A 57,218-nucleotide genomic window follows, 5' to 3' on the forward strand; every position below is an offset into this window, starting at 1 on the left:
CTGCAGCACGGCACTCCGGGCGCCTATCTCGCCTCCTTCACCACGCTCGCCCAGTTGTCCGACCTGTGGGCGGCGGAGATCAAGGCGCTGGTGTTCGGCGCGATCGCCGCGATCGTCGCCTCGTACAAGGGACTCACCGCGAAGGGCGGCCCGAAGGGCGTGGGAGACGCGGTGAACCAGTCGGTAGTGATCACCTTCATGTTGCTGTTCGTGACGAACTTCGTGATGACCGCGGTGTACTTCCAGGTCGTCCCGCAGAGGGGTTAGCCGATGAGCCTTCTCCAACGCCCCTTGCGCTCCCTCGAAGAGCTGGGCACCCAACTGTCCTTCTACGGGCGCTCGCTGGCCTGGACCGGGCGCACCCTGCGCCGCTACAAGAAGGAGATCCTGCGCCTGCTCGCCGAGGTGAGCTTCGGCCGCGGCGCGCTAGCCGTGGTGGGCGGCACGGTCGGCGTGATCGCCTTCCTGTCGTTCTTCACCGGCACCGAGGTGGGCCTGCAGGGCTACGCCGCCCTCAACCAGCTCGGCACCTCGAACTTCGTGGCGTTCCTGTCGGCGTACTTCAACACGCGGGAGATCGCGCCCCTGGTGGCGGGCCTCGCGCTGTCGGCGACCGTCGGCGCGGGCTTCACCGCGCAGCTCGGCGCGATGCGGATCAGCGAGGAGACCGACGCGCTGGAGGTGATGGGCGTGCCCTCGCTGCCCTTCCTGGTGACCACGCGGATGATCGCCGGGTTCGTCGCGGTGATCCCGCTGTACGTGATCGGCCTGCTGTCCTCGTACCTGGCCGCCCGCACCATCACCACCGGCTACTACGGCCAGTCCGCGGGCACCTACGACCACTACTTCCACCAGTACCTGCCGCCGGCCGACGTGCTGTGGTCCTTCGGGAAGGTGCTCGTCTTCGCCGTCCTGATCATCCTGGTGCACTGCTTCTACGGCTATCACGCGAGCGGCGGCCCGGCGGGCGTGGGCGTGGCGGTGGGGCGGGCGGTGCGCACGTCGATCGTGGCGATCAACGTCCTGGACTTCTTCCTGTCGTTGGCGATCTGGGGCGCCAACACGACCGTGCGAATCGCGGGGTGAACCGTATGAGGGTGTGGAGACTGCGGCTGTACGGCGTGGTGTTCCTCGCTGTGCTGGCGCTGCTGCTGTCGCTGTCCGTCGCCGTCTACCGGCAGGCGTTCACGCCGGTGGTGCGGATCACGCTGGAGGCCGACAGCCTCGGCAACCAGCTCGACCCGCGCGCCGACGTCAAGCTGCGGGGGCTGCTGGTCGGCGAGGTGCGCGCGGTGCACGCCGACGGGACGAAGGCGTCGCTGGACCTCGCGCTCAAGCCCGAGTACGTCGCGCACATCCCGTCCGACGTGCATGCGCGCCTGCTGCCCAAGACGCTGTTCGGCGAGAAGTACGTCGACCTGGTCGCGCCCGCCACCCCTTCCGCGCGGCCGATCCGCGCCGGGGACGTCATCACCCAGGACCGCACCCGGGTCGGCATCGAACTGCAGCAGCTGATGAACGACCTGCTGCCGCTGCTGCGGACCGTGCAGCCCGGCAAGCTCAACGCCACCCTGTCCGCGTTCGCCACCGCCCTGGACGGGCGCGGCGACCGGATCGGCGACAACCTGACCCGCGTGGAGGCCTACCTGCGCCGCCTGAACCCGCACCTGCCGTCCCTGACCGAGGACATCGCCCGCTTCGCCCAGGTCGCCGAGATCTACGGCGACGCGGCCCCCGACCTGATGAACGTCCTGCGCAACACGGTCACCACCAGCCGCACGATCGTCGAGGAGAAGGACCGGCTGGCGGCGGCGCTGAAGACCACCGCGACCGTCGCGGGAACCGGGGAGGACTTCCTCGCCGCGAACGGCGACCGGCTGATCACCCTGGGCCGGGTCTCCCGCCCCACGCTGGGCCTCTTCGCCCGGTACGCGCCCGAGTACCCGTGCCTGCTGGCCGGCCTGGTCCGCGAGGAGAAGGCCTCGGAGGAGGCGTTCCGCGGCGGGAAGATGCACATCACGCTCGAAGCGGTACGGCAGCAGGGGGCGTACGAACCCGGTGAGTACCCCCGGTACGCGGAGCGGTCGGGGCCCAACTGCCGTGACCTGCCCCGTCCCCCGGTCCCGGCACCCGGGTTCTCCCTGGACGACGGCTCGCGCAAGGGCGGTTCTCCCTCGCCCGCCGGGGCCACCGCAACCCGGGCCGAGCAGCAGGCGGTCGGGGCACTGGTGGCGCCGGTCATGGGGGTGCCCGCCGACGAGGTGCCGCCGGTGGCGACGCTGCTGTTCGGTCCGATGGCGCGCGGGACGGCGGTGAGCGTCATATGAGGAAGACCGCCGCTCCGCTGATCAAGTTCAGCCTGTTCGCGCTGGTCACCGTCCTGGCGACGGCTCTGCTCGCGGCCACCATCGTGAACATCTCCTTCACCTCCGAGCACACCTACCGGGCGGTGTTCAGCGACGTCACCGGGCTCGAGAAGGGCGACGACATCCGGGTGGCCGGGGTGCGGGTCGGCCAGGTCGAGGACATCCGGATCAAGGACCGGACGCTGGCGGAGGTCGCCTTCACCGTCCGGGCCGACCGGCCGCTGTTCACCGGCACGCACGCCGTGATCCGCTACCGCAACCTGGTCGGGCAGCGGTACGTCGCGCTGACCGAGGGCGCGGGCGACGGCAGCCGGCTGGCGCCCGGCACGACGATCCCGCTGCGGCACACCCAGCCGGCGCTGGACCTCAACGCGCTGCTGAACGGCTTCAAACCGCTGTTCGCCGCGCTCAGCCCGAGCGATGTCAACCAGCTCGCCACCGAGATCATCCGGACGCTGCAGGGCGAGGGCGGCACCGTCAACAGCCTGCTGGTGCACACCGCCTCGCTCACCACGACGCTCGCCGACCGGGACCAGCTCATCGGCTCGGTGATCGACAACCTCAACACCGTCCTGACCACGCTGGACCAGCGCGGCGCCCGCTTCTCCGAACTGCTGACCCAGCTGCGCCGGGTGATCTCCGGCCTGTCCGCGGACCGGGGGCCCATCGGGCAGTCGCTGGTGAACATCGGCGGCCTGACCGGGGCCACGGCGGGGCTGATGAAGGACGCGCGCCCGCCGCTGAAGGACGACATCGCCCGGCTGACCGGTCTCACCGGGACGCTGAACCGGAACGAGAAGACCGTGGAGGGCGTGCTGAAACGGCTGCCGAACAAGCTCAACGCGCTGACCGGGACGGCGTCCTACGGCTCGTGGTTCAACTTCTACCTCTGCGACTTCGACGGCCGGATCGTGCTGCCGAAGACGCGGCAGGTGTTCACTCCGGACCTGCACGTGGCGAGGGCGAGGTGCGGAGCGTGAGCCGTGACAAGCGTCCCGAGCCCCTGATCAAGGTGCGCGTCGAACCGCCGAGGCTGCCGAAGATACGGCTGCCCCGCCGCACGCCCCGCCCGCCCCGGCCCGAGCCGCTGGTGAAGGTCCGTATCGAACCGCCCCGGATCAGGCTCCCGCGGCTGCGCCGCCCCCGCCTGACCCCGTTCCGCGAGCGCAACCCGGTCGTCATCGGCGCCGTCGGGCTGAGCGTCCTGGCGCTGCTCGCCGTGGCCGCGTTCAACGCCGACAGCCTGCCGCTGATCGGCGACGGCCGGACCTACAGCGCGGCCTTCTCCGAGGCGGGCGGGCTGAAGCCCGGCGACGAGGTGCGCATCGCCGGCGTCAAGGTCGGCAAGGTCGAGGACGTGGACCTGGACGGCGACCACGTCAAGGTCACCTTCAAGGTCAAGGGTGACCCCGCGTTCGGCACCACGACCGGCGCGTCGATCCGGGTGAAGACGATCCTCGGCGCCAAGTACCTCGCGCTGCACCCCAGGGGCCCGGGGCAGCTCAGGCCCGGCAGTGAGATCCCCCTGGGGCGCACGGTCTCGGCGTACGACGTCGTGCAGGCGTTCAGCGATCTGACCACCACCTCGGAGCAGGTGGACACCGGCCGGCTGGCGCAGGCGCTGGACACCATCTCGACCACGTTCCAGGACTCGCCCACCGAGGTGCAGGCGTCCATCCGGGGCCTGTCCCGGATCTCGCGGACGGTGGCCTCGCGCGACAAGGCGCTCGGCGAGCTGCTCCGGCACGCCAACGGAGTCACCGGCGTGCTGGCGGCGCGCTCCAAGGACTTCAGCGCCCTGGTCAAGGACGGCGACAAGCTCTTCACGGAGATCAGCAGGCGGCGCGCCGCGATCCACACCCTGCTGACGACCTCGGCCGCGCTCGGCATCGAGCTGTCCGGCCTCGTCGACGACAACGCGAAGGAGATCGGGCCCGCGCTGAAGGGCCTGAACGGCGTGGTGCAGATGCTCGAACGAAATCAGGCAAGCCTCGACCGGAGCGTCAAACTGCTGGCGCCCTATGTGCGGCTGTTCACCAACACCCTCGGCAACGGCCGCTGGTTCGACTCCTATGTGCAGAACCTGGTCGCCGCCCCGGTGGCGCCGCGGACGGGAGGGAGGCGGTGAGGCACTTCAACAAGCGGCTGGCCCTGCTCGTCGCCCTGGCCGTGGTCGCCGCCGCTGCCTTCGTGCTGTGGCCGCGGCCCGAGAACGTGCGCGTCACCGCCTACTTCCCGCGTACCGTCGGCATCTACCCGGGGTCGGACGTCCGCGTCCTCGGCGTCCGGATCGGCAAGGTCGTCTCGATCACGCCGGAGGGCAAGCGGGTGCGGGTGCGGCTGGAGTACGACGCCGGCCGCAAGGTACCGGCGGGCGCCCGGGCCGCGATCATCAACTCCTCGGTGGTCAGCGACCGTTACGTGCAGCTGCTGCCGGTCTACCACCGGGGCCCGGTGCTGCACAGCGGCGACGTCATCCCCGAGTCCCGCACGGCCGTCCCCGTCGAACTGGACCGGATCTTCGACAGCCTGCACACCACCGCCGAGGCGCTCGGACCGCAGGGCGCCAACAAGGACGGCTCGCTGTCCCGGCTGCTCGGCGTGAGTGCCGACAACCTCGACGGACAGGGCCAGAACCTCCACCAGAGCGTCGAGGACCTGTCCCAGGCGGTCACCACGCTGTCCGACGGCCGCACCGACCTGTTCGGCACGGTGGGCCACCTGCAGGTGTTCACGGCGGCGCTGGCGGCCGACGACAAGAGTGTGCGGTCCTTCACCACCAGCCTCGCCAAGGTCGCCGACCAGCTCGCGGGCGAGCGCAAGGACCTCGCGGCGGCGCTGAAGAACCTCGGCACCGCACTCGGCGACGTGGCCGACTTCGTCAAGAACAACAAGAAGGCGCTCACCTCGGACGTGGCGGGCCTGAGCAAGGTGACGCGGGTGCTCGTCGCCCAACGCGCCGCACTGGAGGAGCTGTTGGACGTCGCCCCGACGGGCCTGTCGAACCTGAACAACGCCTACAACCCGACCGCGGGCACCCTCGACACCCGCAACAACGCGAACCAGCCGCAGGATCCGGCCTCCCTGCTGTGCTCCGTGCTGCGCACGACCGGCGAGAAGAGCGACTGCAAGGAGCTGCGGGACCTGTTCGACTCCCTGCCCGACCTGCCGCAGGGGCCCGCGGCGACGGGCACGACCGACCGGACGCTCGGCGGGATCCTGGGGGCGAGCGCATGAGCGGGCTGCGCAGGACGGGAGCCGTGGCCTGGGCGGTGGCCGGCTCGCTGCTGCTGTCGGGCTGCGAGCTCAACGGCTGGTACGACGTCCAGCTCCCCGGCGGGGCCGCCGCCGACGGTCACGCCTACCACGTCACGGTGGAGTTCCGCGACGTCCTCGACCTCGTCCCGCAGTCGGCGGTGAAGGTCGGCAACGTCACCGTCGGGGCGGTGGAGAAGGTCGAGCTGGACGGCTGGCACGCGCGCGTGCGGCTGCGGGTCGCCGACTCGGTGAAGCTGCCCGGCAACGCGGTCGCCGACCTGCGGCAGACCAGCCTGCTCGGCGAGAAGTACGTGGCGCTCTCCGCCCCGCCCGGCACCGCGCCGGTGGGCCGGCTGCGCGACGGCGACCGCATCCCGCTGTCCCGCAGCGGCCGCAACCCGGAGGTCGAGGAGGTGCTCTCGGCACTGTCCGCGCTGCTCAACGGCGGCGGCGTGGCCCAGCTCAAGACGATCACCGTGGAGCTGAACAAGGCCCTCGACGGCCGGGAGACCCGCGTCAGGTCCCTGCTCAGGGAGCTCAACACCTTCGTCGGCGGTCTCGACAAGCAGCGGGGGAACATCGTCCGCGCCATCGCCGCCGTCGACCGGCTCGCCCTGAGGCTCGGGGCGGAGAAGAAGACCATCGCCACGGCCGTCGACACGCTGCCGCCCGCCCTGAAGGTCCTCGCCGACCAACGGCGCGACCTGACGAAGATGCTCACCGCGCTGTCCCAGCTGGGCAAGACCGGCACCACGGTGGTCAAGGCCTCGCACGACGACACGGTGGCCGACCTGAAGCTGCTCCAGCCCATCCTCCAGCAGCTGAACAAGGCGGGAGACGACCTGCCGGGCGCGCTGGAGCTGCTCACCACCTACCCGTTCCCGCGCAACGCGGCCGACGCCGTCAAGGGCGACTACGTCAACCTCCACATCACCGCCGACCTCGACCTGGCCGACCTGTACGGGAACCTGACCGACAAGCCCGGCGGATCCGGCGGGGGAGCCAAACCGCCCGGCACGCCCGATCTGCCGGACGTACCGGACCTGCCGGACCTCCCCGACGTGCCCGATGTCCCCGACGTGCCGCCGCCCACCGCCCTGCCGAGCGCACCCGGCGTCCCCTCGCCCTCGGCGCCCGGCGCCGGCGGGGGCCCGCTGTGCCCGCCGGTGTGCACCAGCGCCTACACCACCCGAGGGCGGCCGCCCGAGGGCATCGACCTGGAGCTCGCCGAGCTGATGCTGAAGGGGGTTCAGCCGTGATCACACGGACGGTCAGGGTCCAGCTGCTCGCCTTCGCCACGCTCACCGCCGTCGGCGTGTCGTACGTCGGCGCCGAGTACACCGGCCTGGCGGACGACCTGCTGGACCGCGGGTACACCGTGCGCGCCGACTTCGCCGACTCCGGCGGCATCTTCCCCGGCGCCGAGGTCACCTACCGCGGGGTGCCCGTGGGCCGGGTCGGGGCGCTGCGGCTGACCGGCGCCGACGGGGTGTCCGTCGCCCTGGACATCGACGACGGGGCGCCGCGCATCCCGGCGGACACCCTGGCCGTGGTGGCCGACCGCTCCGCGGTGGGTGAGCAGTACGTCGACCTGCAGCCGCGTACGGCCGACGGCCCCGCGCTGCGCGACGGCAGCACCATCCCGCGCGGCAGCACCCGGGTGCCGCTGCCCGCCACGGACCTGGTCCTCAGCCTGGACCGGCTGGTCAACTCCGTCGGCAAGGACGACCTGAAGGTCACCGTCGACGAGCTGGGCAAGGCGTTCGCCGGCACGGGCCCCGACCTGGGCCGGCTGGTCGACTCCGGCAACGCGCTCGTCGACTCGGCGTCCGCGTCGCTGCCCGAGACGATCTCCCTGATCGAGAACTCCCGGACGGTCCTGAAGACCCAGGCCGACCAGGGCTCGTCCATCAAGTCCTTCGCCCGCGACCTGGCCACGCTCACCGCTCAGGTGAAGACGAGCGACGGCGACCTGCGCAAGCTGATCGGCAACGCGACACCGGCCGCGCAGCAGGTCAACTCGCTGCTGAAGGACCTCTCCCCGCGGCTGTCGGTGCTGCTGGCCAACCTGATCAGCGGCGGCCAGGTCATGGTGGCCCGCCTGCCCGGCGTGGAGCAGGCCCTGGTCACCTTCCCGGCCCTGGTCGCGGGCAGTTACACCGTCGTCCCGGGCGACGGCACCACCCACTTCGGGCTGGTCGTCAACGCCGACGACCCGCCCGCGTGCACCCGCGGATACGGCACCGCGCGGCGCGACCCCGCGGACACCAGTACCCGCGCGGCGAACACCGGTGCGCACTGCGCCGCCCCGCGCGGCAGCGGCACGTCCGTGCGGGGCGCGCAGAACGCCCCCGGCGCCCGTGCCGGCGGTGCGGACCCGGCGGCGTACGTCACGCCGTACGACCCGGAGACCGGCACCGCGACCGGCCCGGACGGAACGCCCGTCGAGATCGGCTCGTCGGGCGGCCAGCAGACCGTCTTCGGAAAGGAGTCGTGGCAATGGCTGCTCGTCGGACCTATGGCATGACCCGGGCCCTCGCGGCCGGACTCGTCCTGGCGATCGCGCTCACCACCGCGGCCGCGATCTGGCTGGGCGTCGGCCTGGCCGGGCAGCGCGCCGCGGAGCAGCGGCGCCAGGACATCCTGGCCGCGGCCCGCCAGTCGGCGCTCAACTTCACCTCGCTCGACTACCGGCACTACGACCGGGACAGCGCCACCGTCCTGAAGAGCGCCACGGGCGAGTTCAAGAAGCAGTTCTCGGCGCAGACCGAGCAGCTGACCAAGCTCGTCGCCGAGAACCGGTCGGTGTCCGAGGGCCAGGTCCTGGACGCGGGCATCGTCCGCTCCGACGCCCGCTCGGCCCGGGTCCTGGTGGTCGCCGACAGCAAGGTCAGCAACACCGCCGCGCCCGAGGGCCAGGCCCGCACCTACCGGCTCCAGCTCGATCTGGTGCACCGGGACGGCCGCTGGCTGACCTCCGATGTCGAGTTCGTCGGCTGACCGGCCCGCACCATCCGTGAGGAGAACCATCATGGCGAAGACGACGACCCGGCCCGGCGGTCCGGGAGCCGGTGCCGCCCGGCGCACGATGACCGCGGCGGCCCGTGCGGCGGCAAAGCGCGTCGAGCGCGGCCGTCCCGAGGCGGAGGCCGGCGGCACGGCCGCGCGGGTGGCCGAGCGGCCGCCCGTCGGGCGCACCCTGCTCGTCAAGGCCCCGAAGGACGGCTGGCAGGACCCGCCCGAGCCGGAGACCGTCGAGGACGGCGTGGCCGCGGTGGAGGACGACGCCGGGAGGGACGGCGCTGCCGGGCGGCCGGCGCGGCGCAGGAGGCTGCTCACCGTCCTGGTGTGCCTCCTGCTGGTGGCGGGCCTGGCCGCGGTCGCCGTACAGGGGTGGCGCTACCGGGAGGGAACGCGGGCCGAGCAGGCGCGCACGGAGGCCCTCACGGCCGCGCAGCGGGCGGCGCCCGTGGTGCTGTCGTACGACTACCGGCATCTGGACCGGGACTTCGCCGCCGCGCGCGCCCGGCTGACCGGGTCGTTCCGCGAGGAGTACGGCAAGACGACGGCGAGCGTGGTCGGGCCGACGGCCAGGAAGTACCACGGGGTGGTGAAGGCCACCGTCGCGCACCCCGCGGACGGCGGCGCCCCGGCTGCCTCCGTGGTCTCGGCCTCGCCGGACCGGGTCGTGGTCCTGCTCTTCGTCAACCAGGTGACGCAGAGCACCCAGGTCTCGGGCTCCCGGCTGGACCTGAACCGGGTGCGGATGACGATGACCCGTACCTCCGGCGGTTGGAAGGTGAGCGGCGTCGACGCCCTGTGAAACCGCTCCCCGGCCCCTGTTGCGCCCCCGCGTCCGAAGCGCGGGGGCGCTTTTTTGCGGCCGCTCTTGACAGTCACCCCCCGCCACAGGCAATCTTCCATTACGCAGAAACGAACTTCCGTAATACGGAAACTCGACTAACGGAAGGGAGCGCGGCCCCCGATGGGATTCGCAGACCAGCGCTTCAACGTCAACCTGTCGATCCTCTTCACGGAACTCCCGCTCCTGGAGCGTCCCGCGGCCGCCGCCGCGGCCGGCTTCACCGCGGTCGAGCTGTGGTGGCCCTGGATCGAGACCCCGACCCCCGAGCAGTCCGAGCTCGACGCCCTGAAGAAGGCGATCGAGGACGCGGGCGTCCAGCTCACGGGCCTGAACTTCTACGCCGGCCAGCTGCCCGGCCCCGACCGCGGCGCCCTGTCGATCCCGGGCACGGAGTCGGAGAGGTTCCGCGCCAACATCGACGTGGCCATCGCCTTCGCCCAGTCCCTGGGCTGCACCACGTTCAACGCCCTGTACGGCAACCGCGTCGACGGCGTGGACCCGACCGAGCAGGACGCGCTCGCCCTGGAGAACCTCGTTCTCGCGGCCCAGGCCGTCGGCCGGGTCGGCGGAACGATCCTCATCGAGGCCCTCAACCGGCCCGAGTCGCCGAAGTGCCCGATCGTCAGCGCGCCCAAGGCGATCGAGATCGTCGACAAGGTGAACGAGGCGACCGGCCTCGGCAACGCGAAGTTCCTCATGGACCTGTACCACCTGTCCATGAACGGCGAGGACCTGCCGTCGGTCATCGAACAGTACGCGGCCAGGACCGGCCATGTGCAGATCGCCGACAACCCGGGCCGCGGCGCCCCCGGCACCGGCTCGCTGCCGCTGGAGGACCTCCTCGACCAGCTGACGAAGGCCGGTTACGACGGCTGGGTCGGCCTGGAGTACAAGCCGGGCGACAAGCCCAGCGCCGAGGCCTTCGAGTGGCTGCCGCGCGAGGCGCGCGCCGCCCGCTGACACCGGGGCGCCTGTCAGCCGGGCGCCGACTCACCGACGTAGCACAGCAGTAGCAGAGAGGCACCCCCCGTCATGAGCAACAACCTTCCCAAGATCGCCTGGATCGGCCTCGGCATCATGGGCTCCCCCATGTCCGAGAACCTGATCAAGGCGGGTTACCAGGTCACCGGCTTCACCCTCGAGAAGGAGAAGCTCGACCGCCTGGCCGCCGCCGGCGGCACCGCGGCCTCCTCCATCGCCGAGGCCGTGCGCGACGCCGACGTGGTCATCACGATGGTGCCCGCGTCCCCGCAGGTCGAGGCCATCGCCTACGGCCCGGACGGCATCCTGGAGAACGCCAGGTCCGGCGCCCTGCTGATCGACATGTCCTCGATCACCCCGCAGACCTCCGTCGACCTGGCCAAGGCCGCCAAGGACAAGGGCGTCCGCGTCCTGGACGCCCCGGTCTCCGGTGGCGAGGCCGGCGCCATCGAGGCCGTACTGTCGATCATGGTCGGTGGAGAGCAGGCCGACTTCGACGAGGCCCAGCCGATCTTCGACGCCCTCGGCAAGACCATCGTGCTGTGCGGCCCGCACGGCTCGGGTCAGACCGTGAAGGCCGCCAACCAGCTGATCGTCGCCGTGAACATCCAGGCGTGCGCCGAGGCCGTGGTCTTCCTCGAGAAGTCCGGCGTGAACCTGCAGGCCGCGCTCGACGTCCTCAACGGCGGTCTGGCCGGCTCGACCGTGCTGACGCGCAAGAAGGACAACTTCCTCAACCGCGACTTCAAGCCCGGCTTCCGGATCGACCTGCACCACAAGGACATGGGCATCGTGACCGACGCCGCCCGCAACGTCGGCGCGGCCCTGCCGGTCGGCGCCGTGGTCGCCCAGCTGGTCGCCTCGCTGCGCGCCCAGGGTGACGGCGGCCTGGACCACTCGGCCCTGCTGCGAGCCGTGGAGCGCCTCTCCGGCGCCCAGGTCTGACCCTCCCGGATCTTCCGGGCCGTGGCGGCGTACGACACCTGTCCCGTCGCGCCCACGCGCCGCCACGGCCCGGAACCACGCACGCCCATCAGTTCAACAAAACGTTGAAATTTACTTCAACAAACTGTTGACGCCCCTGGTCAGGCGTCCTTACGCTCACTGCACCGTCACCAGGCTTCAGCAGTCCCGTTCGGAAGGTCCCCATGTCGAAGCGCGTGCTCACGACCGAGTCCGGCGCCCCCGTCGCCGACAACCAGAACTCCGCCTCCGCCGGCGTCGGCGGTCCGCTCCTGATCCAGGACCAGCAGCTCCTGGAGAAGCTCGCGCGCTTCAACCGCGAGCGCATCCCGGAGCGCGTGGTGCACGCCCGGGGCTCCGGTGCCTACGGCCGCTTCGAGGTCACCGACGACGTCACCGGCTTCACGCACGCCGACTTCCTCAGCGAGATCGGCAAGCGCACCGAGGTGTTCCTGCGCTTCTCCACCGTGGCCGACTCGCTCGGCGGCGCGGACGCCGTCCGTGACCCGCGCGGCTTCGCGGTGAAGTTCTACACCGAAGAGGGCAACTACGACCTCGTCGGCAACAACACCCCGGTGTTCTTCATCAAGGACCCGATCAAGTTCCCCGACTTCATCCACTCGCAGAAGCGCGACCCGTTCACCGGGAAGCAGGAGCCGGACAACGTCTGGGACTTCTGGGCCCACTCCCCCGAGGCCACGCACCAGATCACCTGGCTGATGGGTGACCGCGGCATCCCGGCGTCGTACCGCCACATGGACGGTTTCGGCTCGCACACCTACCAGTGGACGAACGCCAAGGGCGAGGCCTTCTTCGTCAAGTACCACTTCAAGACGGACCAGGGCATCCGCTGCCTGACCGGCGAGCAGGCCGCCGAGCTCGCGGGCAAGGACCCCAACTCGCACCAGACGGACCTGCTCCAGGCCATCGAGCGCGGCGTGCACCCGTCCTGGACCCTCTACGTCCAGCTCATGCCGGCGGCCGAGGCGGCGAACTACCGCTTCAACCCGTTCGACCTGACCAAGGTGTGGCCGCACCGGGACTACCCGCTGCAGCGCGTGGGCCGTCTGGTGCTGGACCGCAACCCGGACAACGTCTTCGCCGAGGTCGAGCAGGCCGCGTTCTCCCCGAACAACTTCGTGCCGGGCATCGGCCCGTCGCCGGACAAGATGCTCCAGGGCCGTCTGTTCGCCTACGCGGACGCGCACCGCTACCGCCTCGGTGTGAACCACACCCTGCTGCCGGTCAACTCGCCGAAGGCCGTTCCGGGCGGCGCCCGGAACTACGGCCGCGACGGCTTCATGGCGCTCAACGCCCAGGGCCGCGACGCGAAGAACTACGAGCCGAACTCCTACGACGGCCCGGTCGAGACCGGCCGCCCGCTGTCGGCGCCCCTCGCGGTCTCGGGTCACACCGGCACCCACGAGGCTCCGCTGCACACCAAGGACGACGACTTCTTCCAGGCCGGTGAGCTGTACCGGCTGATGTCTCAGGAGGAGAAGTCCCGCCTGATCGCGAACATCGCCGGCGGCCTGTCGCAGGTCTCCCGCAACGACGTGATCGAGAAGAACCTGGCCCACTTCCACGCCGCCGACCTGGAGTACGGCAAGCGCGTGGAGGAGGCGGTCCGCGCCCTGCGCGAGGACTGATCCTCCAGGCCATGAGGCTGCGTCCGGACCCGGCGGGGAGGCCGGGATCCGGACGCGCAGGACCCGCCGCCACGCGATCCGGATGAGGGGTGATCGCGGGCACGGCGGGCAGGGCGAGGACCGCGGCGGCGTGCGAGCCAGTGCGGTGGTGAAGGAAACGTGACGTCCCTGCCGACGTGAGGCAGGTACGCGCGGCTCCGTCGCATCCGCCGCGGTCCCAGCCACTCCCCTCCGGGGGCGCATGGTCCGACGGGAGCCCTTGGCCACCGGTGGGAGCACTTGACCCCCGGCTGCCAGACGGCTCCGACGGCCCCCGTCCCCCGCGGGCCACAGAGCCCCTTTGGGGGCCCATCAGACTCCGTCCGGCGGCGCGAATGTCCTGTCGCGCCCAGTCTCGCGCCGTCGGGCGGTCACAACCGAAGAAGCCTCACCGGCCGAGCGGCGCCGGATGCGGACGGTCCCGCATCCGGCGCCGCTCGGCGTTTTCCGGGGTGCGGCGGCACCGGGGCGGCAGCAGCCTGGAGACATGACGGACGCAACGCAGCACCCGCATGTCGTGGTGCACCCGCCGGCGCTGGACGGCTCGCGGCGGGTCACCGAGGGCGATCGGACCCTGGGCGTCGCCACGCACATCGACGACGTCGCCGAGATCCTGCGGCTGGCCGACCTGTATGTGACGGACGTGGCGCAGAGCGACTTCATCGAATGGCAGGGCGGCGGCCCGGACGACTGGCCCGGCCTGTCGGAACACCACGAGGCCCAGCAGGACGTACACAAGGCGACGTAGGGGCCCCTGCGCAACCCTCAGATCCACCTCTGAACCGGCCCCGCGCAGGCTTCGGCACCCCCTGCCGGCGGGCACATACGGCTCACACGGCGGTCCACCGGCACCGGGGCGGTGGGCCGCCCTCCACGGGGGTGGCGGGGATGAACGAGCCGGGTGTTCCTCTGGGGCCGCACGAGGCCGCCCTGGTGCGTGCCGGGCCGCGGGCCGCGGTCACGGTCTCCGTGGTCGCCCTGCACCTGCGGGGCATCGTCGACGCCGGACGGCCGGGGACCGTGCGCAGGAACGGGCGCGTGGGGGACGTCGCGGCCGTCCGGCATCCTTTGGAGAAGGCCGTACGCACCGCCCTGTACCGGCCCGCCGGAGCGCGGGAGTTGCCCGGCCGGGTCACGGTGTGCCGTGCCCTGGCCGGGATGCGGGCCGATCTCATCACGGCCGGGCTGCTGCGCCCGCTGCCGCCGCGCCGCACCCGCGCCGTGGGCCGGCTGCTCGCGGAGCTGCGCGAGCGTCATCCGCTCCCCGCGGACCCCGAGGGGCTCACCGAGGAGGAGACGCTGTTCGCCGTGGCCCTGTACGGCACGCGGGCGCTGACCGCGCTGCTGCCGCGGTTCTCGCACGCGGCGGGGCTGACGGGCCGCGGCGTCCTCGCGGACGAGGGGCTCTTTCCGTTCGGCGCGGACAGCGGACTGCGGGGGATCACCGGCGGTGAGGCCGTCGTCGCCGGGGAGGCCGGAAGCGACCACGGCGGCGGCGGTGGCGGTACGTCGTACGGCCATCACGGCGGGCACGACCACGGCGGCGGCTTCGGCTGCGGAGGCGGCGGTGGCTTCGACTGGCGGCCGCCACGGCCCCCGGGCACACGGAAGGGCGGCCCGTCCCCCCACGGAACGGGCCGCCCTCGCTCGGGCCGGTGTCAGACCGGTGTGTCAGGCCGTGGTCGTCAGACCTTCAGCGGCTTGATCGACGTCGGCGCGTGGCACGGCTCGGTGGCCAGGTCCTCGAACTCGGTGATGTCGCTGATGTCCATCGTCTTGCTCATCGAGATGTTGGTGATCCGCTCCAGGATCGCCTCGACGACGACCGGCACCTGGTACTCCGCGGCCAGCTTCTTCGCCTGCTCCAGGGCCGCGCCCAGCTGGTCCGGCTCGGTGACCCGGATCGCCTTGCAGCCCAGGCCCTCGGCGACCTTGACGTGGTCCACGCCGTAGACGCCGATCTCGGGCGAGTTGATGTTCTCGAACTCCAGGTTGACCTGGAAGTTGATGTCCAGGCCGATCTGCGCCTGACGGATCAGGCCCAGGTAGGAGTTGTTCACCAGCACGTGGACGTAGGGGACCTTGTGCTGCGCGGCGACCGCCAGTTCCTCGATCATGAACTGGAAGTCGTAGTCGCCCGAGAGCGCGACGACCGGGGACTCCGGGTCCGCCTTGGCGACGCCGATCGCAGCCGGGATGGTCCAGCCGAGCGGGCCGGCCTGGCCGCAGTTGATCCAGTGGCGCGGCTTGAAGACGTGCAGCATCTGCGCGCCGGCGATCTGGGAGAGGCCGATGGTGGTGACGTAACGCGTCTCCGGGCCGAAGGCCTTGTTCATCTCCTCGTACACGCGCTGCGGCTTCATCGGCACGTTGTCGAAGTGCGTACGGCGCAGCAGCGTGGCCTTGCGCTCCTGCGTCGAGGCGACCCACGCGCCGCGGTCGGGGAGCTTGCCCTCGGCCTTCAGCTCCTTCGCCACCTCGACGAACAGCTCCAGCGCGGCCTTGGCGTCGGAGACGACACCGTAGTCCGGCGGGAAGATCTTGCCGATCTGGGTGGGCTCGATGTCGACGTGGACGAACTTGCGCTCACCGCGGTAGACGTCGAGCTTGTAGCCGGTGTGACGGTTGGCCCAGCGGTTGCCGATGCCGAGGACGAAGTCCGACTCCAGGAAGTTCGCGTTGCCGTAGCGGTGCGAGGTCTGCACGCCGACCATGCCGGCGTTCAGTTCGTGGTCGTCGGGCAGCGTGCCCCAGCCCATCAGGGTCGGGATGACCGGGGTGTCGGTGAGCTCGGCGAACTCGACCAGCAGGTCGGCGGCGTCGGCGCCGATGACGCCACCGCCGGCGACGATGACCGGGCGCTCCGAGGCCAGCAGGAAGGAGATCGCCTTCTCGATCTGCGCACGGGTCGCGGCCGGCTTGTAGACCGGCAGCGGCTCGTACGTCTCGGGGTCGAACTCGATCTCGGTGAGCTGGACGTCGATCGGCAGGTCGATGAGGACCGGGCCGGGCCGGCCGGAGCGCATCAGGTGGAAGGCCTGCTGGAAGACGCCGGGGACCTGCGCGGCCTCCAGGACGGTCACCGCCATCTTGGTGACCGGCTTGGCGATCGAGGCGATGTCGACGGCCTGGAAGTCCTCCTTGTGGATCACGTGGGTGGGCGCCTGGCCCGTGATGCACAGGATCGGGACGGAGTCACCGATCGCGGAGTACAGACCGGTGATCATGTCGGTGCCGGCGGGGCCGGAGGTACCGATGCAGACACCGATGTTCCCGGGCCGGGTCCGGGTGTAGCCCTCGGCCATGTGGGAGGCGCCCTCGACGTGGCGGGCGAGGGTGTGATCGATCCCGCCACCCTGCTGCAGCGCCTTGTAGAAGGGGTTGATCGCTGCGCCCGGCACACCGAACGCCTGGGTGACACCCTCGCGCTTGAGGATCTCGACTGCCGCACGGGCAGCGGTCATACGAGCCATGGAGTTACTCCTGCTTCGGCTGTCGGATTCGCTCTCCCCGTCGCGCCCTGCGGTGAGTTCGTGTCCGCGTCCAGTCCAGCTCCGCCGTCCGGCGTCCGGGCCTTCCCGGATTTTCCGTATTGCGGAAATTAATTTCTACTACGTGGAAGCAATGTAAGGCGCGGGGCGAAGACCGTCAAGAGACGGACAGACGGTGGACAGGTGGAGCACCATGGGAGCGCCGAGCCGACGCGACGCCTGGGAGGGGGGCCATGCCCGAGAGCGTGCCGGTGCGCTGCCCGGCCTGCCGACGCGAGCGGCGCTTCACCGTGCCGGTGTATCCCTGCGCGTGCGGCGCGCCGGTCGTACCGCCGCTGGACCCGCGCGGGGCGCCCACGGCCGTGACGCACCTGGTGTGGGACGAGCAGTGGGTGTCGCTGCGGTGCGGGGCGTGCGGGCGCGAGGGCGAGTGGCCGCAGCCGGAGCTGGGGTGCCCGTGCGGCACGGTGGTGCGTGTTCCGGTGGCACGGGGAGAGCCAGAGCCGTGGGACGCGGTCGTCGCGGCCGCGCGGCTGCTGCACCGGCTCGGTCACCACGGCGTCCGCCGGGCCCGCCGGCGCCCGGCGCACGGCATCGGCCTGCTCGCGCCCGGCCTGGTGGCCCACGTCGACCCGGGCGAGCGGCCGGCCTGTCTGCGGGACGTGGAGTGCCTGTGGCTGACGGCGATGATCCGCTCGGCGCGGGGCGTCCACTTCTCCCGGGCCGGTTACACCGCCGACGCCCGCGCCCGCGCGGACGGCCTGGACATCCCGCTGTTCAGCCTGGACGCGGCGCACGCACCCCGCCCGGTCAACGACGCGGCCCGCGCCTTCACCGCACCGGATAGGGCGTCCTGAGCGCACCGGGCACCGGCCGGTCGCCGGTGCCCGGTGCGCTCGGGCTCCGGCCCGGCGGCGGCGCCGGCAGGGCACGGTGACCGCGCCCGGCAGCGGACCCCAAGCCGGGGAGCGTCATCGCCCCAGCGGCACGCCGAGCACGACGGCGAGGAGCCACAACGCGGAGGGACTCCTTCGCGCCGGGTGCGCGCCGTGCCGCACCCGATGCTGTCGTCCACGGCCGCCCCTCCGGTCCGGACGCGGAGCGAACTCCGCTCCCTCGCGCGGCGGAGGCCGGTTCAGCCGGCGTACTTCTGCCGGAGTTCCACCTTGCGCACCTTGCCGGACACCGTCATCGGGAAGGTGTCCAGGAGCTGGAGCCGGCTGGGGATCTTGTAGTGGGCCAACTGCCCCTCGCAGAAGGCGCGGACGTCCTCGAGGGTCGGCGGGTCGGCCGGGTCGCGCGGGATGACGCAGGCCAGCACCTCCTCGCCGTACTTCTCGTGCGGGACGCCGACGACCTGGACGTCGCGGATCTTCGGGTGGCCGTAGAGGAACTCCTCGATCTCGCGCGGGTAGATGTTCTCCCCGCCCCGGATGATCATGTCCTTGATGCGGCCGACGATCTCGACGTACCCGTCCTCGCGCATCACCGCGAGGTCCCCGGTGTGCATCCAGCGTCCGGCGTCGATCGCCTCGGCGGTCTTGTCGGGCTCCTGCCAGTAGCCGAGCATCACGCTGTAGCCGCGCGTGCACAACTCCCCCGCCTCGCCCCGGGGTTGGGTGATGCCGGTGGCCGGGTCGACGATCTTCACCTCGATGTGCGGCAGCACGCGGCCGACGGTGCCGGTGCGGTGCTCCAGGTCGTCGTCCATCCGGGTCTGCAACGACACCGGGGAGGTCTCGGTCATGCCGTAGCAGATGGAGACCTGCTCCATGTGCATCTCGGCGACCACCCGCTTCATCACCTCCACCGGGCAGGGCGAGCCGGCCATGATGCCGGTGCGCAGCGAGGTGAGGTCGTATTCGGCGAAGTCGGGCAGGTTCAGCTCCGCGATGAACATGGTCGGCACGCCGTACAGCGAGGTGCAGCGCTCCTGCTGGACGGCCTCCAGGGTGGCCTTCGGGTCGAAGGACGGGGCCGGGATCACCATGCAGGCGCCGTGCGAGGTGGCCGCCAGGTTGCCCATGACCATGCCGAAGCAGTGGTAGAAGGGGACCGGGATGCAGATCCTGTCCTGCTCGCTGTAGGCGATCAACTCGCCCACGAAGTAACCATTATTGAGGATGTTGTGGTGGGAGAGGGTGGCCCCCTTGGGGAAGCCCGTCGTGCCCGAGGTGTACTGGATGTTGATGGGGTCGTCGCAGGACAGGGCCTCGTACGTCACGTCCGGGGTGGCGCGGGAGAGCAGCGCGTCCCAGCTCGGGTCGCCGATGTACACGACCTCGCCCAGCTCTGGGCATCTGCCGCGCACTTGGTCGACCATCGCCCGGTAGTCGCTGGTCTTGTGGCTGACGGAAGCGACGAGCAGCCGGACACCGGACTGGTTGAGGACGTACTCGACCTCGTGGGTGCGGTAGGCCGGGTTGATGTTCACCATGATCGCGCCGATGCGGGCGGTGGCGTACTGGACCAGAACCCACTCCGGGCAGTTGATCGCCCAGATGCCGACCCGGTCCCCCTTGGCGATGCCGCCGGCGACGAGCGCCCGCGCCAGCGTGTCGACCTCGGCACCGAACCGGGCGTACGTCCAGCGCCGGCCGGACGGTACGTCGACGAGCGCCTCGCGCTCCGGCCAGGCTGCGACGGCCCGGTCGAGGTTGGCGCCTATGGTGTCGCCGAGCAGGACGGTCCCGCTCGTCCCGTGCGTGTAGGACAGTGCGGTCACCGGAAGTCCTCCTCGCGGTACTCGTCGTCCGACCCCGCGGCCGTGGCCTCGCGCAGCTCGATACGGCGGATCTTGCCGGACACCGTCTTCGGCAGCGCACCGAACTCCAGCCGCCGGATGCGCTTGTACGGCGCCAGCACCTGACGGGAGTGCTCGAAGAGCATCTTGGCGGTGTCCGGGCCGGGCTCGTAGCCCTCGGCGAGGACGACGTACGCCTTCGGCACGGCCAGGCGCAGCTCGTCCGGCGCGGGCACGACCGCCGCCTCGGCGACCGCCTCGTGCTCCAGCAGGGCGCTCTCCAGCTCGAACGGGCTGATCTTGTAGTCGGACGCCTTGAAGACGTCGTCGGCCCGGCCCACGTAGGTCAGGTACCCGTCCTCGTCCCGGGCGGCGATGTCGCCGGTGCGGTAGTAGCCGCCGGCCATCGCCTCCGCCGTACGGTCGGCGTCGCCGTGGTAGCCGGTCATCAGACCCACCGGGCGTTCGGACAGGTCGAGCGCGATCTCGCCCTCGGTGGCGCCGGGCGCGCCGGAGACGGGGTCGAGCAGCTCGACGCGGTAGCCGGGGCTGGGACGGCCCATGGAGCCGGTCTTGAGCACCTGGCCAGGGGGGTTGGCGACCTGCACGGCGGTCTCGGTCTGCCCGAAGCCGTCCCGGATGGTCACGCCCCAGGCCCGCCGCACCTGCTCGATGACCTCCGGGTTCAGCGGCTCGCCCGCGGCGACGACCTCGCGGGGCCGGTTGCGCAGCTGGGAGAGGTCGGCCTGGATGAACATGCGCCACACGGTCGGCGGGGCGCAGAACGTGGTCACGCCGGCCCGGTCCATCTCGGCCATCAGGCGGGCCGGGTCGAAGCGGCTGTAGTTGTGGATGAAGACGGTCGCCTCGGCGTTCCACGGCGCGAAGAGATTGGACCAGGCGTGCTTGGCCCAGCCGGGCGAGGAGATGTTGAGATGTACGTCTCCGGGCTTGAGGCCGACCCAGTACATGGTCGCCAGGTGCCCGATCGGGTACGAGGTGTGGGTGTGCTCGACCAGCTTGGGCCGGGCGGTGGTGCCGGAGGTGAAGTACAGCATCAGCGGGTCGTCGGCGCGGGTCGGACCGTCCGGGACGTACCCGGCCGGGGCCGCGTAGCCGTCCTCGTACGGCTCCCAGCCCTCCGTGGGCAGGCCGCCGACGCTGATCCGGGTGTACGCCCCGGGCACCTCGGCGAACTTCTCCGTGTCCTCCGCGCGCACGATCACATGCTTGACCCGGCCCCGCTCCACACGGTCGCGCAGGTCGGCGGGGCCGAGCAGCGGGGTGGCCGGGATGACCACCGCGCGCAGCTTCATCGCGGCGAGCGCGGTCTCCCACAGCTCGGCCTGGTTGCCGAGCATGACCAGCACCCGGTCCTCGGCGGCCACGCCGCGGTCGCGCAGCCAGTTCGCCACGCGGTCGGAGCGGTCGGACAGCTCGGCGAAGGAAAGCCGGGTCTCGCTGCCGTCCTCCTCGACGATGTGCAGCGCCGTGCGGTCGTTGCCGTCGGCGATGACGTCGAACCAGTCGAGCGCCCAGTTGAAGTACTCGGGCCGGGGCCAGCGGAAACCGGCGTAGGCGCCTGCGTAGTCCTCGCGGTGCTCCAGCAGGAAATCCCGTGCCCTGCGGAAGTCGTCCGTCGCCGTCATCTGTCCTCCTGTTGTGCCGGACCATTGCCGGGCGGCTCGGGTACATCGTCTAATCCGTGATGCAGGTCTCACTACCCCCGAAAGGGGGTGGGGGCCGCGAAACAGCCGCAGTGAGGGGTCGAGCAGGTGACAGCGGACGCGTCCGACGTGGTGGAGATACGCGGTGCGCTGGCGCGGCTGCGCCGCGGCACCGGACTGCCGGTGGCCTTCGGCGGGCTGGTGGACGCCGGGCACCGCCGGATCCGGATCAGCGAGCTGAGCGGCAACGACACCTCGGCGCTGCGCTCCCTCGCGGTGACCTCCGGCAACGGGCTGGGTGGCAAGGCGGTGGCGCTGGCCCGGCCGTGCGCGGTGGCGGACTACTCCTCGTCACGGCAGATCAGCCACGAGTACGACGCGGCCGTCGCCGAGGAGGGTCTGCGCTCGGTGCTCGCGGTGCCGGTGGTGGTACGGCGGCGGGTGCGGGGGGTGCTGTACGGCGCCCTGCGCAGCGCTCAGCCGCTGGGGGACCGGGCGCTGAGCGAGGCGGTGGCGGCGGCGCGGGACGTGGAGCAGGCGCTGGTGGTGCGGGAGGAGGCGCGCGAGCTGCTGGCGGCGGCGCGGCCCCAGCGGGCGCGTCCCGCGGGGGGCTGGGAGCAGGTGCGGGAGGCGCACGCCGCCCTGCGGGCGCTGGCTCCGCGGATCGGGGATCCGGCGCTGCGGGCGGAGCTGCTGGGGGTGTGCGGGCTGCTGGCGCCGGGGGGTGGGACGGTGGGGGTGAGTCTGGCGCCCCGGGAGCTGGATGTGCTGTCGTGGGTGGCTTCCGGGGCGACCAATGCGGTGATCGGTGAGCGGCTCGGGCTGCGTCCGGAGACGGTGAAGGCCTATTTGCGGTCGGCCATGCGGAAGCTTGGGGCGCACACCCGCGGGGAGGCGGTGGCGGCCGCGCGGCGGGTGGGGCTGCTGCCGTAGTCGTGCGGCCGCGGGTGCGTCGTGGTTTCTCGCGCAGTTCCCCGCGCCCCTTTTTGTGCCTGCGGCGGCCCGTTGCGGCGCGTGGGTGGCTGGTGTCGCGCCTTCGGTTCGTTTGTGGGTCGGGGCCGGGGCGGGCGGGCGCGGCACCGGCGTGGCGCGGGGTCCTTGTGGGCAGGGGAAAGAGTGGTCGGCAGCGTTGTCATTCAGGCAGACGGCGCTGTGAATTTTTCGTTGCGCAAGGGTGTTGTTATATCCCTCACGACATCGTCCGTCCGAATTTCCTGCGCGGTTGCCTAGAATTTGGCCCGGACACGACACACGGAGGGGAGCGGTAACCGTGCGACGGGACTTCCAGGAGCCTGCCCGATGCCGCCCCGACCTGGTCATCGGCCGGGAGGAGCTGTTCAGCGCGGCGCGTGAGCGGCTCGTGTCCGGAGGCAGCGTGCTGCTGCACGGCCCGGCCGGAATAGGAAAGTCGACCGTGCTGCGGGCATTGGCCGCGGAAAACCGCTTCCAGTCCGGCACCGTGTTGCGCTGCTCGGCCACCGAGTCCGAATCCCATCTGCCCTTCCTCGCCCTCGCCGACCTGTTCGGGCTGGTCCTCGACCGGATCGCCGACCGGCTGCCCGGCGCGCAGCGCACCGCTCTGGAGTCCGCGCTGACCGGGCGGGGCGAGTCGACCCTGCAGCGTGACGGTCTCGCGCTGCGGCTGGCCGTGCTGTCGGCGCTGCGGGCGCTGGCCGAGGACGGGCCGGTGCTGGTGGTGGCGGACGACTTCCAGTGGCTGGACTCGGCCAGCGCCGAGCTGCTCGGCTTCGCCGCCCGGCGGCTCGGCGACACCCCGGTGCGCATGCTGTGCGCGGTGCGCACCGAGGCGCAGGAGTACGACCGGTATCTGCGTGCCTGTCCCCCCGACACGCTCGCCGTGCGGCTCGGTCCGCTCACCCGCGGCCAGGTGTCCGCGCTGCTCGACCACCGCGGGTACACCGGGCTGCCCAGATCCACGGTGCGGGACATCCACCGGACCAGCGGCGGCAATCCCCTCTTCGCTCTTGAGCTGGGCCGGGCGCTGGCCGAGAATCCGACGCCGCCGCGGCCGGGTGAGCCGTTGCCGGTGCCGACCTCGCTGCGGGCGCTGGTACTCAGCCGGCTGGACCTGCTGTCCGACGAGGCCCGCCGCACCCTGCTGGTGGCCAGCGCCGGTGCCCGGCCGACGGCCGCGCTGCTGCACGCGGCCGGGCGGGACCACGCCGAGGCCGAGTGCGCGCGCGCCGCGGAGCTGGGGCTGCTCACGACCGAGCCGGAGGCGCCGGCGGTGCGGTTCGCGCATCCGCTGATCTCGGCCGCCCTGTACGCGGAGGCGCCCGCCCACGAACGGCGCGCCGCGCACGCCGCACTGTCCACGGCCGCCTCGGACCCGATCGAGCGGGCCCGGCACCTGGCGCTGGCCACCATCGGCACCGACCCGGCCGTCGCCGCCTCGCTGGCCGAGGCCGCGGCGCTCGCCCGGGACCGCGGGGCGCCGTCGGTGGCCGCCTCGCTGGGGCTGCTCGCGGCCCGGCACACACCGGCCGACGGCTCGCCCGCACCGGACGAGCGGCGGCTGCAGGCCGCGGAGGACGCGATCACGGCCGGCGAGGCGGACCTCGCCCGGGACATCGCCCGCGAGGTGCTGACCCGGGCGGCCGTGCCGGCGGAGCGGGTGCGGGCCTGGATGGTGGTGATCGAGGCGGCCGGGCAGGCCCTCGGTGACGTGGACGCCGTCTTCCCGCAGGCGCTGGCCGACGCCGGTGACGACCCCCGGCTGCTGGCCCTGGTCCACTACCAGCTGGCCTGGCGCGCCCTGGTCGTCGAGGGCGACTTCGCCGAGGCCCGGCAGGAGGCCGCGCACGCCGCGGAGCTGGCCGCGCGGGCCGGGAACCGGCGCACCGAGCTGATGGCGCTGTCCTTCCAGGCGTCCACCGAGACCCTGATGGGCCACCCGGACGCCCCGGTCACCGTCAAGCGGGCGTTGCAGGAGCCGCAGGACCCGTATGTGGCATGCCATCACAACGGCGCCGGCGCGGCCCGCTTCCGCTGGCTGCTGATGAGCGATCAGCTGCCGGAGGCCCGTACGACGATCAGCGCGCTGCTGCGCGAGGTGCGCCGGCGCGGCATGGTCGAGAGCGAGGTGCACTTCCTGCGCGCCCTCGCCGAGACCGAGTTGCTGTCCGGGCACTGCGGGCGGGCCCTGGATCTGGCCCGCGAGAGCCTCAGACTGGCCCGCGACTCCGGGATCGGTGAGGGCGCCTCCGCGATGCTGGCCTCGCTCGCCGAGGCGTCCGCCGGGGACGTGGAGCGGGCGGAGGCGCTGGCCCGGGAGGCCGCCGCGCACGCCGAGGAGGACGGCGACCAGATGTACCTCTCGCGGGCGCTGGCCGCCCTCGGCCACGCGCAGTTGGTCGCCGGGGACGCGCGGGGGGCCGTGGCGTCCCTGCGCCGGGTGCGGGAGCTGGAGGCGGGCCTCGGCATCACCGACCCGGCCCGCGGCCGCTGGCACGGCGACCTCGCCGAGGCACTGGTGCGCATCGGCGAGGTGGGCGAGGCGCAGGAGGTCATCGACACCGCCCGCGAGCACGCGCTGCGGCTGCGCCGGGAGAGCGTGCTCGCGGTGCTCGACCGGGCCGGGGCGCTGGTGCGGGCGGCCCGGGGCGACACGGAGGCCGCGCTCGCGCAGCTGACGTCCGCTCAGGACCGGCTGGCCAAGCTGGGTTACGGCCTGGAGGAGGCGCGGGCCGCGTACGCGCTGGCCCGGCTGCGCGCCGGACGGCCCGGACCGACGTCATACGACGAGGCGGCACGGCTGTTCCGGCGCTGCCGTGCCCTGCCGTGGCTGCGGCAGGTGGAGGCGGCCGCTCAGGCGGCCACCACCGCCGCGGCGCAGCGGCCGGCCCCGGCGCCGGCCGGGCTGCACACCGCGCTGGACTCGCTGGCCTCGATGGAGCGTCAGGTGGCGGGCCTGGTCATGGAGGGCGCCACCAACCGGGAGATCGCCGCCCGTCTGTTCATCAGCGTCAAGACGGTGGAGGCGACCCTGACCCGGGTCTACCGCAAGCTGGGGATCCGCTCCCGGGTGGACATCGTGCGGCTGGCGGCGGGGCGTCACGCGAAGTGAGGCCCGCGCGGGTTTACTGCCGTCGTGGGTGAACAGCGGGGCGATCGAGGGTTTTCCCTGCCCGACTCCCTTAGGGGGTTCCCTCATTGGGAGGGCGGTGGCACGGGTTCTAGCGTGAGGGACGTGCCGCTCGCCCGGGCACACGGGGGCCGGTCCCGCGTCCCCCGCACACCCGCGCGATACCCCCCACCGGCAACCCCACCGAGGAGACTGATGTTCGGGCTCACCCGTGCGAGATCGACGGCGGGCAGGACCGCCGCCGTCGCCGCCGCGGCCGTCGCCGCGGCAGTCTTCAGCGCTCCCGCCGCCGTCGCCGCGCCGCAGCCCGTCGTGGGCGGCACGACCACCACGACGACGGCGTACCCGTTCATGATGCAGATCACCGACGCCTCGCAGAACCAGTTCTGCGGCGGCACCCTCGTCGCCCCGACCAAGGTGGTCACGGCCGCGCACTGCATGGCCGGCGAGACCCCGTCCAGCGTGCGGGTCGTGGGCGGCCGCACCTACCTCAACGGCACCAACGGCACGGTCGGCCGGGTCAGCAGGATCTGGGTCGACCCGGACTACACGGACGCCTCGAACGGCGACGACGTGGCCGTGCTGACGCTGTCGGCGCCGATGCCGTACACGGCGGCGAAGTACGTCGCGCCGTCCGACACCTCGGTGTACGCGGCGGGCACCACGGCCCGCATCCTCGGCTGGGGCACGACCGCGGAGAACGGCAGCTCCTCCAACCAGCTGCGCACCGCCACGGTCCCGATCGTGTCCGACGCGAGCTGCAAGACTTCCTACGGCTCTGACTTCGTGCAGAGCGACATGGTGTGCGCCGGGTACTCATCCGGTGGCGTGGACACCTGCCAGGGCGACAGCGGCGGTCCCCTGCTCATCGGGGGCGTCCTGGCAGGGATCACTTCCTGGGGGGAGGGTTGCGCGGAGGCGGGTTACCCGGGTGTGTACACCCGGCTGACCACCTTCTCCAGCCTCGTGACCGCACAGGTCACGTCATGACACGCTCATGACCCCAGAAGACTCCTGAGTATCCCTCAGGTGATTACCAGGGGGGCGTTGCGGGCTTCCACGAGCAGCCCGCACCGCCCCCCTTTCCAATGCCCGAAGCGGGCGCAGGGCGTAGGGTCGGCGCATGGTGTCCACCGATCGTGTGCTCGCCTTCGCGGTGATGTCGTTGCTGGTGATCGTGATCCCGGGGCCGAGCGTGCTGTTCGTCATCGGGCGGGCGCTGGCGCACGGGCGTCGCACCGCGGTGGCGACGGCGCTGGGCAACGTCCTCGGGTCGTATCTGCTCGTCGTGGCCGTCGCGGTGGGCGTCGGCTCGCTGGTCGAGCGGTCGGTGACGGTGTATCTGGCGGTGAAGCTGGCCGGTGCCGCGTATCTGGTGTACCTGGGGGTGCAGGCGTTCCGGCACCGCCGGGAGCTGACGGCGTCGGCGATCCGGGCGTCGCCCGGCGGGCCCGCGCGCGGTGATCTGCGCACCGTGCTGGACGGCGCCCTGGTCGGGGTGACCAACCCCAAGGGCGTGGTGTTCTTCGCGGCCGTGCTGCCGCAGTTCGTGGACCACGCGGCCGGCCGGGTGCCGGTGCAGATGCTGCTGCTCGGGCTCGTTCCGATCTCCATCGGCCTGGTCACCGACACCCTGTGGGGGCTGACCGCGTCGGCCGCCCGTGCCTGGTTCGCGCGCTCGGACCGGCGGCTGTCGCTGATCGGCGGTGCGGGCGGGTTCACGATGATCGGCCTGGGGCTGACGGTGGCGGTGACGGGCCGGGCGGACTGAGCGCTCAGCGCCGTACCGTGCCGAAGCGGATGTCGTACGACGACTCCGGGTGCAGCGTCGCGAGCATGCGTTCCGCCTCGGCCGTGATCTGCGCGCGCAGGGTTCTGCCCGGCGCGGTGAACGGCTCGATGACCAGCGCCTGCTGCTCCAGCGCCCACAGGCCCGCGAGGAAGCCGTCGAGGAGAAGGGTGCGGTAGGCCTGGTTGCCCTGCCAACTGCGGCCCCGGTGCTCGGGCGGGACGACCCGGCTGCGGTCGGCGTGGGAGAGCAGCAGGTTGTCGAACTCGGGCAGGAAGCGCGGCGGGGCCGGGGTGTCCGGGTCGGGACGCGGCGCGTCGGGCAGGTCGAACAGCTCGACACCCTGCTCGTCGCGGAAGGTGAGCAGCTGGGGCCTGAGCCGTTCGAAGGCGTCGCGCAGCCGGGTGAGACCGGCCCAGGTCTGCATGTCCTTGACCGAGGCGGGGCCGAAGGCGGCGAGGTAGCGCAGGACGGTCGCGTCCGGGCCGGCGGGCGGCTCGGTGGGCCGGCCCAGCCAGTGCTCGGCGGTGGTGAGCGCGACCTGACCGCTCGCGCCCCACAGTCCGCGCGGGGTGACCTGGACGAGCGGCAGGGTGCAGCGGGCGGCGATGCCGAGGGCCTGCGGGTCGGCGTCCGGCCAGTGCGGCTGCAGCGCCTCACGCAGTTGCTTCAGGGTGCGTGGCTCTTCTTCGACGAGGTCCCGGGCGAGCGCGGCGAGCCGGTCGAGGTCGACGCCCGTCAGCCCCTTGCGGAACGCGGTGAGTTCGCGTGCGCGGGCGGGCTGGACCAGCGGGCGCAGGGTGAGGCAGTCGTCGGCGGTGTGGGTGTGGATGGTGGAGCGCAGGGTGACCATGCGGGCGACGGCACGGTCGACCATGAGCCGGGAGAGCTGTTCGGGCGCGAAGCCGTCGAGGCGGGCGGCGAGCGCGTAGTAGGGCGGCTTGACGTTCTGCGCCTGCAGTCCGAGGAGGTGGGACACGGCTTCGTGGGCCGTCAACGGCGACCGGGTCAGCAGCAGTTGCCGCTCCAGGGTCGCGCGGTTGAGGGCACGGGCGCCGAGCACGGGAGCCGTCGTCGTCTTGGCCATGCCCGCACGGTAGCCGGAGTTGCGGACACCTTCTGTCCGCGACGCCCTCGCCGATCCGGATCGGGACGGCAGTCGTGGGGGCATTCGGGGCGGCCGAACATGCCGGGGCCGATGGGCCGAGGCCGTGGCGGGTGACGTCCGGGACGCCTTCCGGGTGCAGGTCTGCTCGCATGACCGCGGCGCTCCGGGGGCACTCGGGGCCACTGTGCGAGGACGGATTCTGCTGACGGGGTGGTTCACCTTCCGGGACGGGGAGGCGACCGCCGGTGACGTGCTGGCGCTTGACCGGGTGCGCGCCGTGCTGGACCGGGAGCGGCTGCCCTACGACGTCGTATGGAGCCCGGGGTTCCGGGCCGATGCCCTGCACCTGGACGACGTACGCCCCGAGGACTACACGCATCTGGTGTTCGTGTGCGGGCCGCTGCACGGTCCCCAGGTCGAGGACCTGCACCGGCGGTTCGCGCACTGCGCGCGGATCGCCGTCGGCACGTCCGTGATCGACCCGGACAGCCGGGCCGTCACCGGTTTCCACCAGGTGCTGGCGCGGGACGCGCCGGGCGCCGAGCCGTCCCTGGACCTGGCCGCCCGCGCCCCCGCGCCGCCCGCCCGGCCGGTGGCCGGCGTGATCCTCACCCACGGGCAGCACGAGTACGGCGGTCAGCGGCGGCACGCCGAGGTCGCCGAGGCGGTCACGGGGTGGCTGTCCGGGCGGGACTGCGCGCGGCTGGAGCTGGAGACCCGGCTGGACTCCCACGACTGGCGGCTGTGCGCGACGGCCGCCCAGTTCGAGGCGGTGCTGGCCCGCCTGGACCTCGTCGTCACGGACCGGCTGCACGGTCTGGTGCTGGCGCTGCGCGCCGGGACGCCGGCGCTGGCGATCGACCCGGTGGCGGGCGGCGCCAAGGTGACGGCGCAGGCGCGGGCCTGCGGCTGGCCCGCGCTGCTGCCGGCCGACCGGCTGGACGGTGACGGGCTCGGTCGCTGGTGGCAGTGGTGCCTGGGTGAGGGCCGCGAGCGGGCCCGGCACATCGCGGCCGGCTTCCGCTCGGCGGACGGCGCGGACGTGTTGCCGGACGCTCTGCGGGTCGCCGCGGCCGGTTAGCCCCTACGGCGGGCGGGGCACCCGCGAAGGACATCCCTTCCGGCATTTCCCCTGGGGGCACCCCCGTAGAAGGCCCCTCCCGACGTTTCCCCTGGAGGCCCCGTGTCGATCGGCCGACTCCCCGACCACGAACAACGGATACTGGACGACCTGGAGCGCGACCTGCGACGCGACCGCCGGCTCACGCGCCGGCTGCGCACGCTCGAGCGGCCGCGGAGGTCATGGCCGGCCCGGCTGGCCGCCTACCGGCCGCATCCGCTGACCGTCGCCGCGCTGCTCGCGGTGGCCGTCGGGCTGATGGTGACCGGCATCAGCACCTCCCATCCCGCGGCGATCTGGGCGTTCGCCTTCGTCTGGCCGGTGACGCTGTTCGCGGTGTTCCGGCTGCTGTGCCGGTGGGCCGAGCCATGAGAACGCCAGGGTGGGCATGAGGTGGGAGCGGGGCGGCCGTCTCGACGGCCGCCCCGCTCCTGCCTGTGCACTGGGGAGTGGCGGTGCGCTCAGCCGACGTAGCGCCGCGCCTTCGACTGCCGCTGGGCGTCCTCCAGCAGCCGTATCCGCGCCTCGACGTCGGCGGGCAGCACCCGCCGCTCGCGCAGGACCCACGGCAGCGCGGCCGCGGCCTCGGCGAAGGCCCGCAGCGACACCGTGTCGCGGGGGACCGTGCGCGCGAGGTGGACGGTGCGGCGCAGCGCGGGGCGGGCCGGCCGGCGCAGCCAGGTGAACCACAGTGTGTTGCGGATGCCGTGCGCCCGGCGCAGGGTGGCGTCCCGCGCACGGGACGGCTGGTGATGGATCGTCAGATGGTCGGCGTACGTCAGCCACCAGCCGTTCGCGGCCAGGTCGACGGCGAGCAGCTCCTCCTCGCCGCCGAGCCACAGCCGCGGATGGAAGCCGCCGGCGGCGCGGAAGGCCTCGGTGCGCAGCACGGTCGCGGCGGCCAGGAAGGAGCCGAGTGCCGGTCCGGGCAGCCAGCGGGGGGCGGGCACGGGCGAGTTGCGCAGTTCCTCGGTGATCGGGTCCTCGGTGGAGCCGGGTTCGACGAGGATGCGTGCGGTGACGGTGGCGAGCGAGGGGTACCGGTCGAGCAGGTCGGCGGCGCCGGACAGCGCGCCGGGCGACCACCAGGAGTCGTCGTCGCAGAACGCCACGTACGGGGTGCGGACCTCACGCACCGCGAGGTTGCGCCCGATGGCGCCGAGGTTGCGGCCGGGCCGCAGCAACCGTACCTGCGGATGCTTCTTTGCAACGGCGTCGGCGGTGCCGTCGGCGGAGGCGTTGTCGACGACGATCACCGGTGGCTTCTCGGGGAGTTCGGCCAGATGGCCGAGGGTGCGCAGGAGTTCGTCGCGCCGGTTGTGGGTGATGACGACGACGGTGGTGCGCGGGTCGGTCATGGCTGGGCTCCGTCCAGTGTGCGGGCGGCGCGCTCCAGGTGGGGCGGCAGGGGGCGGCGGGCGCGCAGGGCGGCCGGCAGACGGGTCAGGGTCTCGCGCAGGGCCTGCCGGGCGACGGGGTCGCGGCGTGCCTCGGCCGCCAGGTCACGGGTGCGGGCCAGGGCCTGCGGCAGGGGGCGGCGCAGCCAGGCGGTGAGGACGTCGTTGCGGCGCTGGGCGGCCGGACGGCCGGGGCGCGGCGACGCCGGGTCGGGGTGGTGGTGGGCGACGACGTCCGGGCAGTGGGTGACGCCCCAGCCGCGCGCGGCGAGGTCGTAGGCGAGCAGGGTCTCCTCGCCGCCGAAGAACAGCACCGGGTGGAAGCCGCCCGCGTCGAGGTAGGCGCTGCGGCGCACCACGCTGGCGCAGGCGAGGAAGCCGAGTACCTGGACGCCGGGCAGGTCGACGGCGGGTCCGAGCGGGGAGTGGGCGAGGACGTCGTTGAGCGGGTCCTCCTCCTCGCCGGGGCCGACGAGGGTGCGCGCCGAGATCAGGCCGAGCCGGGGATGGGCGTCCAGCAGCTTCGCGGCGAGTTCCAGCGAGCCCGCCTCCCACCAAGAGTCGTCGTCGCTGAAGGCGATGTACGGCGTGTTCAGCGCGCGTACCCCTTCGGTGCGGGCGAGCGCGCCCCGGTTCTCGGGCAGCGTGAGTACCCGGACCTGCGGGAAGTCGCGGGCGATCAGGGCGCGGGTGTGGTCGCGGGAGGCGTTGTCCACGACGAGGATCTCGGGCCGCTCGGGCAGTGCGGTGAGATGGCGCAGGGCGCCGGCCGTACGGTCCGCGCGGTCCCGGGTGGCGATGACGATGCCGAGGTCACTCATGACGGCAGCCGGTCGTAGGCGTGCAGGACGTCGTCGGGGGTGATCCGCAGCAGCGCCGGGTCGGGCCGGCTGCCGTGCGGGTCGCCCTGCTGCGGGCCGGGGCGCCAGAGCACCCGGTGGCGCGGGTCGTCCGGGGGTCCCCAGCGGCTGGGCGCGACGGGCCCGAACAGGGTCACCGAGCGGGTGGCGTGGGCGACGGCGAGGTGCGCGATGCCGGTGTCGCCGCTGATCACGGCGCGGGCGCCGGCGACCAGGGCGGACAGGCGGGCGAAGGGCAGGCCGCCGCCGAAGGTGTCGGTGTCGGGCAGCCGGGCCGCTTTGGCGAGCCGGGCGACGAGGTCCTCCTCGCCCTCTCCCCCGGTGACCACGACCCGCAGTCCGCGCTCGCGCAGAGCGGTCGCGACGGCGGCGTACCGCTCGATGGGCCAGCACCGCGACGGCGCCCCGGCGCCCGGGTGCAGCACGACGGCGTCCGGCGCCGGGGACGGTCCGGGCGGCGCGGGCAGCAGCAGGTCCGCGGGGTCGGCTGCGACGCCGTAGTACTCCACGAAGCGGCACCAGCGGTCCCGCTCGTGTTCCTCCGCCCACCACGGCGGCCCGTCGATCTCCGGGGTGCCGGGGTGCGCGAAGGCCCACAGCCGGCGCGGGTGCAGCGTCTGGAGGAGGCGGTGGCTGGGCGGCCCGTTGCCGTGCAGGTCGACGGCGAGATCGGGCGGCGGCCCGGTCCAGTCGATGTGCCGTGGTACGGCGCGGCCGGGCGCGGCGGCGGGCAGCAGCCGGTCGACGGCTCCCGTGACGTCGGCGACCGGGGTCAGCCCGGCGGGCGCGGCGAGGATCAGCTCGTGGCCGGGGAAGCCGCGGCGCAGGGCGCGCAGCGCGGGCACCCCGGCCAGCAGGTCGCCCAGGCCCAGGGCGCGCAGGACGAGCAGCCGGGGCCGGGTCACCGGGCGCCCTCCGCGGCGCGGGCGATCAGCGCGGTGGAGGAGCGGCCGTCGAGGTAGGGCAGCAGGACGGCCTGTCCGCCCCATTCCCGCAGCAGCGCCGCCTCGGGCAGGTCGGCGCCGGTGTAGTCGCCGCCCTTGACCCATACGTCGGGGCGCAGTTCGGCGAGCAGCCGCTCGGGGGTGTCCTCGTCGAACACGGCGACCGCGTCGACGCAGCCCAGGGCGCGCAGGACGCGGACCCGGTCGGCGAGGGGGTTGACCGGGCGGCCGTCGCCCTTGCGGCGGCGCACGGAGTCGTCGGAGTTGACGCACACCACGAGGCAGTCGCCGATGCGCCGGGCGGCCTGGAGCAGGCCGACGTGCCCGGCGTGCAGCAGGTCGAAGCAGCCACCGGCGGCGACGACGGTCCCGCCGAAGGCGCGGACGCGGGCGGCGACGGCGAAGGGGTCGCCGGACGCGCCGTCACCGGAGGGCGCGGTGGGGGCGGCCGGTGCCGGTGTCCGGCCGGGAGCCGGGGTGATCGCGGCGGCACCGCCGGACCCGACGAATGCCGTCGCCGCGGCGACGGCGCCCTGGAGCGCCTCGCCCACCAGGGACCCGTCGGCGAGCAGTCCGGCCGCCGTTGCGGCGAAGCGGTCACCGGCTCCGCACGGGTCGCCCTCGTGGGCGGCGGGCGCGGGCACGAGCAGCGGGTGGTCGCCGTAGGACAGCAGTGCGCCGCGCACGCCGAGGGTCACGGAGACGGCGCCGACCCGCCAGTGCCGTACGAGCGCGGCGGCCTGCCCGGCGGCCTGCCGCAGCTCTCCGCCCGGCGTGTCCGCCCCGGCGTCCGTCTGCCGGGCGAAGGCCTCCGCCTCGGAGCGGGCCGGGGTGACGAGCCGGGTGCCCGGCACCGGCGGGCCGCCGCGCGGATGCGGGTCCCAGACCAGCGGGGGGCGTTCGGTCAGCACGTCCCGCAGGGCGTCCGCCGCGCCGCGGCCGTAGTCGGACACCAGCACGGCCGGGGCCGCCCGCAGCGCGGCGCGGGCCTCCTCGGTGGCCGCGCGGGCCCGTCCGTCACCGCGGTCCAGGCGGACCACGGGGCGGCCGCGGGCCAGCACACGGGTCTTCTCCGACAGTGCTCCGGTCAGCGGCAGCGCGATCACCTCCACACGTCCGTCGAGGAGTTCGCGCAGCCGCTCGCTCGCCGGGTCGTCGCCGAGGCCGGTGATCAGGGTGACGGGCCGGCCGTCGGCGGCCGCGAGGTACGCGGCGAGCGCGGCGCCGCCGGGGCGGACGCGTTCCTCGCAGCCGGCGACGACCGGCACCGGCGCGTCGGGGGCGAGGCGGTCGGCGCTGCCGGTCAGATCGCGGTCGAGCAGGGCGTCGCCGACCACGACGAGGGGGGCCTTGGAAGAGCCGTGCGTCGTCATCCGGTCACCTCCCGTGGATGCGCTCCACTGCCGCGTCGAACGCCTGGCAGATCATGTGGACGGCGACCAGGTGGAGTTCCTGCACGGTCGCCGTGGTGGCGGCGGGCACGCACAGCGCCTCGTCGCTGCCCGCCATCAGCGGGTTGGGCGCCGCCCCGGTCAGGGCCCACACGCTCAGCCCGGCCTCGCGGCCCGCGTCGGCGGCGGACAGCAGGTTGGCGCTGGCGCCGGACGTGGACAGCAGCATCAGCACGTCGCCGGGGCGGCCGTGCGCGCGGACCTGGCGGGCGAACACCTCGTCGACGCCGTAGTCGTTGGCGATGGCGGTGGTGGCGGAGGTGTCGGCGTGCAGGGCGATCGCGGAGAACGGCGGCCGGTCGTCGCGGTAGCGGCCGACCAGTTCGGCGGTCAGGTGCTGGGCCTGGGCGGCGCTGCCGCCGTTGCCCGCGGCGAGCAGCCGTCCGCCGCCGCCGAGCACCTTGGCGAGCTGTTCGCCCCACCGCTCGGTGAGGTAGGAACGCTCCCTGAACTGGCCGAGCGCGTCGAGGAGTTCGTCGCAGTGGGCCGCCACCGGCGACGGTGCGTGGGTGCTCATGCCGCCACCTTTCGCGGGTGCGTGGGCGCTCGTGCCGTCACTTTTCCTGGTTGCGGGGTCGCGGGAGCCGCCGCCCTTCGTGCGTGCGGGGGCACTCATCACGCCACCTCCGTGCGCAGGCCGCGTCCGACGGCGACCTGGCGGTAGACCTGTTCGACGCCGTCCGCGACCCGGTGCCAGGTGTAGCGGGCGAGGACGCGTTCCCGCGCGGTCTCGCCCATACGGCGGCGCAGTTCGCCGTCGCCGAGGAGGTCCCGTACGGCCTCGGCGACCGCCCAGGCGTCCCCGGCCGGGACCCGGCGTCCGGTGACGCCGTCGGCGACGGTGTCCTTGTGGCCGCCGACGTCGGTGGCGACGACCGGCACGCCGCACGCCATGGCCTCCAGTGGCACGATGCCGAACGGCTCGTACACCGGCGTGCACAGCACCAGGTCGGCGCTGCCCATGACGGCGGGCATGTGCGCGGGGTCGACGGCGCCGATCAGCCGCACCCGGTCGGCGACTCCGGCCCGTTCGGCGAGCTTCAGCAGCCGTTCGGCCTCCGGGTCGGTCTCCAGCAGACCGGGCGGCGGGCCGCCGGCGATGAGCAGTTCGGTGTCGGGGATGCGGGTCAGGGCGCGGATGGCCTTGTCGTAGCCCTTGCGGCGCACGAGCCGCCCGCAGGACAGGATCCGGTGACGCTGCTCGCGCGGCGGCACATGGCGGCGGTCGCGGGCCCCGGGGTGGAAGTGGTCGGCGTCCACGCCGCACGGCACCACGGACACCCGTTGCGGGGAGACGCCCATGTCGGCGAGTTCGTACACCTCGTCGGTGCAGGTGGCCAGGACGCGGCTGCATGTGCGGCCCAACTGCCGCTCGATACCGACGCGTTCGAAGGGACTGGTGTCACGGCGGCCTTGGTGGCGCCGCTTGACGGTGCCGAGGGCGTGGTAGGTCTGCACGACGGGGATGCCGTGGGGGTGAGCGCCGATGCGGGCGGCCATGCCGGACATCCAGAAGTGGGCGTGCACCGTGTCCGGTCGCTCGCGCTGCCAGGCCCGCGCCAGGTGGGCGCCGAAGCCGGGCATGTACGGGAACAGCTCGTCCTTGGGGACGGGCCGGGGCGGCCCGGCCGGCACGTGCTCGACGACGGTGCCGCCGGGCATGGTCACCCGGTCGGGCAGGTCGGTGGAGTCGCGCCGGGTGTGGACGGTGACGTCGTGACCGCGGCTCGCCAGTTCCTCGCTGAGACGGGCCACGTACACGTTCTGGCCACCGGCGTCCACCCCGCCGAGTACCGCGAGGGGGCTCGCGTGCTCGGACACCATGGCGATCCTCATCGGGTCACCTCCTTCAGCAGCCGCTCCCAGTCGTCCAGGAAGCGGGTCAGCCCGTAGCGGGCGAGCGCCGCGGCGCGTGCGCCCTCGCCGACGGCGCGGGCGTGCAGCGGGTCGGCGACGAAGTCCCGTACGGCGTCTTTCAGTACGTCGATGCGGTTGGAGACCACCCCGGCGCCCTCGGGCACCGCCTCGGTCACCTCTGTGGTGGCGAGCGCCACGACCGGCATCCCCAGATGCATCGCTTCCAGCAGGGACAGGCCGAGGGAGGTCCAGCGGACCGGGTGGAGGTAGAGCCGGCGGCGGGCCATCTGCGCGTGCAGCTCGCGCTGCGGCAGATCGAAGGTCCGGATGCCGGGCAGGGACAGCTGGTCGGCCTTCATGCCGAAGACGTCCAGCGCGGCGGCCTCGGCGAAGAACGGCAGCAGGTCCGTGCCGGTGGTGCGGCCGCGCCGTACGGGCTCGTTGACGACGACGGCGGCGTGCGGCACCTCGCCGGTCCACAGCGGGCCGGGGTCGACGATGCCGTGTTCGACGACGGCGGTGGGGGCCTGGCCGTTGTCCCACATCAGCCGGTTGAAGTGGGTGACGTGCACGATCGGGATCGCCGACTGGTCCGCCATCGGGTGCCGGGTGTCGGGGACGTCGCCGTGCGGGGCGTTGTGCTCCAGGTAGACCATCGGCGGGCGGCGGCCCAGCCACTCGTCCACGAGGGCGAGTTCATGGGGGCGTTGCAGGACGACGAGGTCGATCTCCTCCTCGCGCAGGCGCTCGGGCGGCACTTCGAGCACGCTGCCGGGCCAGTCGAAGGTGCGGGCGCGGCCGAGGCCGTCGGGGCCGCGGTCGGGGGTGACCGGGACGAGGCAGGTGTGCGGGCCCTGGACGAAGGACGTCGTCCAGGAGCCGTGCACGTGCCAGATCAGGATCCTCATGCCTGCATCACCTTCTCCACTGCGGCGACCACGTCGTGGGCGGACACGGACTGAAGGCACGGGTGGCCGGGGACGGGACAGGTGCGGGCCCGGCTTCCGGCGCAGGGCGCGCTCTGGTCGCCGAGCAGCACGTACGGCACGCCGTAGGGGCGCCAGCGCTCGGCCGGTACGACGGGGGCGAACAGGGAGACGACGGGGGTGCCGACGGCGGCGGCGAGATGGGCGGGCCCGGTGTTGCCGGTGACGACGGCGGCGGCGCGGGCGAGGACGCCGGCCAGCTCCCGGGCATCGGTACGGCCGCCGAGGTCGAGCGCCGTGTCCCCGGCGACGTGCGCGGTCAGCTCGCGCTCGCCGCGCCCGCCGGTGACGACGACGCGGTGTCCGGCGGCGGTCAGCTCGCGCACGGCCTCGGCGCAGCGGCCGGGGCTCCAGGCGCGGGCGGGGACGCTGGAGCCGGCGTGCAGGACGACGTACGGCCGGCCGCCGGTCAGTTCGCCGGTGTCGGGCGGGGGCAGGACGGCGAGGTGTCCGTCGTCGACGCGCGGGAAGCCCGCGGCCTCGGCCAGGTCGAGGGCGGCCTCCGCCTCGTGGGCGTGCTCGGCGCGCTGGTGGCGTACGTCGAGCAGGGAGCCGGGGTGGTCCACGCTGTCGGCGGCGAGGCGCCGCACCCCGGCCAGGCGCAGCACGAGCGCGGTGGGCAGCGGCGACTGGTGGAAGGAGGTCAGGATGAGCCCGGTGTCGGCGTCGAGGGCTTCGGTGAGCGCGTCGATCTCGGTGCGGCGGACGGGCGGCGGGTCGAACCCGGCCCAGGGGGCGTTCCAGACGACGACCTCGTCGACGCCGGGCAGCATGCGGGCGGCGGGCTCGCCGAGCGGCCCGCACAGCAGGGTGACGTGGTCGGCGCGGGCGGCGACGGCACGGATCGCGGGCCCGGCGAGCAGGACGTCGCCGAAGCTGTCGAGGCGGGTGACGACAGCTCTCATCGCGCCTCCCGGTAGGCGTCGGCGACGGGCCGCTCGTCGGCCAGGACGTGGCCGTGGGGCGGGCCGTCGAGGAGGGCGCGGACGGCGGTGTGCAGGTTGGGCGCCACGTGCTCGGCGCTCGCCGTCTCCTCGGGGCGGGTCACCGGCGTGGGGACGAGGATGCCGTGGGCGCCGGCCCGGCGGGCGGCCTCGACGTCGGCGCCGATGTCGCCGATGACGGCGAGCCGGCCGGGGGGCGTGCACAGCCGTCCGGCGGCCCACAGGATCATCCCGGGCTGCGGCTTGCGGCAGTGGCAGCCGTCGTCGGGGCCGTGCGGGCAGATCGCGAACACGTCGAACGGGCCGAGCAGTTCGTCGACGCGCTCGTTGACGCGGCGTACGTCGGCCTCGGTGATCAGGCCGCGGGCGACGCCGGACTGGTTGGTGACGACGCCGGTGGCGATGCCGTGGGCGCGCAGCAGCTCGACGGCCTCGCGGGCGCCGGGCATCGGGCGCACACGGTCGGGGTCGCCGTTGTAGGGCACGTCCTCGACGAGGGTGCCGTCGCGGTCGAAGAGCACCGCGCGGATCGCCGTCACAGCGCCACCTCCCGCCAGGGCGCGGCCCCGCGGTGCCGTACCAGGCCGTTCAGCCAGTGCCAGGTGGCCGCGGGTGGGATGAGCACGCTGGTGGCGAGCATGGTGTCGACCTCGTGCCGGGTGCGCGGTCCGGGCGCGATGCGCGCCCAGGCGAACTCGGCGGTGCCGGCCGCCCAGCCCAGCGCGGCGAGGACGGCGGCCTGCCGGTGCCCGGTGAGCGCGCAGCCGACGGCGGTCAGCCCGGCAGCGGTGGTGGCGATGTGGCCGCGGATACGGCCGCGCGGGGCGAGGGCCCGGTGCCACCAGTCGGGGCCGTGCAGGTAGCGCATGAGGGCGTCGTCGGCGTTGCCGCGCTGGGCGCGCAGGGACACCCAGCGGTCGGCGGGCCGGACCGGGTGCCGGGTGGTGCGCCGGCCCTGGCGGATGCGCCAGCCGGCGTCCAGCACGCGCAGGGCGAGGTCGGCGTCCTCGCGAAAGGCGCGCTGGAAGCGTTCGTCGAAGCCGCCGACCTGCTTGAGGGTCTCGGTGCGGTAGGCCATGTCGGCGGTGATCCAGCGGGCCTGCGCCAGGCCGGCCGTGGCGCGTTCCCAGTCGGTGGGCCGCCGGTGCCCGGGCAGGGGCACGGCGATGACGCCCTGTACCGCGCCGGTGTCCGGGGTGGCCTCCTGAAGGTCCTGCACCAGCTGGTCGCACCAGTGCGGGCCGACCTGGACGTCGTCGTCGAGGAAGGCCACCCAGGGTGCGGTGACGGCCTGGGTGCCGGTGTTGCGGGCGGCGGCCGGGCCGCGTCCGCCGCTGCTGACGACGAGGGTGCGCTCGCGCAGGTCCCCGAGGACGCTGAGCGGGTGGTCCAGCGCCTCGGGGTCCGGGTCGGGGCCGGGCCGGTCGTCGACGACGACGATCTCGTCGGGGCGCGGCCCGGTGGCGGCGGCGAGCGCGGCCAGGCAGTCGGCCAGCGTGTCGCGCACCAGGGTGGGGATCACCACGGCGTATGCGGTCATGCGCCGTGTCCCTTCGCGTAGGCCCGACCCCGGCGCACCGCGTACGGTCCGATCGCCAGCAGGTCCACGGGGGCGGAGCCGAAGCACTCCAGGGCGTCGCGCGGGTCGTCGACCATGGGCCGCCCGGCCGTGTTGAGGCTGGTGTTGACGACGACGGGAAGTCCGGTTCGGCGCTCGAACGCAGCAAGCATGCGGGCGACGAGCGGCTCGGAGCGCTCCTCGACGGTCTGGATGCGGGCGGTGCCGTCGACGTGGACGACGGCGGGGATGCGGTCGCGCCAGGCGGGGTGCACGTCGTGCACGAAGAGCATGTACGGGCTGGGCAGCGGCCCGTCGAACAGGTCCGCGGCGCGTTCGGCGCGCACCATGGGCGCGACCGGGCGGAATTCCTCGCGGCCCTTGACGTGGTTCAGCCGCTCGAGGTTCTCCTCGCGACCGGGGTGCGCCATCAGCGAGCGGTGGCCGAGGGCGCGCGGGCCGTACTCGCTGCGGCCCTGGAACCAGGCGACGATGCCGTCGCGGGCGAGTTCCTCGGCGACCGCCTCGGCGATGTCGTCGGGGCGCTCGTAGGGCACGCCGGCCGTCTCCAGCCAGGCGCGCAGCTCCTCGTCGCTCCAGCCGCGGCCCAGGTCGGCGCCGGGCATGGGCTCGGTGTCCTCGGCCTGCGCGGCCAGGAAGAGAGCACCGCCGAGCGCGGTGCCGGCGTCACCGGCGGCGGGCTGCACCCACACGTGCTGGAAGGGGCCCCGCCGGGCGATCGTGGAGTTGGCGACGCAGTTGAGGGCGACGCCGCCGGCCATGGTGAGGGCTTCGCCGCCGGCCTCGCGGTGCAGCCAGTGCACCAGTTCCAGCAAGGTCTCCTCCAGGGCGGCCTGGGCGCTGGCGGCCAGGTCGGCGTGGTCCTGGGTCCACGGCTCGTCCTTGCCGCGGGCGGGGGCGAAGGCGGCCCAGTCGACGCCGTGCGCCCGGAAGCCGCCGTCGCCGGTGGCGTGGACGTGCTGCCGGAGCCGGTCGAGGAAGCGGGGCTTGCCGTAGGAGGCGAGCGCCATGACCTTGAACTCGTCGCTGGAGCGCAGGAAGCCCAGGTGCTCGGTCAGCTCCTCGTAGACCAGGCCGAGGGAGTCGGGCAGGGCCTGGGTGTGCAGGGTGTCGAGCTTGCCGTCGTCGAAGCGTCCGGCCAGGTGGGAGGCGGATTCGCCGCGGCCGTCCAGGACCAGGACGGCGCTGTCGGGGTGCGGTGAGGCGGGCCCGGCGGAGGCGGCGTGCGCCACGTGGTGCGGGACGAAGACGACCCGCTCGGGGTCCAGGCCGGGCAGGGCCTCGGCGAGGAACTCGGGTGCGCGGCGGGCGTACTCCAGGCGCAGCGGGTCCCACGGGTCGTTCAGGCCCATGTCGGCGGCGGGCCGGGCGAGCTTCGGGTCGAAGGAGTACGTGACGGCGTCGAGCTCCTCCGGCCGCAGCCCGGCGTGGTCCAGGCACCAGCGCGCCGACAGTTCGGGCAGTTCCCAGGCGGAGAACGGCAGGGGCCGCTTGCCGTGCTTGCGGCGGCTGAAACGCTCTTCCTCGGCGGCGGCGACGGCGCGTCCGTCCACGACCAGAGCGGCGGCCGGGTCATGGAACAGGGCGTTGATTCCAAGGATGCGCATGGGGCTTGCTCCGTCCCGGGAGGCGGTCGGGGGCTCTGGGCTGTGCGGGTGCCGCGGTGCGGCTGACTCAAACACTTGGAGACAACTAGGACCGAAATACGCGGATTTTTCACTCCGAGCCAGGTCAAATCGATCCTGCGTGGAGCGGCTCAGGCGGCCACGGACCGCGAGAACCAGCCAATGGTGCGCTTCAGGCCCTCGGTCCAGTCGACCTGGGGCTGCCAGCCCAGCAGCTCGCGGGCGAGCCGGGTGTCGGGGCGGCGGCGGCAGGGGTCGTCGACGGGGCGCTCGACGAAGCGGACCCTGGAGGCGGAGCCGGTGAGGTCGATGATCCGGCGGGCCAGCTCCAGCATGGTGATCTCGTCGGCGCCGCCGATGTTGACGGGGCCGGCCTCACCGGAGGCGGCGAGGGCGAGGATGCCGGTGACGGTGTCGTCGACGTAGCACAGCGAGCGGGTCTGGCCGCCGTCGCCGGCCACGGTGAGGGGCATGCCGTCCAGGGCCTGCGCGATGAAGGTGGGCACGGCGCGGCCGTCGCCGGTGCGCATGCGGGGGCCGTAGGTGTTGAAGATCCGCACGACGGCGGTGTCGGTGCCGTGGACGCCGCGGTGGGCCGTGACCAGGGCCTCGGCGAAGCGCTTCGACTCGTCGTAGACGCTGCGCGGGCCGTTGGGGTTGACGTTGCCCCAGTAGGTCTCGCGCTGGGGATGCTCCAGCGGGTCGCCGTAGACCTCGGAGGTGGAGGCGAGCAGGAAGCGGGCGCCGTCGGTGTGGGCCCGCTCCAGGGCGAGGCGGGTGCCGGTGGAGCCGACCTCGAGGGTCTCCAGGGGCAGCCGCAGGTAGTCGGCCGGGGAGGCCGGGCAGGCGAAGTGCAGCACCAGGTCGAAACGGCCGGGCAGGGCCCGCCATACGGCCGGGTCGGTGGCGTCGCCGCGGACGAAGCGGAAGCCGGGGCGGGTGTTCAGCTCCGCCACGTTGGCCCGGGAACCGGTGGCGAGATTGTCCAGGCAGACGACGTCGCAGCCGCCGTCCAGCAGCCGGCCGCACAGATGGGACCCGACGAATCCGGCTCCGCCGGTGACCAGCACCCGGCGCCAGGGGTATGCGCTCACGGGGCTCTCCTCACTCTCGCTTCACTTGCGTGTCCGCGCGAGTAACCGGTGAGCACCGTCACATTCATGGAATCGGGTAGCGATCATGGACTATACACCCTGCGTATACACGCTATGTATAGTGGCTCCATGCCTTCACTGAGCAGGAAGACGACAAGAACGGGGACCGCGTTCCGCGGCGCGGCGATCCTTTCGGCCGCCGCCGCCGTGACGCTGGCGCTGAGCGGGTGCACCCGCCTGGACACCACCGCGCCGAGCGCCGCCCGCGCCCACCCGGCGGCCACCGTCCAGGCGGCCCGCTACGGCACCGTGGACTGCCGGCAGGCCAAGTGCATCGCGCTCACCTTCGACGCCGGGCCCAGCGAGAACTCCGCGCGGCTGCTGGACATCCTGAAGCAGAAGCAGGTGCCGGCGACGTTCTTCCTGCTCGGCGAGCGGCACATCACGAAGTACCCGGAGCTGGTCAAGCGGATGGCGGCCGAGGGGCACGAGGTGGCCAGCCACACCTGGGACCACAAGATACTGACCGAGATCGAGCCGGACGAGATACGTGAGGAACTCAAGCGCCCGAACGACGCGATAGAGAAGCTCACCGGGCACAGGCCGACGCTGATGCGTCCGCCGCAGGGCCGCACCAACGACACGGTGAACAAGATCTCCAAGGAGATGGGCCTCGCGGAGGTCCTGTGGAGCGTCACCGCGAAGGACTACACGACGAACGACTCCGCGCTCATCCAGAAGCGCGTGCTCGACCAGGCGTCCCGGGACGGCATCATCCTGCTGCACGACATCTACCCGGGCACCGTGCCCGCGGTCCCCGGCATCATCGACGCCCTCAAGGAACGCGGCTACGTCTTCGTGACGGTGCCGCAGCTCCTCGCACCGGGGAAGGCGGAGCCGGGAGAGGTGTACCGGCCCTGAGGCCACGCGGCGGAGCGCACCCGGACGCGAAAGGGTGAGCGGGCCGGCGGGCGCGCCGCTGAACCGGCCGCGTCCCCTAGGATCTCGGCGTGGTCCACTTCCGCCTCGAACGTACGGTGCCGCTCCCCCAGCCGGAGGTGTGGCGCCGCCTCACGAACTGGCCCCGGCACGGCGCCGCGGTGCCGCTGACCCGGGTCGTCGTGGTCCCCGCCGGGCCGACCCGGCAGGGCACGGTGGTCGTGGCCCGCACGGGGCTCGGCCCGCTCGGCTTCGCCGACCCGATGGAGGTCACGGCCTGGCAGCCGCCGACGGACGACGGCCCCGGCCTGTGCCGCCTGGAGAAACGCGGCCGCGTCGTCCTCGGCTGGGCGGAGCTGGAGACCCACCCGGGCCCCGGCGGCCGTACCCGGGTGGTGTGGCGGGAGGAACTGCGCGTGCGCTTCCTGCCCGCGCCGGCCGACCCCCTCCTGCGCGCGGCGTCCCGCACGGTCTTCGGCCGTGCGCTGAACCACCTGCTCGCAACGCCGGGCTGACCGCCGGGCGCACCCGAAGGGGCTCCTACGCCTTCCCGTCCTGCGGGTGGGCGGCCGCGGTCTCCAGTTTGTCCTGGCGGTCCCGGTCGCCGTCGGTGCGGGTGCTGAGGATCGTGTCGCAGACCTCGCGGAGCTTGTCCGTGGCCTGTTTGGAGAACAGCCCGCACAGGCCGGCGATCCCGGCGAAGCCGTACGGGTTGGTGGCCGCGGGGCCCGAACTGCCCGTGACCAGGCCGCCGCGCAGCAGGAAGTACACCAGCAGCGCGAGCGCGACCCCGATGCCCGCCCGCAGCAGGTACCACCACAGCCAGCTGGCATACAGCCGCCGGTTGCCGACGTACGTGGCGAACGACGTGGCCGCGTGCACGAAACTGCCCAGCGCGCTGCAGCAGACGACCGCGAGCAGCATCGCCGTGTCGGCGGTGAGCGCCCAGCCGCCGAGCCCGAACGGCGACCACCGCGCCGTGGCGCCCGGCGCCGCGCCCGCCCGGACGACGCCGAGCAGCGCCGGCCACAGGCTGAGCAACGCCCCGCACACCACGACGAGGTCGGTCAGCAGGAAGACGCCCAGGACCGTGGTCGCCCAGGCCGGCATCCGGCGCATCCGACCCGGTCCCCGCGCCTCACCGTCCGGTTCGTCCCCGCCCGCTCCCGGCTGGTCCGCCGTACGCGGTCCGACCACGCCCGCTTTCTCCGGCACGCCGCTCCCCCGTCCCTTCGGCTACAGATGGCTCACCTTGCAGGTCAAGGGGCGCGGCGCGCAAGTTCGGTGACGGGTGTTCAGGCCAACGGGCCGATCGCTGCCAGCGCCGGGGCGCGGCCGATCGCGGCGACGGCATCCTCGTCGCCAACGAGAAGCGCTCGAGGACGGTCTCCCGTCCTCGAGCGCCTGCCGGTACAGCTCGTGGTGGCCCGGGGGCTAGTGGACGCCGAGCAGGGAACGGAGTGGATGGAGCGCGAAGTAGATGACGAAGAGGACGGTCAGTCCCCACATGAACGGGCCGATCTCCCGCCACTTCCCCTGGGCGATTCTGATGGCCGCGTAGGAGATCACACCGGCGGCGACACCGGGGGTGATCGAATAGGTGAACGGCATGATCACGACCGTCAGGAAGACCGGGATCGCCACCGAGCGGTCCCCCCAGTCCACGTGACGGGCGTTCATCATCATCATCGCGCCGATGGTGACGAGGGCGGCCGAGGCCACCTCGCGGGGCACGATCGCCGTGAGCGGCGTGAAGAAGAGACAGAGGGCGAAGAACCCGCCGGTGACGACCGAGGCGAGTCCGGTGCGGGCACCCTCGCCGACGCCGGTGGCGGACTCGATGAAGACGGACTGTCCGGAACCGCCCGTGACACCGCCGATGACACCACCGGCGCCGTCGATGAACAGGGCCTTGGACAGGCCGGGCATACGGCCCTTCTCGTCGGCGAGGTTGGCCTCGGTGCCGATGCCGATGATGGTGGCCATCGCGTCGAAGAAGCCGGCGAGCACCAGTGTGAAGACGATGAAGGTGACCGTCATGTAGCCGACGTCGCCCAGGCCGCCGAAGGACACCTTGCCGATGAGCGAGAAGTCCGGCATCGACACCACGCTGCCGTGCAGTACGGGGGCCTCACCGTTGGCCCAGGCCTTGTCGTCGGCGAGACCCGCGGCGTTGACGATCATGGCGAGGACCGTGCCGGAGACGATGCCGATGAGGATCGCGCCCGGAACGTTCCGGGACTGGAGCATGAAGATCAGCAGCAGCGTGACCGCGAAGAGCAGCACGGGCCAGCCGACGAGTTCGCCTCCGTTTCCGAGGGTGACCGGCGTGGCCTGTCCGGCGTGCACGAATCCGGCCTTCACCAGACCGATGAACGCGATGAAGAGGCCGATGCCGATCGTGATGCCGTGCTTCAGGGGCAACGGGATCGCGTTCATGATGAGCTCGCGCAGACCCGTGACGACCAGGAGCATGATCACGACACCGTAGGCGACGCACATGCCCAGGCCCTGGGCCCAGGTCAGGTCCTTGTTGCCCATCACGAGACCGGCCAGCACGCCGGAGACGGACAGTCCCGCGGCCATGGCGAGCGGGACCTTGCCGAACCAGCCCATGAGAAGGGTGCAGAACGCCGCACCGAGCGCGGTCGCGGTGATCAGCGCCTTCTGGCTGAGCGAGTCCCCGGACTTGTCCGCGCCGGAGAGAATCACGGGGTTGAGCAGCAGGATGTACGCCATCGCCATGAAGGTGGTGACGCCGCCGCGCACTTCACGCGCGACAGTGGATCCCCGCTGGGATATGTGGAAGTACCGGTCGAGCCAGGACCGTCCGGCCGGGACGCGGCTTCCCGAGCCCGCGTCTTCGGCGGTGGTCCTGGGCTCCACTGACTGCTGGGTCATGGTGCCATCTCCCAAGGTTCACAGGGGCACCCGCGTGGGAACCGACGGCGCCGGATTGGGCCGTGGCTGCGGGATTTGGGAATGGACGGCCCGGGGGACGGCCCGAGACGAACGAACTGCAGGTACTTCGAGGACCGCGAGCGGAGCGGGACTCAAAGGGGGTTCCTCCGGGCGGCGCGTGGAGGGTGTGACGTTCCCTGCGCCGCCCGGAGAGTCTTGGTGTCACGCCGTGCCGGTCAGATGTTCCGGCCGCACCGGAGTGCGGTCGAGCGGGAGACCGGTGGCGTCGCGGATGGCCGCGAGCACGGCCGGAGCGGACGACAGGGTGGGTGCCTCACCGGCGCCGCGCAGCCCGTAGGGAGCGTGTGCGTCGGCGAGTTCGAGCACGTCGACCGGGATGGTCGGCGTGTCGAGGATCGTGGGGATCAGGTAGTCCGTGAAGGAAGGGTTCTTCACCTGCGCGGTCTTCGGGTCGACGACGATCTCCTCCATCACCGCCACCCCCAGACCCTGGAGGGTGCCTCCCTGGATCTGGCCGATGACGGAGAGCGGGTTGAGCGCCTTGCCGACGTCCTGCGCGCAGGCCAGTTCGACGACCTTCACCAGGCCCAGCCCGGTGTCCACCTCGACGACCGCGCGGTGCGCGGCGAAGGAGTACTGGACGTGGCCGTTGCCCTGGCCGGTGCGCCGGTCGAAGGGCTCGGTCGGCCGGTGCCGCCACTCCTTCTCGATCTCCACCACGTCGTCCTGGAGGACGTCGGCCAGGTCGGCGAGGACTTCGCCGCCGTCGGTGACGACCTTGCCGCCCTCCAGCAGGAGTTCGGCGGTGGCCCAGGCCGGGTGGGAGGAGCCGAACCTGCGCCGGCCGAGCTCGAGGACCTGCTCGCGGACGAGTTCGCAGGCGTTCTTCACGGCGCCGCCGGTGACGTACGTCTGACGGGACGCGGACGTCGAACCGGCGCTGCCGACCCGGGTGTCGGCGGGGTGGATGGTCACCTGGGCGACGCCCAGTTCCGTGCGGGCGATCTGCGCGTGGACGGTGACACCGCCCTGGCCGACCTCCGCCATCGCGGTGTGCACGGTCGCGACGGGCTTGCCGCCGACGACCTCCATGCGCACCTTGGCGGTGGAGTAGTCGTCGAAGCCCTCGGAGAAGCCGACGTTCTTGATGCCGACCGCGTAGCCGACACCGCGGACGACGTCCTCGCCGTGGGTGGTGTTGGACAGCCCGCCGGGCAGCTGCCGTACGTCGGAGCCCTCGCTGGACTCCCACTGGCGCTCCGGCGGCAGCGGCATCGCCTTGACCCGGCGCAGGAGTTCGGCGACCGGGGCCGGCGAGTCGACCGGCTGCCCGGTCGGCATGATCGTCCCCTGCTCCATGGCGTTGAGCTGCCGGAACTCCACCGGGTGCAGTCCCAGCTCGTTGGCCAGCTTGTCCATCTGCGCCTCGTAGGCGAAGCACGCCTGCACCGCGCCGAAGCCGCGCATCGCGCCGCAGGGCGGGTTGTTGGTGTAGAGGGCGAGGGCCTCGATGTCCACGTCGTCGACCACGTACGGGCCGACCGAGAGGGAGGAGGCGTTGCCGACGACCGCCGAGGAGGTCGAGGCGTAGGCGCCGCCGTCCAGGACGATCCGGCACTTCACGTGCGTCAGCTTGCCGTCCCTGGTGGCGCCGTGCTCGTAACGCAGCTTGGCCGGGTGGCGGTGGACGTGCCCGAAGAAGGACTCGAACCGGTTGTAGACGATCTTCACCGGCTTGCCGGTGCGCAGCGCCAGCAGACAGGCGTGGATCTGCATCGACAGGTCCTCGCGGCCGCCGAACGCGCCGCCGACGCCGGCCAGCGTCATCCGCACCTTCTCCTCGGGCAGGCCGAGGACGGGCGCGATCTGGCGCAGGTCGGCGTGGAGCCACTGGGTGGCGATGTAGAGGTGGACGCCGCCGTCCTCCTCGGGCACCGCGAGACCGGACTCGGGGCCGAGGAAGGCCTGGTCCTGCATGCCGAAGGTGTACTCGCCCTCGACGATCACGTCGGCCCGCTCGCGGGCGCGGTCCACGTCGCCGCGGACGATCGGCTGGCGGTGCACGATGTTCGGGTGCGGGACGTGGCCGATGTGGTCGTCGTCGCGGTTCTCGTGGACGAGGATCGCGTCCGGGGCGAGCGCCGAGGCCTCGTCGGTGATCACCGGAAGCTCGCGGTACTCGACCTTGATCTTCGCCGCGGCGCGGCGGGCGGTCTCGGGGTGGTCGGCGGCGACCAGCGCGACCGGCTCCCCGTGGTGGCGGACCTTGCCGTGCGCGAGGACCGGGGTGTCCCGGATCTCCAGGCCGTAGCGGGTCACCTCGGTGGGCAGGTCGTCGTGGGTCAGGACGGCGTACACGCCCGGTGTGGCCAGCGCCTCGCCGGTGTCGATCGAGACGATCTCGGCGTGGGCGACCGGGGAGCGCAGGATCTGGCCCCACAGCATGTCCTCGTGCCACAGGTCGGACGCGTACGCGAACTCGCCGGCGACCTTGAGGATGCCGTCGGGGCGGAGCGTGGACTCTCCGATGCCGCCCTTGGTCTGCGCACCCTGGGTGATCTTCCCGGGTGCGCCGGCGGGGGCTCGGCCCTGTACGAACGTGGTGGAGCGCTCGGGGGACGGCATCGTCACACCCCCTCGGTCTGACGGGCGGCCGCGAGCCGGACCGCGTCCATGATCGTCTCGTAGCCCGTGCAGCGGCACAGGTTGCCCGACAGCGCCTCGCGGATGTCGGCGTCGCTCGGGCTCGGGTTGCGTTCGAGCAGTTCGTCGCAGGCCACGAGCAGCCCGGGGGTGCAGAAGCCGCACTGCACGGCGCCGGCGTCGATGAACGCCTGCTGGACGGGGGACAGTTCGCCGCCCCCGCCGGTCTGCGAGTCGGCGCCCTGGGCCTGCCACCCCTTGGCCTCGTCGAGCGGGGTGCCGCAGGCGCCGGACGCGTGGCCGCCCTCGGCGCGCTGCCTGGCGCAGTCGGCCAGGCCCTCGACGGTGACGACCTCGCGGCCCTCCACCTGGCCGGCGGCGACCAGGCAGGAGCAGACCGGCGCGCCGTCCAGGCGCACGGTGCAGGAGCCGCACTCGCCCTGCTCACAGGCGTTCTTCGAGCCGGGCAGGCCGAGCCGCTCACGCAGGACGTAGAGCAGGGACTCGCCCTCCCAGACGTCGTCGGCCTGCTGCGGACGTCCGTTGACGGTGAACTTGACGCGCATCACGCGGCTCCCTCGACAGCGGGCCGGGCGCCGCGGTACGACTCCCAGGCCCAGGTCAGCGTGCGCCGGGCCATGACGCCGACCGCGTGGCGGCGGTAGCTCGCGGTGCCGCGCACATCGTCGATCGGGTTGCAGGCGGCCGAGCACAGGGTGGCGAACTGCTTCGCGACAGACGGCGTGATGATCTTTCCGTTGTCCCAGAAGCCGCCCTCCTCGAGCGCGGCGTTCAGGAAGTCCTCGGCGGCCTTGGCGCGGACCGGGGTGGGCGCGGCCGAGCCGATGCCGGTCCGCACGGTGCGGGTCCGGGGGTGCAGGGCGATACCGAAGGCGCACACCGCGATCACCATGGCGTTGCGGGTGCCGACCTTGGAGAACTGCTGCGGACCGTCCGCCTTCTTGATGTGCACGGCGCGGATCAGCTCATCGGGCGCGAGGGCGTTGCGCTTGACGCCGGTGTAGAAGTCGTCGATCGGGATCATCCGGGTGCCCCGGGCCGCCGACTCCACCTCGACCTCCGCACCGGCGGCGAGGAGGGCGGGGTGGGCGTCGCCGGCGGGTGAAGCCGTGCCGAGGTTGCCGCCGACGCCGCCGCGGTTGCGGATCTGCGGGGAGGCGACCGTGTGCGAGGCGAGCGCGAGGCCCGGCAGCTCGGCACGGAGATTTTCCATGATCTGCGTGTACGGGACGGAGGCCCCCAGCCGCACACTGTCCTCGCGGATCTCCCACTCGCCGAGGTCACGGATGCGCTGGAGATCCATCAGGTACTCGGGCCGGCGATGGTCGAAGTTGATCTCGACCATGACGTCGGTACCCCCCGCGATCGGCACCACGCCGGGGCGCTCGGCCTTGGCGGCGAGCGCTTCCTCCCAGCTGGTGGGGCGAAGGAAGTCCATGACCGGCTCTCTTCTTCGTCTGGTGGTCGTGCAGATCGAGTCAATCCGTGTGCGGCGGGGGTGGCTCGTTCATGTGGTGTTCACCCGGAGTGGACTCAGTACACCGCCGACTGCTCCATGCGGGTCAGTCACGGAAACACTGAAGGAGTTGGGTGGTCAGAAGAGCCATCTTGTAGATTCGTATGAAGTGAGGGGCTCGGTACCCTCCACGCCTTCCTCTGGCACCAGAGAACACAGCCCAGGAGCCCACGGGCGCGACCGCCCGGCCACTTTCGCCGACTCCTCGGCACAAGATTCATCCGAAGTTTTCGAGACAAAGAACGGCGGCGACGAGAATGCGGCTGCGCGCACTGCTGGACACCGATGCGCTGGGCCTGAGGCTCCTCGGCGGCGAGGACGAACTGGACCGCACCGTGCGCGGTGTGATGACCACGGACCTGCGCGACCCCAGCCGCTACCTCTCCGGCGGCGAGCTGGTGCTCACGGGCCTGGCCTGGCGCCGGGACGCCGACGACTCCGAGCCGTTCGTACGGATCCTGGTGCAGGCCGGCGTGGCCGCGCTGGCGGCCGGCGAGGCGGAGCTGGGCGATGTGCCCGAGGACCTCGTCCTGGCCTGCGCCCGCCACCGCCTGCCGCTGTTCGCGGTGCACGAGTCGGTGGCGTTCGCGACGATCACCGAACACGTCGTACGGCAGGTCTCCGGCGAGCGCGCCGGAGACCTCGCGGCCGTGGTGGACCGGCACCGCCGCATGATGACCTCGGGTCCCGCGGGCGGCGGCCCCGACGTCGTCCTGGACCTGCTGGGCTCCGACCTCGACCTGCGCGCGTGGGTGCTCTCCCCCACCGGCCGTCTGATCGCCGGCTCGAAGGAGGCGGGACCCGCGCTCCCCGCCGAGGTGTGCGGCCGGCTCGCGGCCCAGCATCTGGCGGCGACCCGCACCGGCCGCCGCGGCCCGCACCGGGTGACGGTCGGCCCGACGCCGTACTCCCTGTTCCCGGTCCGCAGCAGCGGCCGCTCCCCGCAGGCCGCCCGGGACGTGCGCGAGACGGTGCTGTCGGACTGGCTGCTCGCGGTCGAGGCGGACGCCTCCGACTGGGCCGAGGAGCGCCTGGACCTGCTGCAGGGCGTCACCCAGCTGATCGCGGTCGAGCGGGACCGCCGCGACGCGGCCCGCACGGTCCGCCGCCGCCTGGCCCAGGAGGTCCTCGAACTGGTTCAGACGGGCGCGGCCCCGGCGGAGATCGCCGCGCGCCTGCGCGTGGCCGCTCCGGTCCTCCTGCCCGGCCTGGGCGCGGCCCCGCACTGGCAGGTGGTCGTGGCCCGCGTGGAGTGGGACGGCGGGGACGTCGACGGCGGCCCGGTCGCCCAGTCCCTGCTGGAGGAGATCCTGGTCGACCCGCAGGCGACCGGGCCCGAGCCGTCCGACCGCATCGCGGTCGCCCACACCGGCGACGAGGCGATCGCCCTGGTGCCGCTGCCGGCCGTCGCCACCGAGCACGACGGCACCGAGACCGGCATCCTGGCCGACGCGCTGCTGCAGACGGTGCGGGACCCGCTGACCGCCGGCCTGGACGGCGACGGCCGGGTCACGCTCGGGGTGAGCGCGGCCGTGCACTCGGCGGAGGGGCTGCGCGGCGCGCTGGAGGAGGCCCGGCACGCCCGCCGGGTGGCCGCGGCACGCCCGGGCCAGGTCTGCGCCGCGGGCCACCAGGAACTGGCGAGCCACGTCCTGCTGCTCCCCTTCGTCCCCGACGACGTCCGCCGCGCGTTCACGGCCCGCCTCCTGGACCCGCTGCGCGACTACGACCGCCGCCACCGCGCCGAGCTGATCCCCACCCTGGAGGCGTTCCTCGACTGCGACGGCTCCTGGACCCGCTGCGCCACCCGCCTCCACCTGCACGTCAACACGCTGCGCTACCGGGTCGGGCGAATCGAGCAGTTGACGAGCCGGGACCTCTCGCGCCTCGAGGACAAGCTGGACTTCTTCCTGGCGCTGCGCATGAGCTGACCGAAGAGCGACCCGACTTTGTGAATTCCTTCACCCACCCCCTTGGCCCGGCGCCGCGATTGGTGCTGGAATGCCGCCACCACTCATAGCTCAATGGCGTGCTCGGGGAGGGCAATGTGGCGCATACCGCCATGTCTGGTACCGGAACGACCGCAGCTGACGATCCCCTCCAGACCGCGGTATGGCGGCTGCGCTCCCGCGCATGCTGGACCGACGCGGCGGAACTGCTGAAGCCGGACACCGCGGCCGCGGCTCTCCAGCGGGCCGCGCTGCTGGCGGAGCGCTGCCTGTACGCCGAGCAGGGCTGGGAGGAGGCGGAGGACGCGCTGCGCACCGCGGAGGCGCTGGCCCACACGGACGAGGAGCGCGGCGCGGCCGCTTGTGAACGCGGGTACGTGGCCTACGCCGCGACCCTGCACGGAGTGCGCGACCGGGCCGACGAGGCCCGCGCCGCACTCGGCCGGGCGGCGGCACTGATCCCCCGCGACTCCCACGCACGCGCGCTGCTGGACTTCCGCCGCGGCCTGGTCGCCCAGAACCTCGGCGACGCGCCCCAGGCGGCGCACGCCGCGTTCCGCCGGGCCCACGCGGGTGCGACCGCGCACGCCGACCCGCTGTTGCTCTCCTTCACGTGGCGCCACCTGGCGGGCCTCGCCCTGCGCGAGGGCGAACTGGCCGAGGCCCGCCACGGCTTCACGGAATCCCTGCGGCTGCGCGAAGAGCTGGGCTACCTCGTCGGTACGGCCCCGGCACTGGCGTCCCTCGCGGACACCGAACCGGAACCGGAGGCGTCCCGCCTGCGCGAGGAGGCCCGCCGCCTCTTCCGCCTCCTCGGCGGAGTCCCCACCTGGCTGGCCACGCAACTGGCTCCGCCGGCGCCGGGGGCGGCAACGGCGTAGGTCTCGCCGAACGGGCACGCGCTCCGGCGTCATGGCCCCGCCCGGTCGCGCGCCAACGGCGTTTACCCGCTTGCGGCTGCGTGGCCCGTGCGGGTGCGTCGTGGCTGTCGCGCAGTTCCCCGCGCCCCTTGGGTGTCTGCGGTCGCCGTCGGCGCGAGCACCCCGCCCGCCGCTGCCGGCCCGACTGCTCCGCACCCGAGCCCCAAGGGGCGACGGCGTGCAGTCGCGGACAGCGGGACGGGGACGGGGTGGGGGTGTCCGCCCGCAGCGGCCGGCACCGGCACAGGGCGCCGTCGTCGGGAACGGGCGGCCGGACCGAGGACGGACACCCCCCACCCCGGCCCCGACCCACAACGAAACCGCAGGCGCGACACCAGCCACCACACACCGCAACGGGCCGCCGCAGGCACAAAAGGGGCGCGGGGAACGGCGCGAGCAACCACCCACCCACCCGCAGACGTACAAGCACCCGTCACCCGAAATGCCCGGAAACCAACTCCCGCGCCACCTCCACCGCCCCCCCGATCAACGCATCCAGCAACGCCACATGCTCAGCCGCATCAGCCAACAGCTCCGCCCGCCCCCCGCCCGACGGCCACTGCCCCCGCCGGTACAAGTCATCGACGATCCGCACCAACTGCGCGTTACCCGCCAGCCCCAGCACCCCCCGATGAAACGCCCGGTCCGACTCCGCGTACGCGGCCCGGCATCCTGACGCCGCCGCCCGCACCGTCGCCTCCGCCAGCGGCCGCAGCTCCGCCCACCGCTCCACCGGCACCGCCCGCGCGAGCCGCAGCATCACCGGCACCTCGATCAGCGTCCGCACCTCCGCCAGCTCGGCCAGCTCACGCGCGTCCCTCAGCACGACCCGGAACCCCCGGTTGGGCACGACCTCCACGGCACCCTCGAGCGCCAGCTGCTGCATGGCCTCCCGCACCGGCGTCGCCGACACCCCGAACCGCTCCCCCAGCACGGGCGCGGAGTACACCTCGCCGGGCTTCAGCTCCCCCGCCGCCAGCGCGGCGCGCAACGCGTCCAGGATCTGCCCCCGCACGGAGGCGCGCTGCACCACCGGCCGCTCGCTGTGCGTGTGCTCACCGCGCACCGCCTCGTCCCGGCCGGCAGCCGCCCGGTCCACATCCGCGGCCGTCGGCTGCTGCGGCACATACAGCCCCCGCACAGCGGGAGCCCCGGCCCCGGAAGACCCCCCGGAAGACCCGTCGGAAAACCTCCCGGCGGAGCCCCGCGCCCTCTGCTCCACGGCTCCTCCTCCGGGCTTGTCAGTAGTTGGGGTCATTACGACGGGTTGTTACTCGTCCGTCAAGCACCTTAGGCCCAGAAGCCACCAGCTCAAATCCGGCCACGATCCACTAAGGTAAGGCTTACCTTCAGTCCCGCACCTTCAGACCCGCGTCTTCAGTCCGCCCTTCCGTGAGTCCCGCCCCAGGATCGGTGATCCCCGTGCCCGTCCCGCCGCCCGCCCCCACCGCGGACGCCTACGCCCGCCTCGCCGAGGCCTACCCCGGGCTGACGATCACCGAGCTGCAAGCGCACGACCCGCTCCCCCACGGCGGCACCTGGACCCCCGCCGCCGCGCTCGCCCATGACCCGGCCGCCCTCGACGCCTTCCTGGCCTGGGACGACGCCCAGGTGCTGCGCGACTACGGCACCCGCGCCCGCGCCGACGTCGTCGCAAGCTTCGGCCTGCACCGGTACGCCTGGCCGGCCTGCCTGCTGATCACCGTCCCGTGGTTCCTGCACCGCCGCGTCCCGCGCCTGCCCGTGACCCACGTCTCCTACGACCGCACGGCCGGCCATATGGCCGTACACCCCGCCTCCTTCGCCTGCCTGCCGGGCGACCCGGCGGCCGCCCACCCCGCCGCTCGCGTGGTCCCGGACGAGGAGGCCCTGCGCGCCGAGGTGCGCGGCGCGATCGCCGAGCACGCCGAACCGTTGCTCGCGGCGTTCGGCCCGCGGATGCGGCGCCGGGGCCGCGCACTGTGGGGCATGGTGACCGACGAGGTCGTGGAGGGCCTGTGGTACGTCGCCCATCTGCTCGGCGAGGAGAAGCGGGCGCGCCATGAACTGGAGCTGCTGCTGCCGGGCGCGACGAAGCCGTACGCCGGCGCGGCGGCGTTCCGTGAACTGTCCGGTCCGAACGGCGAACGGCTCCCCACCCGGGACCGGGCGAGCTGCTGCATGTTCTACACCGTGCGCCCCGAGGACACCTGCGCCACCTGCCCCCGCACCTGCGACACGGACCGCCTCACCAAGCTCATGTCCGCCGCCACCGCCTGACCCCGCGTCACTTGACGCCTCCTCACCCCACGAGGCGTGCGCCTGCGCACAGTTGACGCCCCCTCGGACACCACGTCGCCGCGGCATCCTCTAAGATCAGCCGCGAGTGGGACACGCGCACGGACACAGCCGTTTCACACCTTCCTCACCATCCGCAGGAAGTTCCCGTGGAACCACCCGTACGGGTAGTCTTATTCGAACTCAACTCCCGCCCCTCACGCGGCAGTTCGAGCAGAACGCCGCCCTGGGCATCCCCTTGCACCTCCTTGGCGGCCTCTTGCCCCGAAACCCTCTGAGGGACGGCGGGATTGGGCCACTATGGCGGGCGTTACGCCCTATCCCAATGCAAGGGACCCGTGATGAGACTGACCGACATATCGCTGAACTGGCTGCTTCCGGGCGCCGTACTGCTCCTGGGCATGCTGGCGGCGGTGGCGGTGCTCGCGCGCGGAAAGCGCTCCACCGGCCGGAACGCGAGCACCGACGACTCGTGGGAGCGCGCCGAGGAGCGCCGCAGGCGCAAGGAGGCCCTCTACGGCACGGTCTCCTATGTGCTGCTCTTCTGCTGCGCCGCGGTCGCGGCCGCGCTCTCCTTCCACGGACTGGTGGGCTTCGGCGAGCAGAACCTGAACCTGACCGGCGGCTGGCAGTACCTGGTCCCGTTCGGCCTGGACGGGGCGGCCATGTTCTGCTCCGTGCTCGCGGTGCGGGAGGCCAGCCACGGCGACGCCGCCCTCGGCTCCAGGCTGCTGGTGTGGATGTTCGCGGCCGCGGCCGCCTGGTTCAACTGGGTGCACGCGCCGCGCGGCATCAGCCACGCCGGTGCCCCGCACTTCTTCGCGGGCATGTCCCTGTCGGCGGCCGTGCTGTTCGACCGGGCGCTGAAGCAGACCCGCCGTGCGGCGCTGCGCGAGCAGGGGCTGATCCCGCGGCCGCTGCCGCAGATCCGGATAGTGCGCTGGCTGAGGGCGCCGCGTGAGACGTACAGGGCCTGGTCGCTGATGCTGCTGGAGGGTGTACGCAGCCTGGACGAGGCCGTGGACGAGGTGCGCGACGACGAGCGGCGCAAGGAGGAGGCGCGCCGTCTGCAGCGTGAGAAGGACCGTGTGGAGCGGGCACAGCTGAAGGCCATCAGCCGTGGGCACGGCGGGTTCGCCGGCCGTGGCTCCGGCCGTGAGGTGGAGGTGCAGGCGGTGGAGCGCGGCGGCAACGAGCTCTCCGCGGAGCCTGCCATATCGACGCCGGAGCAACTGCCCGTGCGCGCGCGTCCCTCCCTGCAGCCGGTCCGGAGAGGGTCTGAGGCGATCACCGTCGACCTCACCGCGGAGGACGACACGCAGGCCCTGCCGCGGCTCGACTCCCTCGAGCGCAAGCTGAAGGACCTCGAGCAGCAGTTCGGCTAGTGAGTGCGTGAGGGGCGGGGCCGTGACCGAACAGGGTCGCGGCCCCGCCCTGTTGTGCGCCCCTGGTCCGCTCACGCGGCGTGCAGTTCGAACCAGACCGCCTTTCCCACCCCGTGCGCCCGCACCCCCCACGCGTCCGCGAGGGACTGCACCAGCATCAGCCCCCTGCCGTGCGTGTCGTCGTCGGCGTCCGCCACGCGCAGCCGTGGTCTGCGGCCGACGAAGTCCCGCACCTCGACCCGCAGGCCGCGCGGCCAGACCGTCGCCGTCAGCACCGCCTCGTGGTCGGTGTGCACGAGCGCGTTGGTCACCAGTTCGCTGGTCAGCAGCTCCGCCGTGTCGACTCCCGCGGCTCTCCCCCACTGCCCCAGCAGCTCCCGCAGGGCCCTGCGCGCCTCGGCCACGGCCCGCAGGTCGCGTCGCGCGAACCGGCGCCGCAATTGCGGCGCCGGTATGCGGTCCCCGCCGCTGTCCGTCCTGTCCTCCACTGCCTCGGCCGAGTAGGCCCCCGTCGTCACCGGTACGCTCCTTCGTGCCTGCCTGGTCATGACCCCCGCCTGCGTGCCGATGGCCGTATCCCTCCTGCTCGAACACGTTCACGGGGATGCATGCCCGACCGCTCGGGAGGCAGTCATCCTGCCTCGGCGACGACCGGATGTTCGGCCACCGCCCGGCCCGGCGGCGTACGCGCTTGCAGACCCGCCCGCGCGGTCGCGCCGTGCGCGCACACCCTCCGACCGCCCCCTCGGCCGCGCGCCCGCGGGA

The 57,218-nt window shown here is 73.0% G+C and carries 50 protein-coding genes (1 of these 50 only partly in view); 27 read left to right on the top strand and 23 right to left on the bottom strand.

The window, feature by feature from the left end; genetic code table 11:
- The 14 genes from AB0J12_RS01440 to AB0J12_RS01505 form a co-directional block, all read left to right on the top strand.
- Positions 1-267, top strand: partial view of an ABC transporter permease gene (locus AB0J12_RS01440; RefSeq protein ID WP_363262062.1) — the 3' end only. Its footprint begins 504 nt before the window's first position; only the last 267 of its 771 coding nucleotides appear in the window; its start codon lies beyond the left edge, outside the window; its stop codon occupies positions 265-267.
- A 3-nt stretch (positions 268-270) separates the two neighbouring features.
- On the top strand, positions 271-1,086 hold the full coding sequence (locus tag AB0J12_RS01445) for an ABC transporter permease (RefSeq protein WP_363262063.1): 816 nt from the start codon (positions 271-273) through the stop codon (positions 1,084-1,086).
- A gap of 5 nt (positions 1,087-1,091) precedes the next feature.
- Positions 1,092-2,327 carry an MCE family protein gene (locus AB0J12_RS01450; protein ID WP_363262064.1) on the top strand — a complete coding sequence of 412 codons (1,236 nt, stop codon included), beginning with the start codon at positions 1,092-1,094 and terminating at the stop codon, positions 2,325-2,327.
- A complete protein-coding gene (locus tag AB0J12_RS01455) occupies positions 2,324-3,346 on the top strand; it encodes an MlaD family protein (RefSeq protein WP_363262065.1) in 1,023 nt (340 codons plus the stop codon). Before AB0J12_RS01450 ends, AB0J12_RS01455 begins: the two co-directional genes overlap by 4 nt.
- A gap of 167 nt (positions 3,347-3,513) precedes the next feature.
- Positions 3,514-4,494, top strand: coding sequence for an MCE family protein (locus AB0J12_RS01460; RefSeq protein ID WP_363262277.1), 981 nt, complete (start codon positions 3,514-3,516; stop codon positions 4,492-4,494).
- Positions 4,491-5,603 carry an MCE family protein gene (locus tag AB0J12_RS01465; RefSeq protein WP_363262066.1) on the top strand — a complete coding sequence of 371 codons (1,113 nt, stop codon included), beginning with the start codon at positions 4,491-4,493 and terminating at the stop codon, positions 5,601-5,603. Before AB0J12_RS01460 ends, AB0J12_RS01465 begins: the two co-directional genes overlap by 4 nt.
- Positions 5,600-6,883, top strand: coding sequence for an MCE family protein (locus AB0J12_RS01470; RefSeq protein WP_363262067.1), 1,284 nt, complete (start codon positions 5,600-5,602; stop codon positions 6,881-6,883). The genes AB0J12_RS01465 and AB0J12_RS01470 overlap by 4 nt, the downstream gene beginning before the upstream one ends.
- Complete coding sequence (locus AB0J12_RS01475; RefSeq protein WP_363262068.1) at positions 6,880-8,151, top strand: MlaD family protein; 1,272 nt, start codon at positions 6,880-6,882, stop codon at positions 8,149-8,151. The genes AB0J12_RS01470 and AB0J12_RS01475 overlap by 4 nt, the downstream gene beginning before the upstream one ends.
- Positions 8,124-8,624 (top strand): hypothetical protein, encoded by a 501-nt coding sequence (locus AB0J12_RS01480; RefSeq protein WP_363262069.1) that lies wholly within the window; start codon positions 8,124-8,126, stop codon positions 8,622-8,624. The genes AB0J12_RS01475 and AB0J12_RS01480 overlap by 28 nt, the downstream gene beginning before the upstream one ends.
- A 31-nt stretch (positions 8,625-8,655) precedes the next feature.
- Positions 8,656-9,447: a hypothetical protein gene (locus AB0J12_RS01485; protein ID WP_363262070.1), complete on the top strand. Its 792-nt coding sequence runs from the start codon at positions 8,656-8,658 to the stop codon at positions 9,445-9,447.
- A gap of 162 nt (positions 9,448-9,609) precedes the next feature.
- Entirely contained in the window at positions 9,610-10,449 is an 840-nt protein-coding gene (locus tag AB0J12_RS01490) for a TIM barrel protein (RefSeq protein ID WP_363262071.1), read from the top strand.
- A gap of 72 nt (positions 10,450-10,521) precedes the next feature.
- A complete protein-coding gene (locus tag AB0J12_RS01495) occupies positions 10,522-11,415 on the top strand; it encodes a 2-hydroxy-3-oxopropionate reductase (protein ID WP_363262072.1) in 894 nt (297 codons plus the stop codon).
- A gap of 203 nt (positions 11,416-11,618) precedes the next feature.
- Positions 11,619-13,082 carry a catalase gene (locus AB0J12_RS01500; protein WP_363262073.1) on the top strand — a complete coding sequence of 488 codons (1,464 nt, stop codon included), beginning with the start codon at positions 11,619-11,621 and terminating at the stop codon, positions 13,080-13,082.
- Positions 13,083-13,608: 526 nt separating this feature from the next.
- Positions 13,609-13,869 (top strand): hypothetical protein, encoded by a 261-nt coding sequence (locus AB0J12_RS01505; protein ID WP_363262074.1) that lies wholly within the window; start codon positions 13,609-13,611, stop codon positions 13,867-13,869.
- Positions 13,870-14,806: 937 nt separating this feature from the next.
- Here the strand turns inward: AB0J12_RS01505 and gcl are convergent.
- A complete protein-coding gene (gcl, locus tag AB0J12_RS01510; protein ID WP_363262075.1) occupies positions 14,807-16,594 on the bottom strand; it encodes a glyoxylate carboligase in 1,788 nt (595 codons plus the stop codon).
- Positions 16,595-16,845: 251 nt separating this feature from the next.
- On the opposite strand from gcl, the gene AB0J12_RS01515 reads away from it, so the two are divergent.
- Positions 16,846-17,469, top strand: coding sequence for a hypothetical protein (locus AB0J12_RS01515; protein WP_363262076.1), 624 nt, complete (start codon positions 16,846-16,848; stop codon positions 17,467-17,469).
- Positions 17,470-17,747: 278 nt separating this feature from the next.
- Here the strand turns inward: AB0J12_RS01515 and AB0J12_RS01520 are convergent, their stop codons facing one another.
- Together AB0J12_RS01520 and AB0J12_RS01525 are read right to left on the bottom strand one after the other, a co-directional pair.
- Positions 17,748-19,337: an AMP-binding protein gene (locus AB0J12_RS01520; protein WP_363262077.1), complete on the bottom strand. Its 1,590-nt coding sequence runs from the start codon at positions 19,335-19,337 to the stop codon at positions 17,748-17,750.
- The gene (locus AB0J12_RS01525; RefSeq protein WP_363262078.1) at positions 19,334-21,004 is read right to left on the bottom strand and encodes an AMP-binding protein; all 1,671 of its coding nucleotides are present in this window, start codon (positions 21,002-21,004) and stop codon (positions 19,334-19,336) included. Before AB0J12_RS01525 ends, AB0J12_RS01520 begins: the two co-directional genes overlap by 4 nt.
- A 126-nt stretch (positions 21,005-21,130) precedes the next feature.
- On the opposite strand from AB0J12_RS01525, the gene AB0J12_RS01530 reads away from it, so the two are divergent.
- The 4 genes from AB0J12_RS01530 (at position 21,131) to AB0J12_RS01545 (ending at position 26,898) form a co-directional block, all read left to right on the top strand.
- Positions 21,131-21,955 (top strand): LuxR C-terminal-related transcriptional regulator, encoded by an 825-nt coding sequence (locus AB0J12_RS01530; RefSeq protein WP_363262079.1) that lies wholly within the window; start codon positions 21,131-21,133, stop codon positions 21,953-21,955.
- Positions 21,956-22,292: 337 nt separating this feature from the next.
- Positions 22,293-25,109 (top strand): LuxR family transcriptional regulator, encoded by a 2,817-nt coding sequence (locus tag AB0J12_RS01535; RefSeq protein ID WP_363262080.1) that lies wholly within the window; start codon positions 22,293-22,295, stop codon positions 25,107-25,109.
- 213 nt (positions 25,110-25,322) lie between these two features.
- Positions 25,323-26,117 (top strand): serine protease, encoded by a 795-nt coding sequence (locus AB0J12_RS01540; protein WP_363262081.1) that lies wholly within the window; start codon positions 25,323-25,325, stop codon positions 26,115-26,117.
- A gap of 133 nt (positions 26,118-26,250) precedes the next feature.
- Entirely contained in the window at positions 26,251-26,898 is a 648-nt protein-coding gene (locus AB0J12_RS01545) for a LysE family translocator (RefSeq protein ID WP_363262082.1), read from the top strand.
- 4 nt (positions 26,899-26,902) lie between these two features.
- Here the strand turns inward: AB0J12_RS01545 and AB0J12_RS01550 are convergent, their stop codons facing one another.
- Positions 26,903-28,003, bottom strand: coding sequence for a winged helix DNA-binding domain-containing protein (locus AB0J12_RS01550; protein ID WP_363262084.1), 1,101 nt, complete (start codon positions 28,001-28,003; stop codon positions 26,903-26,905).
- A 205-nt stretch (positions 28,004-28,208) separates the two neighbouring features.
- Between AB0J12_RS01550 and AB0J12_RS01555 the strand changes: the two genes are divergently transcribed.
- Positions 28,209-29,105 (top strand): polysaccharide pyruvyl transferase family protein, encoded by an 897-nt coding sequence (locus tag AB0J12_RS01555; protein WP_363262085.1) that lies wholly within the window; start codon positions 28,209-28,211, stop codon positions 29,103-29,105.
- A 102-nt stretch (positions 29,106-29,207) separates the two neighbouring features.
- Entirely contained in the window at positions 29,208-29,516 is a 309-nt protein-coding gene (locus tag AB0J12_RS01560; RefSeq protein WP_363262086.1) for a DUF3040 domain-containing protein, read from the top strand.
- Positions 29,517-29,605: 89 nt separating this feature from the next.
- On the opposite strand, the gene AB0J12_RS01565 is transcribed toward AB0J12_RS01560, so the two are convergent.
- The 12 genes from AB0J12_RS01565 to AB0J12_RS01620 all read right to left on the bottom strand — a co-directional run bounded on the left by AB0J12_RS01565 (position 29,606) and on the right by AB0J12_RS01620 (position 41,881).
- Positions 29,606-30,502 (bottom strand): glycosyltransferase, encoded by an 897-nt coding sequence (locus AB0J12_RS01565; protein ID WP_363262087.1) that lies wholly within the window; start codon positions 30,500-30,502, stop codon positions 29,606-29,608.
- Positions 30,499-31,362: a glycosyltransferase gene (locus AB0J12_RS01570; RefSeq protein WP_363262089.1), complete on the bottom strand. Its 864-nt coding sequence runs from the start codon at positions 31,360-31,362 to the stop codon at positions 30,499-30,501. Before AB0J12_RS01570 ends, AB0J12_RS01565 begins: the two co-directional genes overlap by 4 nt.
- A complete protein-coding gene (locus tag AB0J12_RS01575) occupies positions 31,359-32,306 on the bottom strand; it encodes a glycosyltransferase family 9 protein (protein ID WP_363262090.1) in 948 nt (315 codons plus the stop codon). The genes AB0J12_RS01570 and AB0J12_RS01575 overlap by 4 nt, the downstream gene beginning before the upstream one ends.
- Entirely contained in the window at positions 32,303-33,718 is a 1,416-nt protein-coding gene (gene rfaE2 / locus AB0J12_RS01580; protein ID WP_363262091.1) for a D-glycero-beta-D-manno-heptose 1-phosphate adenylyltransferase, read from the bottom strand. Before rfaE2 ends, AB0J12_RS01575 begins: the two co-directional genes overlap by 4 nt.
- A 4-nt stretch (positions 33,719-33,722) precedes the next feature.
- Positions 33,723-34,313 (bottom strand): SIS domain-containing protein, encoded by a 591-nt coding sequence (locus AB0J12_RS01585; protein ID WP_363262092.1) that lies wholly within the window; start codon positions 34,311-34,313, stop codon positions 33,723-33,725.
- Between the two features lie 98 nt (positions 34,314-34,411).
- A complete protein-coding gene (locus tag AB0J12_RS01590; RefSeq protein ID WP_363262093.1) occupies positions 34,412-35,632 on the bottom strand; it encodes a glycosyltransferase in 1,221 nt (406 codons plus the stop codon).
- On the bottom strand, positions 35,629-36,561 hold the full coding sequence (locus AB0J12_RS01595) for a glycosyltransferase (protein ID WP_363262094.1): 933 nt from the start codon (positions 36,559-36,561) through the stop codon (positions 35,629-35,631). Before AB0J12_RS01595 ends, AB0J12_RS01590 begins: the two co-directional genes overlap by 4 nt.
- Positions 36,558-37,544 carry a glycosyltransferase family 9 protein gene (locus AB0J12_RS01600; RefSeq protein ID WP_363262095.1) on the bottom strand — a complete coding sequence of 329 codons (987 nt, stop codon included), beginning with the start codon at positions 37,542-37,544 and terminating at the stop codon, positions 36,558-36,560. Before AB0J12_RS01600 ends, AB0J12_RS01595 begins: the two co-directional genes overlap by 4 nt.
- Positions 37,541-38,122 (bottom strand): HAD family hydrolase, encoded by a 582-nt coding sequence (locus tag AB0J12_RS01605; RefSeq protein WP_363262096.1) that lies wholly within the window; start codon positions 38,120-38,122, stop codon positions 37,541-37,543. Before AB0J12_RS01605 ends, AB0J12_RS01600 begins: the two co-directional genes overlap by 4 nt.
- Positions 38,119-39,123, bottom strand: coding sequence for a glycosyltransferase (locus tag AB0J12_RS01610; protein ID WP_363262097.1), 1,005 nt, complete (start codon positions 39,121-39,123; stop codon positions 38,119-38,121). The genes AB0J12_RS01605 and AB0J12_RS01610 overlap by 4 nt, the downstream gene beginning before the upstream one ends.
- Positions 39,120-40,769 (bottom strand): carbamoyltransferase C-terminal domain-containing protein, encoded by a 1,650-nt coding sequence (locus tag AB0J12_RS01615; RefSeq protein ID WP_363262098.1) that lies wholly within the window; start codon positions 40,767-40,769, stop codon positions 39,120-39,122. The genes AB0J12_RS01610 and AB0J12_RS01615 overlap by 4 nt, the downstream gene beginning before the upstream one ends.
- Before the next feature lie 149 nt (positions 40,770-40,918).
- The gene (locus AB0J12_RS01620; protein ID WP_363262099.1) at positions 40,919-41,881 is read right to left on the bottom strand and encodes an NAD-dependent epimerase/dehydratase family protein; all 963 of its coding nucleotides are present in this window, start codon (positions 41,879-41,881) and stop codon (positions 40,919-40,921) included.
- A 129-nt stretch (positions 41,882-42,010) separates the two neighbouring features.
- Between AB0J12_RS01620 and AB0J12_RS01625 the strand changes: the two genes are divergently transcribed.
- Positions 42,011-42,802 carry a polysaccharide deacetylase family protein gene (locus tag AB0J12_RS01625; RefSeq protein WP_363262100.1) on the top strand — a complete coding sequence of 264 codons (792 nt, stop codon included), beginning with the start codon at positions 42,011-42,013 and terminating at the stop codon, positions 42,800-42,802.
- Between the two features lie 89 nt (positions 42,803-42,891).
- On the top strand, positions 42,892-43,335 hold the full coding sequence (locus AB0J12_RS01630; RefSeq protein WP_363262101.1) for an SRPBCC family protein: 444 nt from the start codon (positions 42,892-42,894) through the stop codon (positions 43,333-43,335).
- Between the two features lie 25 nt (positions 43,336-43,360).
- Here the strand turns inward: AB0J12_RS01630 and AB0J12_RS01635 are convergent, their stop codons facing one another.
- From AB0J12_RS01635 to AB0J12_RS01655, 5 genes are all read right to left on the bottom strand, one after another.
- On the bottom strand, positions 43,361-44,035 hold the full coding sequence (locus tag AB0J12_RS01635) for a hypothetical protein (protein ID WP_363262102.1): 675 nt from the start codon (positions 44,033-44,035) through the stop codon (positions 43,361-43,363).
- Positions 44,036-44,254: 219 nt separating this feature from the next.
- The gene (locus tag AB0J12_RS01640; protein WP_363262103.1) at positions 44,255-45,721 is read right to left on the bottom strand and encodes an NCS2 family permease; all 1,467 of its coding nucleotides are present in this window, start codon (positions 45,719-45,721) and stop codon (positions 44,255-44,257) included.
- A 222-nt stretch (positions 45,722-45,943) separates the two neighbouring features.
- The gene (locus tag AB0J12_RS01645; protein WP_363262104.1) at positions 45,944-48,367 is read right to left on the bottom strand and encodes a molybdopterin cofactor-binding domain-containing protein; all 2,424 of its coding nucleotides are present in this window, start codon (positions 48,365-48,367) and stop codon (positions 45,944-45,946) included.
- A gap of 2 nt (positions 48,368-48,369) precedes the next feature.
- A complete protein-coding gene (locus tag AB0J12_RS01650; RefSeq protein WP_363262105.1) occupies positions 48,370-48,951 on the bottom strand; it encodes a (2Fe-2S)-binding protein in 582 nt (193 codons plus the stop codon).
- Positions 48,951-49,844, bottom strand: coding sequence for an FAD binding domain-containing protein (locus tag AB0J12_RS01655; protein WP_363262106.1), 894 nt, complete (start codon positions 49,842-49,844; stop codon positions 48,951-48,953). Before AB0J12_RS01655 ends, AB0J12_RS01650 begins: the two co-directional genes overlap by 1 nt.
- 335 nt (positions 49,845-50,179) lie before the next feature.
- Here AB0J12_RS01655 and AB0J12_RS01660 point away from each other — a divergent pair, with 335 nt between their 5' ends.
- Both AB0J12_RS01660 and AB0J12_RS01665 read left to right on the top strand, forming a co-directional pair.
- Positions 50,180-51,853, top strand: a complete 1,674-nt coding sequence (locus AB0J12_RS01660) for a PucR family transcriptional regulator ligand-binding domain-containing protein (RefSeq protein WP_363262107.1) — start codon at positions 50,180-50,182, stop codon at positions 51,851-51,853.
- 131 nt (positions 51,854-51,984) lie between these two features.
- Positions 51,985-52,752 (top strand): hypothetical protein, encoded by a 768-nt coding sequence (locus tag AB0J12_RS01665; protein ID WP_363262108.1) that lies wholly within the window; start codon positions 51,985-51,987, stop codon positions 52,750-52,752.
- A gap of 472 nt (positions 52,753-53,224) precedes the next feature.
- Here the strand turns inward: AB0J12_RS01665 and AB0J12_RS01670 are convergent, their stop codons facing one another.
- Complete coding sequence (locus AB0J12_RS01670; RefSeq protein WP_363262109.1) at positions 53,225-54,049, bottom strand: GntR family transcriptional regulator; 825 nt, start codon at positions 54,047-54,049, stop codon at positions 53,225-53,227.
- A 164-nt stretch (positions 54,050-54,213) separates the two neighbouring features.
- Between AB0J12_RS01670 and AB0J12_RS01675 the strand changes: the two genes are divergently transcribed.
- Both AB0J12_RS01675 and AB0J12_RS01680 read left to right on the top strand, forming a co-directional pair.
- Positions 54,214-55,050: a (2Fe-2S)-binding protein gene (locus AB0J12_RS01675; protein ID WP_363262110.1), complete on the top strand. Its 837-nt coding sequence runs from the start codon at positions 54,214-54,216 to the stop codon at positions 55,048-55,050.
- A 359-nt stretch (positions 55,051-55,409) separates the two neighbouring features.
- Positions 55,410-56,453, top strand: a complete 1,044-nt coding sequence (locus AB0J12_RS01680; protein ID WP_363262111.1) for a DUF2637 domain-containing protein — start codon at positions 55,410-55,412, stop codon at positions 56,451-56,453.
- A gap of 71 nt (positions 56,454-56,524) precedes the next feature.
- On the opposite strand, the gene AB0J12_RS01685 is transcribed toward AB0J12_RS01680, so the two are convergent.
- Positions 56,525-56,941 (bottom strand): ATP-binding protein, encoded by a 417-nt coding sequence (locus tag AB0J12_RS01685; RefSeq protein ID WP_363262278.1) that lies wholly within the window; start codon positions 56,939-56,941, stop codon positions 56,525-56,527.
- Between the last annotated feature and the right edge of the window lie 277 nt (positions 56,942-57,218).

This window comes from Streptomyces sp. NPDC049915, from assembly GCF_040656475.1.
Lineage (GTDB): Bacteria > Actinomycetota > Actinomycetes > Streptomycetales > Streptomycetaceae > Streptomyces.

Coding starts and splice junctions, on each gene's coding strand:
- AB0J12_RS01445 (WP_363262063.1), top strand. CDS start 271: ATGAGCCTTCTCCAACGCCCCTTGCGCTCCCTCGAAGAGCTGGGCACC.
- AB0J12_RS01450 (WP_363262064.1), top strand. CDS start 1,092: ATGAGGGTGTGGAGACTGCGGCTGTACGGCGTGGTGTTCCTCGCTGTG.
- AB0J12_RS01455 (WP_363262065.1), top strand. CDS start 2,324: ATGAGGAAGACCGCCGCTCCGCTGATCAAGTTCAGCCTGTTCGCGCTG.
- AB0J12_RS01470 (WP_363262067.1), top strand. CDS start 5,600: ATGAGCGGGCTGCGCAGGACGGGAGCCGTGGCCTGGGCGGTGGCCGGC.
- AB0J12_RS01480 (WP_363262069.1), top strand. CDS start 8,124: ATGGCTGCTCGTCGGACCTATGGCATGACCCGGGCCCTCGCGGCCGGA.
- AB0J12_RS01485 (WP_363262070.1), top strand. CDS start 8,656: ATGGCGAAGACGACGACCCGGCCCGGCGGTCCGGGAGCCGGTGCCGCC.
- AB0J12_RS01490 (WP_363262071.1), top strand. CDS start 9,610: ATGGGATTCGCAGACCAGCGCTTCAACGTCAACCTGTCGATCCTCTTC.
- AB0J12_RS01495 (WP_363262072.1), top strand. CDS start 10,522: ATGAGCAACAACCTTCCCAAGATCGCCTGGATCGGCCTCGGCATCATG.
- AB0J12_RS01500 (WP_363262073.1), top strand. CDS start 11,619: ATGTCGAAGCGCGTGCTCACGACCGAGTCCGGCGCCCCCGTCGCCGAC.
- AB0J12_RS01505 (WP_363262074.1), top strand. CDS start 13,609: ATGACGGACGCAACGCAGCACCCGCATGTCGTGGTGCACCCGCCGGCG.
- gcl (WP_363262075.1), bottom strand. CDS start 16,594: ATGGCTCGTATGACCGCTGCCCGTGCGGCAGTCGAGATCCTCAAGCGC.
- AB0J12_RS01515 (WP_363262076.1), top strand. CDS start 16,846: ATGCCCGAGAGCGTGCCGGTGCGCTGCCCGGCCTGCCGACGCGAGCGG.
- AB0J12_RS01525 (WP_363262078.1), bottom strand. CDS start 21,004: ATGACGGCGACGGACGACTTCCGCAGGGCACGGGATTTCCTGCTGGAG.
- AB0J12_RS01540 (WP_363262081.1), top strand. CDS start 25,323: ATGTTCGGGCTCACCCGTGCGAGATCGACGGCGGGCAGGACCGCCGCC.
- AB0J12_RS01545 (WP_363262082.1), top strand. CDS start 26,251: ATGGTGTCCACCGATCGTGTGCTCGCCTTCGCGGTGATGTCGTTGCTG.
- AB0J12_RS01550 (WP_363262084.1), bottom strand. CDS start 28,003: ATGGCCAAGACGACGACGGCTCCCGTGCTCGGCGCCCGTGCCCTCAAC.
- AB0J12_RS01565 (WP_363262087.1), bottom strand. CDS start 30,502: ATGACCGACCCGCGCACCACCGTCGTCGTCATCACCCACAACCGGCGC.
- AB0J12_RS01570 (WP_363262089.1), bottom strand. CDS start 31,362: ATGAGTGACCTCGGCATCGTCATCGCCACCCGGGACCGCGCGGACCGT.
- rfaE2 (WP_363262091.1), bottom strand. CDS start 33,718: ATGACGACGCACGGCTCTTCCAAGGCCCCCCTCGTCGTGGTCGGCGAC.
- AB0J12_RS01585 (WP_363262092.1), bottom strand. CDS start 34,313: ATGAGCACCCACGCACCGTCGCCGGTGGCGGCCCACTGCGACGAACTC.
- AB0J12_RS01590 (WP_363262093.1), bottom strand. CDS start 35,632: ATGAGGATCGCCATGGTGTCCGAGCACGCGAGCCCCCTCGCGGTACTC.
- AB0J12_RS01595 (WP_363262094.1), bottom strand. CDS start 36,561: ATGAGGATCCTGATCTGGCACGTGCACGGCTCCTGGACGACGTCCTTC.
- AB0J12_RS01600 (WP_363262095.1), bottom strand. CDS start 37,544: ATGAGAGCTGTCGTCACCCGCCTCGACAGCTTCGGCGACGTCCTGCTC.
- AB0J12_RS01610 (WP_363262097.1), bottom strand. CDS start 39,123: ATGACCGCATACGCCGTGGTGATCCCCACCCTGGTGCGCGACACGCTG.
- AB0J12_RS01615 (WP_363262098.1), bottom strand. CDS start 40,769: ATGCGCATCCTTGGAATCAACGCCCTGTTCCATGACCCGGCCGCCGCT.
- AB0J12_RS01625 (WP_363262100.1), top strand. CDS start 42,011: ATGCCTTCACTGAGCAGGAAGACGACAAGAACGGGGACCGCGTTCCGC.
- AB0J12_RS01640 (WP_363262103.1), bottom strand. CDS start 45,721: ATGACCCAGCAGTCAGTGGAGCCCAGGACCACCGCCGAAGACGCGGGC.
- AB0J12_RS01645 (WP_363262104.1), bottom strand. CDS start 48,367: ATGCCGTCCCCCGAGCGCTCCACCACGTTCGTACAGGGCCGAGCCCCC.
- AB0J12_RS01650 (WP_363262105.1), bottom strand. CDS start 48,951: ATGCGCGTCAAGTTCACCGTCAACGGACGTCCGCAGCAGGCCGACGAC.
- AB0J12_RS01655 (WP_363262106.1), bottom strand. CDS start 49,844: ATGGACTTCCTTCGCCCCACCAGCTGGGAGGAAGCGCTCGCCGCCAAG.
- AB0J12_RS01660 (WP_363262107.1), top strand. CDS start 50,180: ATGCGGCTGCGCGCACTGCTGGACACCGATGCGCTGGGCCTGAGGCTC.
- AB0J12_RS01665 (WP_363262108.1), top strand. CDS start 51,985: ATGTCTGGTACCGGAACGACCGCAGCTGACGATCCCCTCCAGACCGCG.
- AB0J12_RS01670 (WP_363262109.1), bottom strand. CDS start 54,049: ATGACCCCAACTACTGACAAGCCCGGAGGAGGAGCCGTGGAGCAGAGG.
- AB0J12_RS01680 (WP_363262111.1), top strand. CDS start 55,410: ATGAGACTGACCGACATATCGCTGAACTGGCTGCTTCCGGGCGCCGTA.